We start from the raw sequence: 56,409 nt of genomic DNA on the forward strand, positions 1-56,409 counted from the left end.
GGCGAGCGGCAGGATTCGCCTGACATTCGCGCCCTGTGATTTCGGGCCGGCGACGATCACCCGTTTCCCTTGGGCGATCGTCAGCGCGGTGTTCTCCCAGGGAGCCGGCTGCAGGTAATTGGGGACGCCGGAGGCGGCCATCTTGGTGATCACCCAGGAGCCGTCGCGGGGTGTCCAGGTGAGCGTGTTGATCATCTTGGGCGCGCCGTCGGTGGGATCCAACCGGTAGGCGGGGCAGACGGTGCCGCTGAAGCAGTAGGTGAGCCCGACCCGGGTGATCAGCGTCGCACCTTTCTGCTTCAGCTCGCCGTCGATGCCCATGTCGGCGGCGGTGAGATCGAGTGCCCGCAGGTTCCGGAAAATGGTCCGGTATCGCGGGCGCAGCTTCTTGTCGACAGGAGCCAGCCAGCCCGCCTCGTCACCGCTGAGCAGGGCCTCGTTTTGCGCGTCGACCAGGGTCTGCACCTGGTCGAAGGTGGATGCGACCGGAGCCGACGACGGCGGGACCGGGGCCGGGGCGGAAGCCGAGGCGGCCGGGGTCGCGGTGGCCGGTTCCGAACTGTCCGGCCAGAAGCCCACGGCGGTGGCGGCCAGGACCGCGGCCACCAGACCCGCAACCGGCGCCAGCGGCTTCTTCCGTGGGGGCAGCTCATCCATGATCGGGAATCTAACCATGCGGCTGGTACGGCGTTCCATCCCGTTTGCCGCATGATCCAGCTCACCCGGGTCTGATCATGGTGTTCTATCCGGGCCATCCACCGCCGTCGAGGAAGTCGCGGATCACCCCGGCCGGGTGGGTGAGGTCGAGGCCCTGGGACGACACCCACGCGTCGGAGTAGTAGGTGTCGGCGTAACGTTCGCCACCGTCGCAGATCAGGGTGACCACCGATCCGGTGCGCCCGGCGGCCAGCATCTCGGCGATCAGCCGGAACGAGCCCCACAGGTTGGTGCCGGTCGAGCCCCCGAGCCGGCGGCCCAGGACGGCCGAGCCGGCCCGCATGGCGGCCAGCGAGGCGGCGTCCGGCACGTGGATCATCCGGTCCACCACCGAGGGCTGGAAGGACGGCTCGACACTGGGGCGGCCGATGCCTTCGATGCGGGAGCCTTTCCCGGTCACCGTGGTCCAGTCACCGGCGAGGTAAGCCTGCCAGAACGCGGAGCCTTCGGGGTCGACAACGCAGAGCTTGGTGTCCAGACGCTGATAGCGGGCGTACCGGCCGATGGTGGCGCTGGTCCCGCCGGTCCCGGCACCCATCACGATCCAGGCCGGTACGGGATGGCGCTCCAGCGCCATCTGACTGTTGATCGACTCTGCGATGTTGTTGTTGCCACGCCAGTCGGTGGCCCGCTCGGCGTAGGTGAACTGGTCCATGAAGTGCCCGCCGAGGTCGGCCGCGAGCCGGCGCGCCTCCGGCACCACCTGGCTCGCTTCGGCCACCAGGTGACATCGGCCACCCTGGAACTCGATCAGCGAGATCTTCTCCGGCGACGTGGCGGCCGGCATCACCGCGATGAACGGCAGGCCCAGCATCCGCGCGAAGTAGGCCTCGCTGACCGCTGTCGAACCGGACGACGCCTCGACGACAGTGGTGGTCGGGCCGATCCAGCCGTTGCAGAGCGCGTAGAGGAAGAGCGAGCGGGCCAGCCGGTGCTTGAGCGAACCGGTGGGGTGCGAGGACTCGTCCTTGAGGTAGAGGTCGATGCCCCACTCGGCAGGCAGCGGGAACGGCAGCAGGTGGGTGTCCGCGGACCGGTTGGCGTCGGCTTCCACCTGGGCGATGGCGGTGCGGGACCAGTCGCGGGTGACGCGTTCGGTGCGCCCGAAGTCGGTGATCATCCCTGACCTGGCTGGGGACGGTTCTCCCACTTGGTGGAGAGGGCGATCGCGGTCCGGGTCGAGGCCACCCCCGGGGTCCGGTTGATCCGCACGATCAGCTGCTCCAGCTCCGCGATCGTGCCGACCCGGACGGTCAGCTGGTACGACTCGACGCCGGCCATGAAATAGCAACTCTCCACCTCGGGCATGGCCCGCACGGCGGCGAGCACGTCATCGGTGTCGGCACCGGAGTCCTCGATGATGCCGATCAGTGCGGTGACCCCGAGCCCGACCGCTTCGTGGTCGATGTCGGCCCGGTAGCCCCGGATGGTCCCGGCTGTCTCGAGCTTACCGACTCGCTCGTGCACGGCGGGGGCGGAGAGCCCGACCTTGCGGGCGAGTTCGGCGTACGACGAGCGGGCGTTCTCTCGTAGCAGGTCGATCAGCCGGAGGTCGATGGAGTCCATAGTTGAAACCCTAATCGGGTGGCGCTCCCACCTTCACGCCCGGTAGCGGCGAATGGTGGGCAGCATAATGACCACTGTCGTAATCGGGGCTTTTTCCGCATTTCACTGACTTGGGTCAGGGGCGGTGCTCTAATGGCTTTACGTCCCGATCGAGCACGCCGACACTCTCCGTGACCACGGCCGCTCCAGAAACCGAACCGAGGAGGGGGTTGTGGACACTGGAGATCGTCTGCTGACACCGGGCGAGGTGGCCGCGTTGTTCCGCGTCGACCCCAAAACGGTCACGCGTTGGGCCGCCGCCGGCCGGATCGGTAGCATCCGTACTCCGGGTGGACACCGCCGATTCCGTGAATCCGAAGTTCGTGCACTCCTCGAAGGCGATGGTGTGATCGAGGAAATGCGCGAGGATGACGCAGCCAACAAACCCAGGAACAACGGACCAACCAATCCAGGACCGGGCTACGGCCCGCCCAACGGTCTCCGTTAGTTGTTCTTCTCACCCAATTCGCCGGTCCATCTGCGGAAAAGCGCGTGGGGTACGCCCAACGCGTCGAGCACCTTACCGGCCACGAAGTCGACCAGTTGTTGTGCCGTCGCGCCGGCCCCGGAACCGTAAAACCCGGGGCTGGCCGGCAACACCACGGCTCCGGCATCGTGCAAAGCGATCAGGTGCTCCAGATGACTACGGGTGACCGGGGTTTCCCGGGGAACAACAACCGTGCGCCGTCTTTCTTTCAGATTCACTTCGGCTGACCGCTGCAACAGGTCTTTCGACAAACCGATGGCTATTCCGGCGCATGCCGCCGTACTGGCCGGAACCACCGCCATGCCGCGGGCCGGGTAGGAACCACTACTCGGTCCCGCGGCAAGGTCGTTGGCGGGCCAGTAGGCCAGATCGCCGAGATCCCGGCCCAGCCAGGCCGCCACGTCGTCCTTCCAGTGCGCGTCGCGGACGGTCGCACCGGTCTCGTCCAGCAGGGTGAGCCGGGCTGCCTTGGAGATCACCAGGTCGACGGACTCACCGGCGTCGAGCAGGGCGGTCAGGACCGCTTTCGCGTACGGCGTACCGGACGCCCCGGAGACACCGATGATCCATGGTTCACGCATGTGGTCAAGTGTGCCGCGACTTCGCCGTGAACCGGGCCGACCGATCCGGTCACAGCAGAGTCAGATCGAGCACCGCGAAGACAAAAAGGGCGATCGCCACGAAGCCGTTCGCCGTGAAGAAGGCCCGATTGACCTTGGAGAGATCATTCTCGGTCACCACCACGTGCTGGTAGATCAGCGCGCCGGCGGTCAGCAGCAGCCCCGTCCACCACAGCCAGCTCAGGCCGACCAGCTGGCCGAACCAGACGTAGAAGCCGAACGTCAGGATGTGGGTGACGCTGGAGATGTGCAGGGCGGTCCGCACCCCGAAGCGAGCCGGAGTGGAGTGCACCCCGATCTCCCGGTCCACCTCGACGTCCTGGCAGGCGTAGATGATGTCGAAGCCGCCGATCCACAGACCGACCGCGATGCCGAGCACCCAGGCCGGCCACGAGCCAGCGAAGGTGCCGGTGATCGCCAGCCAGGCGCCGACCGGGGCGACCGCCTGAGCCAGCGCGAGCACGTAGTGCGGGAAGTTCGTGAACCGCTTCGCGTACGGGTAGATCACCAGCGGGATCACGGCGAGCGGCGAGAGCAGCAGGCAGAGCGGGTTCAGCAGGCCGGCCGCGACCACCAGGATCACCAGGGATACCAGGGCCCCGGTCCAGGCGGTGCGGACACTTACCGCACCGGTGACCAGTTCCCGGTTCTTGGTCCGCGGGTTCAGCGCGTCGATCTTGCGGTCCAGGATGCGGTTGGCGGCCATCGCGAAGGTCCGGCCGGACACCATCGCGATCGTGACCAGCACCAGGTCGAGCCAGTGATCTTTAATCGAGTGCCCGATTTGTCCGATGGCCACCAACGACGACAGGTAGGCGAACGGCAGCGCGAAGATCGAGTGCTCGATCATGACCAGCCGCAGGAAAGCCTTGACCTTGCCGGGCTTCTCCTCGATGGCTGTCACAGCCCGTATTCCTTCCACCGCTTGTCCACCAGGCTGACCACCTCGGGCGACATGACCATCGACTCCGGCCAGTCCCGGGTGTAACCCTCGGCCAGCAGCTTACGGGTGGCGTCGACACCCGCCTTCCCACCCCAGAACTGCTGGTAGGACGCGTGGTCCAGGTGGTCCACCGGGCCCTCGGTGAGCAGCAGGTCACGGGAGTAGTCGACGTTGCCGAAGGCCCGGAACGCCACCTCGTTGTAGTCGTGCACGTCACAGTCCTCGTCGACCACCACGATCAGCTTGGTCAGCGACATCAGGTGGGCGCCCCAGACGGCGTTCATCACCTTCTGCGCGTGCTTCGGGTAGCGCTTGCGGATCGACACGATCAGGCAGTTGTGGAACACCCCGGCGGCCGGCATGTCGTAGTCGACGATGTCCGGGATGAGGATCTTGAGCAGTGGCTGGAAGATGCGCTCGGTGGCCTTGCCCAGCCCGTGGTCCTCCTGCGGCGGCTGGGACGTGACGATGGAGTGGTAGATCGGCTTCTTCCGCATCGTCATCGTCTCGATGTGCAGCACCGGGAACGGCTCGACCGGGGTGTAGAAGCCGGTGTGGTCGCCGAACGGGCCCTCGGGCAGGCGCTCCCCCGGCTCGAGGTAACCCTCCAGCACGATCTGCGCCGAGGCCGGGACCTGCAGCGGCACGGTCAGGCAGTCCACCATCTCGATCCGCTCGCCCTTGAGGAAGCCGGCGAACAGGTACTCGTCGATGTCGCCGGGCAGCGGCGCGCTGGCCGAGTAGGCCACCACCGGGTCGGCGCCGATCGCGACGGCGACCGGCAGACGCTGGCCCAGGCGCTCGGCCACCGCGTGGTGCGCGGTCGAGTCCTTGTGGATCTGCCAGTGCATGCCCAGCGTGTTCTTCGAGTGCTGCTGGAGCCGGTAGAGGCCGAGGTTGCGTTTGCCGGTCTCCGGGTGCTTGGTGTGGGTCAGCCCGAAGTTGTGGAAGATGCCGCCGTCACCGGGCCAGACCTGCAGGCCGGGCAGCAGACCCAGGTCGACGTCGTCGCCGGAGAGCACCACCTCCTGGCAGGGCGCGGTCTTGATCTTCTTCGGCGGCAGCGACTTGAGCTGGAGCACCTTCGCGATGCCCTCGCGGATGCCGGACCAGCCGACCGGCAGCTCCGGTTTCGCCAGGTCGCCGATGCGGGCGCCGATCTCGTCCAGGTGGTCGACGCCGAGGGCCATGGCCATCCGCTTCTCGGTGCCGAACAGGTTGATGACCAGTGGCATCTCACCCCGGGTCGGCTTCTCGAAGAGCAGCGCCGGCCCACCGGCCCGCACAGTCCGGGTCACGATCTCGCTGATCTCCAGCGTCGGATCCGCCGGCACTTTCACCCGGCGTAGCTCACCCGCGGCCTCCAGGGCTGCGATGAAGCTCTGCAGATCGGCATAGGGGAATCCACGCGGCGCCATGACCACCAGTCTGGCACCACGATCCGTCACCGTAGATCCGGGATCCCGTTGGGGCTGTCATGAGGCTGCGGAGGGTGACCCGATGGTGTCTGGTGGCCGTTCTTGCCGGTGCGGGTCCGGCGACGGCGGCCCCGGAGCCACAGCTGCCCGAGTGCGCCCCGGGCCGGGCATCCACCACGGCCCCGGTCGCGCCCGCGGGTCTGTCCAGCCCCCGGGCCTGCCGGGCGGATCATCCGCTGGAATCCACCAAGATCGCCTTCACCCCGAGCGGCTACCACCACCTCGGCGCCGTGACCAGCGGCGAGTGGGGTGGGGTCTCCGGCCGGTTCTCGGTCGTGGACGGCGGGATCCGGGCACAGACCTACGACTTCATCGTGGGCCGGTTCATGGCGAAGAAGGACCTGGGCGCCGGCCGGATCACCTGGCTAGAAGCGGGCTGGGCGGAGACCGGGTGGGCCTCCCCCGGTCGTCAGCACGTCTACACGTTCAACACCAACACCAACCGATGGCAGTTCTACGACCAGTACGCGGTACGCCCCGGCGATCAGGTCTGGCTGGACATCAGCGGCGACCGGACCGGCATGTGGCGGGCCTGGCTCTGGTGGGACAACCGGTGGAACCTGCTCACCCAGCAGCGCCTGCCACTGGGCGGCAGTGCCCAGATCGAGCAGTACGTCGAAGTGCATGTGGACGCCACCCGGCCGGCCCGGCTCGACATGCCGAAGGTGACCGTGGACAACGTGCAGGTGCGGCCGGTCGGCGGGGGCCCGGCCCGGTACTGGCGCGAGGACATCGCGACCCTGACCGGAACGACACCCGGCGAACAGCAGCGGCGGGGCGGCTTCTGCCTGGACTGGCAGACCCGTTACGACACCTGGTCCGCCGGGAACTGCGCCGACTAGCCCGCGTTGGCGTACGAGTGCAGGCCCTCGAAGAACAGGTTCACGCCGAACAGGTTCATCAGCATCGTCACGAAGCCGAGGATCGCGATCCAGGTGGCGGTGGTCCGCTTCACGCTCGGGGTGGCGCGGGCGTGCAGGTAGGCGGCGTAGACGATCCAGGAGATGAACGCCCAGACCTCCTTCGGGTCCCAGCCCCAGTACCGGCCCCAGGACGCCTCGGCCCACAACGGACCAGCGATCAGCGCGCCGAAGGTGAACAGCGGGAACGCGAACGCGTGCAGGCGGAAGGTGAGCCGCTCCAGCACGCCGGCGTCACCGATGTGGCGGCCCAGCGTGTAGGGGAAGCTGCGCTTGCCGGCGTCCCAGCCGTCCTTGATCAGGAACGACAGGGCCGGCACCACACCGACCAGGAAGATCCCGGACGAGATGATGATCGTGGAGACGTGGAAGACGTACCAGTACGACTCCAGGGCCGGCACCAGCGGGCCGACCGGGGTGTAGGCGACCAGCGCGGCCGCGCCCAGCAGCACCACCAGGGTCAGGCTGACGAACAGGCCCAGGTGCCGGACGGCCGGCTTGCGCAGCAGCACACCCACCCAGACCGCGGAGCCGATCAGCGCCGTGGAGAGGATGTACTCGTACATGTTGCCCCAGGGCATCCGGTCGGCGGCGAGGCCGCGGGTGACCGTGGTGCCCAGGTGCAGGAACAGGCCGAGGATGTTGATCCCGACCGCGATCAGGCCGATGACGTCGCCCTTGCCGCGCTTCGCCGGGGCTTCTTCCTCAACCGGCGACACGGGAGCGCCCGCACCGACCAGCTGGCGACTGGCGGCCTTTCCGATGTGGCTGCGTTTGCCGAACGCGTACTCCCCGGCATAACAGACCATCGCGGCCAGATAGGCCAGCACGGTCAGTGCCATCAGCTGATTGGACAACTCCGCCATCAGCGTGTCCCTTCCTTCATCTGCCGGGTGAGCGCCGCGAACTCATCGCCGAAACCTGGATAGTCGGTGCGCGGCAGGCCACCGGCCTCGATCACGCTACCGCCCGCCGGATCGCCGTCAGCGGCGAGAACCCGGAACCAGACGCGGCGGCGGTGCGTGTACAACGACATCATCAGCCCGGTCAGGCCGATCACCGAACCGACCAGCAGTGACAGCTTCGTCGGGTCGTGCCGGATGGACAGAGTCGCGAACCGCTTGGTGCCGACGAACTCCAGCGTGGTCCCGTCGTCGAGGGTCCACTTCTCACCCGGGCGCAACACGTGCGGCCGGTCGCCGCTGATCTTCTGGAGCGAGCCGCTATCGATCTTGTCGCGGTTCAGGGCGTACACCGAACCGGGTTTGCCGGAGTCCAGACCCAGGTCACCGCGGTAGGCCGCGAGGTAGAGCACCGGGTTTTCCTCGGCCGGGAACTGGGAGAGGGCACTGCCATCGGTGCCGCCGGTCGGCAGGAAGACCCCCTCGAAGCCCATCTGCAGCTTCGGGTCGCGTTTGCCGTTCGGGTCGACGTTGACGTCCGGGAACTGGACGACGCCCTCACTGGTCATCATCAGGTCGGTGGGCAGGAACGGCACCACCGCGGTCTGCTGGGCGCCGAAACGGTCGGTGTAACGCAGGATCGGGGCGTACCCCTGGCCGATCAGGTTGATCGAGGCGCCGTCGAGCCGCAGCGGGTCGTTGACGGTGAACCGCTCCGGACGGTACTCGCCGCCGTTCTCGCTCACCTCGACACTGGCCTCGAACGACTTCGGCTGCCCGGTGGTCTGGAAGGTGGATTCGAAATCGGTCATCCGCATGCAGAAGTCGGGCAGGTCACTGGCGTCCACGCGAGGGCCGAGGACCGACTCGTCGAACTGTGGGAGAGCGCTGCAGAAACCCTGGTCCTGGCCTTCGACCAGGAGACGGTTGCCGTGCCAGCCGTACCAGCTCCCGAACCCGACCCCGATCAGCACGCCGAGCATCGCGACGTGGAAGAACAGGTTGCCGGTCTCCTTCAGGAAACCCTTCTCGGCCGAGACCGTCCAGCCGTCCGGCGTCTCCCGGACCCGGGTGCGGAAACGGCGCCGGCGCAGCGTCTTCGCGATCTCCGCGGCCACGGCCGCGGGCTCCTCCGGTCGCCGATGTCCGCCGTCATGGTGCGGCAGGCGTTCCATCCGCTTGGGTGCGTCCGGCGGTACGGTCGTCAAAGCTCGGAAGTGTTCCCGCAGTCGGGGCAGCACGCATCCGACCAGTGACGTGAACAGCAGCAGGTAGATCGCGGCGAACCAGGGCGACGAATAGACGTCGAAGGCGAAGAACCGGTCCAGCACCGGCGCCAGTTTCGGGTTCGCCGTGAAGTACTCGGCGACGTTCTCCCGGTTCACTCCCCGTTGCGGGAAGACCGAGCCGGGCACCGCGGCGACCGCCAGAAGAAAGAGCAGGACCAGCGCGGTACGCATGCTGGTCAGCTGGCGCCACGAGTTACGCAGCAGGGCCCAGAGCCGGTTCGGTCGCTTGGGCCGGGGCGCTTCGGCGGTGGCGGGCCGATCCTCGACGACGGTCACAGCAGCGCCCCCTTCTGGAAGTCGAAGGTGGTCATCAGCCAGATCAGGAAGTCGTTCCAAGCACCGGTGACCAGGGCCAGACCGACCAGGATCAGCAGGACGCCACCGATCCGGGTCACCCACCGGCTGTTACGGCGAATCGCCGTGAACACCCCGAGCAGACGCCGGAAAAAGAGGCCGAACAGGACGAACGGCACGCCGAGCCCGAAGCTGAAGGCAAGTGCCAGCAGGACCGCCCGGTCGGTCTGCCCGGTGGTGGTCGCCAGGCCGATCACCGCGCCGAGAGTAGGGCCGATGCACGGGGTCCAGGAGATCGCGAAGACCGCCCCGAGAACCGGAGCGCCGAGCAGCCCGGCGGCCGGCAGTTTGGTGATCCGCGCCTCGCGCTGGAAGCCGGGGATCCACCCCAGGTAGCCCAGCCCGAGCACGATGATCAGCGCGCCGACGAGGGTGTTCAGCACCTCGGCGTGGGTGGTCAGTTTCAGGATGAGGTTCGCGACCAGCGACACCGCGAGCGTGAACACGACAGCGAATCCGAGGACGAAGAGCAGGCTGCCGGCCAATACCCGGCTTTTCAGAACAGTGGTCCGGGTCGTGACCGCGGTCGTGCCCCGGCCCATCACCGCTTCCATGTCCGAACCGGCCAGGCCCGTGACGTATGAAAGGTAGCCTGGGATCAACGGCAGCACACACGGCGACAGGATGCTGACCAGACCGGCGAGCACTGCCGCGCCGATCGCCAGCAGCATCGGCCCGTCGGTCACCGCACCCGCGAAAGCGTTACCCATCAGCCGGTCGCCTCCGCTGCGATCTTCTCGACCAGCGGCTGCAACTCACCGGCCGTGGTCGATTTGCGGATCGCGGCGGCGATCCGGCCCTGCCGGTCCAGCACCAGAGTGCTCGGGATGGCGTTCTGGGTGACGTCGAACTTCAGGCCCACCCGGCCGTCCACGTCGAAGATGCTGTCGTAGGTGACCTGGTAGGCCCGCTCGAACGCTTTCGCCGCGTCCTTGGCGTCGCGGGTGTTCACCCCGACGAACGTGACATCTTTGTCCTTGGTCGCCTGGTAGGTGTTCTCCAGGTCGTCGGCCTCGGCCCGGCACGGTGCACACCACGAACCCCAGAAGTTGACCACGATCACTTTGCCGCGGTCGTTCTCGATGTCGTAGGTGCCGCCGCCGAGCAACTCCCCGGTGACGTCGGTGACCAGCGGCCGGTCCACCGGGGCGCACTCCACCACCAGGTTGGTGGTGGAGCACTTCTTGGCCCAGTTCTCCTCGCCGCCGCAGCCGCTCAGGACTCCGGCGGCGGTGACCGCCGCGAGGGCGACGGCGGCGAGGCGGCGCATCAGGCCCCCTTGGCTGTCTTGGCCGTCGCGGACATCGCGACCAGGTGGGCGGCGGGCTCCGAGTAGTCGACACCGACCACCTTGGACCCCTCGAACCGGAACGAGGTGAGGCTGGCCAGCCCGCACTCCCGGCGTCGCGGGTCGTGCCAGAGGCGCTTGCCCTCGATGTAGCGGCGCAGGGTCCAGATCGGCAGCTGGTGCGAGACACAGACCGCCTCGTGACCCTCGGCCGAGACCCGGGCCGCCTGCACCGCCTCGAACATCCGCTGGGCGATCACCAGGTAGGCCTCGCCCCAGGACGGGGTGATCGGGTCCCGCAGCACCCACCAGTGCCGGGGGTTGCTGAACGCGCCGTCACCGACCGAGACCTTCTTACCCTCGAAGTAGTTCGCGCTCTCGATCAGCCGCACGTCGGAGGCGATGTCCAGCTTGAACTCGGCCGCGAACGGGGCCGCGGTCTCCTGGGCGCGCTCCAGCGGGCTGGCCACCACGTGCGTGATGTCCCGGCCGGCCAGCACCTCGGTGGCCGCCTTCGCCATCTGGTGTCCCAGTTCGGAGAGGTGGAAGTCGGGCAGCCGCCCGTACAGAATCTTGCCCGGGTTGAAGACCTCGCCGTGTCGCAGCACGTGCACCGTGGTCTTGGTCGGTTCTGACAAGGTCATGCCCCCGCTGCGGCTCGGGCCGCGAGCGGTGCCGCCGCGGCGATCTGTTCCAAGGCTGCGTCGTCGATCGCCGTCGACACGAACCATGATTCGAAGGCGCTCGGCGGCAGGTAGACACCGTTGGCCAGCATCGTGTGGAAGAACGCCTTGAACGCGCCCGCGTTCTGTGTCTTCGCGGAGTCGTAATCGACGACTTCGTTCTCGGTGAAGAAGATCGAGAACATGTTCCCGGCGTACTGCAGCCGGTGTGTCACACCGGCGGCGCTCAGAGCATCCGAGCACAGGCCGCCGATCGTGTCGGCCAGCTCGTCCAGGCGCTGGTAGGTGGCCTTGTCGGCGAGCCGCAACGACGCCAGACCGGCCGCGCAGGCCAGCGGGTTGCCGGAGAGGGTGCCCGCCTGGTAGACCGGGCCGGCCGGGGCGAGCCGGGACATGATCTCCCGGCGGCCGCCGAACGCCGCCGCGGGCAGGCCACCGCCCATCACCTTGCCGAAGGTGAACAGGTCGGCGTCGACCGGGTGCAGCCCGGACCAGCCGCCGGCGGAGACCCGGAAACCGGTCATCACCTCGTCGACGATGAGCAGCGCGCCGTGCCGGTGCGCGATCTCGGCAAGGGCCTGGTTGAAGCCGTCGCGCGGGGTGACCACGCCCATGTTGCCGGGCGCCGCCTCGGTGATGATCGCCGCGATCTCGGCGCCCTGCTCGGCGAAGATCGATTCAACGGCGGACACGTCGTTGTACGGCAGCACAACGGTCTCGGCGGCCGTCGCCCCGGTCACGCCGGGCGAGTCGGGCAGGCCGAGCGTGGCCACACCGGAACCGGCCGCGGCCAGCAGCGCGTCCACGTGCCCGTGGTAGCAGCCGGCGAACTTCACGATCTTCGACCGGCCGGTGAATCCACGGGCCAGCCGGATCGCGGTCATGGTCGCCTCGGTGCCCGAGTTGACCAGCCGGACCTCGTCGATCGAGGTGCGCCGGACGATCTCCTCGGCCAGGTCGACCTCACCGGCCGTGGGCGTACCGAAGCTGGTGCCGAGAGCCGCGACCCGCTGCACCGCCTCGATGATCTCCGGGTGCGCGTGTCCGTGGATCAGCGGGCCCCAGGAGCAGACCAGGTCGACGTAACGCCGCCCGTCCACGTCGGTGAGCCACGGGCCGGAGCCCGAGGCCATGAACCGGGGGGTGCCGCCGACCGCACGGAACGCACGCACAGGTGAATTCACCCCGCCCGGCACGATGGCCTGGGCGCGGTCGAACAGGGCCTGGGAGACCGGGGCGTCCTCCGGGTACGGAAGCTCCGCGGTGGGATATTTCGTGGTCACAGCAGTCCCCATTCTGTCAGCGCCATGGAACGAGTATTGCGAGAGGGTTCTTCACATCGAAAGGATCATGGCCGTCGAGCGCCCGGTCTGACCGCGCCGGACGGGCTGATTCGCCCCGAAGAGGATAGGCTGAACTGCGTGGAGCGACCCGAGCTGTCCATCGCGGTTCAGCGCGCACCCGACGAGGTTGTGATCCAGCTCGCCGGGGAGATCGACGTGCTCACGGTCAATGAGCTGTCCGCCGTCGTCAACGAGATACTCGGCGATGACCAGCCCAATCGCATCGTCCTGGACATGTCCGGGGTGAACTTCTGCGACTCACAGGGCCTGGGCACCCTCGTGGTGCTGAGCCGTAAGGCCCAGCACGCACAGGTCGTCCTGGCCCTGTCGAACGTCGGCGACTTCCTGATGCGTGTGCTCGACATCACCGGCCTGCGCTCAGCCCTGATGATCAGCAGCCACAGCTGACCCCTGTGGACAAGGCTGTGGATAACTTCAGCTGAAGTCGCCGGTGACCGTCGCGGTGGTCGTCGTCGCGCGGTAGGAGTCGCCGCCGGCGTCGCGTCCGCCGTCGAGGTGGATGTAGCGCGCGTAAAACGTGTAAGTACCCGGTTCCAGGTTGTCGCCGGAGGAGAGCACGAACCGGTAGACGATCGCGTCCGGCTCCTCGGTGACCGTGCTGGTGACGCTCGCGCCGGGCACCTGCTGGCTGCCGCCGCGAGAGACCAGGCCGTCGGTGCGCGCGAGCCGGATCGTCACCTCGAGGGCGGTGAGCCGCTCGGTGGTCTTCACCGTCACGACACTGCTGGCCTGGGAGTCGCCGCCGGGCACGACCGAGCCGTCGGACCACAGGGCGCCCTGCGCCGCGGGGTCGGCGGGTGGTGCGCTGGAAGCGGCGGCGGACGGGGACGGCTGGCCGGACTGCCGGGTGCGCGTGGACTTGCTGGGCGCTGCGCTGGGCGTACCGCTGGGTCCGGTCGTGCTGGGTGACGCCGGGCCGCTCGGGGTCGGCTCCACGGTGACCACCGGAGTGGGTACGGGATTCGGCTCGCCGTCGCCGGCGAGTGCCCACTGGGCGAACCCGCCGCCGCCGAGGACCGCCGCCACCGCGACGGCCGCGCCGGTCATCCGCAGCCGTGGGGACGGGCTCGGGGCGGCGTGGCGGGTGCGCATGCTGGTCCTGGTGATCCGGTCGAGCATCGCCTCACGGTCCGGGCGGTGTTTCGCCGCCTCCGCGCGCAATGCCGCTCGCAGCTCTCCCTCGACGATTGTCATCGCGCCGCCTCCCAACCGTTGAGTCGTGCCAGGGCGACGCTGCTGCCGCCGAGTAGTTCCGCCAATTGCCGGGCGCCGCGCGACGTCGCGCTCTTGACCGCGCCCACTGAGATACCGAGTGCCGTGGCGACCTCCTTCTCGGGGAGGTCGAAGGCGTAGCGGAGGACCACGCAGGCCCGCCGCCGGTGCGGTAGCCGCTTCAGTGCGCTGCGCACGTCGACGACCGCCGACACATCGGGGTCGAGTGCCTTCCGGATCGGTTCCAGCGACCAGAGCCGTTCCCGGCTGCGGCGCCGGACCCGGTTGCGGGCCAGGTTCATCACGATGCCGTGCCCGTACGCGGCCGGGTCGTCGGCCGCCATGACCCGGTCCCAGTGCCGCCACACCTCGGTCAGCGCGTCGGCCGCCAGGTCGTCGGCGCCGTCCGCCTCACCGGTCATCAGATAGGCGAGCCGGGACATCGAGTCGTGGTGCTGCTCGAAGTAGTCGCGGAAGGCAGCGTCGTGCATCGGCACCCTTCGGTCCGCCGGGTGTGGCCGCCGGGTGTTGCTCCCGGCGGCCACGATCGATCACTTGAAGGTGATGTCGGACTCGTTGTAGATGCAGTTGGTGCCGTCCGGGCCGGTGCCGATCTTGGTCGGCTCCTTGCCGGAGCTGTTGCCGGTGAACCGGACGCAGACGTCCAGGCTCTTCTTGCCGATCACGGTGACGCCGGAGATCCGGGCGGTGTCACCGAAGTTGGCGTTGATGCCGACCAGGCTGCCCGCGGGGGCGGTGGCGACCACGTTCTGCACCACGACCGCGCGCTTGTGCTGGGTGGAGCAGTTGCCGCACGAACGGTAGAGCTTGCCGAAGTCCTCGACCTGGAAGTTCTTGATGGTCAGCGTGCCGCCGCCGTTGTGCTGGAAGACCTTGTCGTCAGCGCTCTTGGCGCCGCCACCGTCCACGGTGTAGGTCGCCGAGGCGCCGCCCTTGAAGGTGGCCGCGTCCTCACCGACGTTCTCCCACCACACGTTGATCAGCGTGCAGGAGCCGGAGCAGTGGATGCCGTCCGCGGCCGGGGCGCCGAGGATGACGTTCTTCAGCACCGCGCCGTCGGCCAGCTTGAACAGCGGGTCCTGGCCCTCCTCCTGGCCTTCGCCGCCCAGCGCGCCGCTGCCGAAGTAGCGGACGTTGCCGCCGTCGACGGTGCCGGAGACCGGGATGGTGGCGGTGACCGCCTTCTCACCGGTCGCCTTCGGCCAGGCCGTCGAGGAACTGGTCGGTGCGGGGGTGGGCGTGGCGCTCTTGGAGGCGGACGGCGAAGCGGACGCGGTCTTCGACGCGGACGGCGTCGGGGAGGCCGTCTTGGAGGCGGACGGCGAGGCGGAAGCCGTCTTCGAGGGCGTCGAGGAGGCCGTCTGGGAGGCCGAGGACGGGGTTGCGACGACACCCAGCGGGTTCACCGCGACGTCGTCGAACTCGGCGGAGGCGTAGCTGGTGACCAGACCGATGCGGCCGGTCCCGGCGAGCGAACCGGTACCCGAGGCGACCTTGGCGCCGTCCACGTAGCCGGTGATGCTGCTGCCGGTGACGTCGACCTTCAGGGTGTGCCACGCGGTGAGGTTCTTGACCGCGGCCGACCCGAGACTGGTGACCGTGCTGCCCTTGACCGCCTGCAGTTCAGCCTTGCCGGCTGAGGTGAGGGCGAGCCGGTACATCGTGGAGGAACCGCTGGCCCGGGCCGCGACACCGGCCAGGCCGGCGCCCAGGTCCAGCGCCTTGACCTTGGCCTCGACCGAGTAGTCGGTCCAGGAGGTCTCGCCGGCGAAGACGCGGGCCAGTTCGCTGTCGGCCTTGGCCTGCTTATAGACCTTGGAGCCGTCGGTGACCACGGACCAGGTGCCGCCGGACTTGGTCCAGTTGGCCGTGCCGCTCTCGAAGTCGTCGTTGAACAGGGTGCTGGCCGAGGCGGACGGCACGAGAACGGCCACCAGCGCGGTGACCGCTCCGGCCACACCGGCCGTGCCTAGTCCGGTGACCAGGCGACGACGACCCCGGCCGGGGTTCTCGCTGGGCATAGCGTGCCGCATGTTGCTCCTACTCGGGACGGACGTCGCATGATCAAGCGATCACGTCCCGGTAGTGGCGCGGCTGCCCAGCAAGGTTGCCAGCCGTGACCCATGTCACAGTCAGTCGCCCCAGCGGGCCTTCTCCAGCAGGTCCAGCGCCTCGGACGCGGCCTCGTCGCCGCCGGCCCGCAGCACCCGGGCGGCCTCGTCGACCGTCGCGGTCATCCGCTGCCACTGCGACTCGCGCTCCTTCGACACCTCGGCCTGCGCCTTGAGCTGCTGATTCTTAGTCCACAGCTCGACGAAGACGGAGACCTTGGCGCGCAGCACCCACGGGTCGAACGGCTTCGTCAGGTAGTCGACGGCACCGACCGCGTAACCGCGCAGGGCCAGCTGCGCGTCCCGGTCGGCGGCTGTCAGGAACAGGATCGGCACATGCCGGGTCCGCTCCCGCCGCTTGATGTGGCTGGCGGTCTCGAAACCGTCCATGTTGGGCATGTGCGCGTCCAGCAGGATCACCGCGAAGTCATCGGTGAGCAGCTGTTTGAGCGCGGCCTCGCCACTCTCCACAGCGACCGCGGTGACGGGCAGACCCTGAAGGATCGCCTCCAGGGCCAGCAGGTTGTCCTTCCGGTCGTCGACCAGTAGAGCCTTGGCACGCTCACCCACCCGTGCTCACCTCACCCACCGGTAGTTACCTCCCATGGCGCTACCCACAACGGCCGGCCTCACCCGTGATCCGGCACTTCGGTCTTCTCCGCGTTCACCCAGCGGTCCATCAGCTCGATCAACTCGTCCAGATCGACCGGTTTCGTGATGTAGTCACTCGCTCCGGCCGCGATGGCCGACTCCCGGTCACCGGGCATCGCCTTCGCCGTCAGGAACACTACCGGTAGGTCCCGGAAACGCTGATTGCGCCGAATTCCCCGAGTCGTCTCATAACCGTCCTGATCGGGCATCATCGCGTCCATCAGGACGATGTCGATCTCGGGATGTTCGGCCAGGATCCGTACCCCGTCCACCCCGTTGTCCGAGTACAGCACGTGGAGTCCATGCATCTCGAGGGCGCTGGTCAGAGCGAAGACGTTACGGACGTCGTCGTCGACGATCAGCACTGTGACGCCTTCCAGTTTCCGGCCCGCCGGGCTCACCGGCGGTTTCTCCTCGACCCGCGGCGGCATCTCCATCAGCGGCAGCCCCAGGGAGGCCATCGAGGGGGCCGGGCGGACCGAGATCGCCTTGGCCGGCACCGCGGGCAGCACCGGCATCGGGATCGCGTCCGGAGTGAGCGCCTCGGGCATGAAGAGGGTGAAGGTCGAGCCCTCCCCCGGCAGCGAGGAGACCGAGATCGTGCCGCCGAGCAGGGCGGCGAACTCGCGGCTGATCGACAGGCCCAGTCCGGTGCCGCCGTACTTGCGGGTGGTGGTGCCGTCGGCCTGCTGGAACGGCTCGAAGATGATCGCCAGTTTCTCGTCCGAGATGCCGATGCCGGTGTCACTGACCGCGAACGCCACCACCCGCGGAGCGGAGTGCAGGGACGACGGCGCGTCGATCCCGGCGTCCAGTTCGGCCGAGAAGATGCTGAGGGTCACCGCGCCGCTGTCGGTGAACTTGACCGCGTTCGACAGCAGGTTGCGCAGGATCTGCTGGAGCCGCTGTGGGTCGGTGACCAGCGAGTCCGGTAGTTCCGGCGCCAGGTCGACGCGGAACTGCAGGCCCTTGTCCTCGGCCTGCGGGGCGAATGCCTGCTCGACGTAACTGCGGATGCCGTCGAAGTCGACCACGTCGGTCTCGACATCCATCCGGCCGGCCTCGATCTTGGAGAGGTCCAGGATGTCGTCGATCAGCGAGAGCAGGTCGGAACCGGCACTGTGGATGGTCCGGGCGAACTCGATCTGCTTGCTCGACAGGTTCTGCTCGGTGTTGTCGGCGAGCAGCCGGGCCAGCAGCAGCAGCGAGTTCAGCGGGGTCCGCAGCTCGTGGCTCATGTTGGCCAGGAACTCCGATTTGTACGTGTTGGCCCGCGACAACTGCTGGGCCTTCTCCTCCAGGCCGAGTCGGGCCAGTTCGATCTCCCGGTTCTTCAACTCGATGTTCGCCTTCTGCTCGCTCAGCAGCTTGGCCTTGTCCTCCAGTTCGGCGTTGGTGCGCTGCAGCTCGGCCGACTGGTCCTGCATCTCCCGGGCGAGCCGTTGCGACTGGGAGAGGAGTTCCTCCGTACGCCGGTTGGCCTGAATGGTGTTGAGAGCGACCCCGATCGTCGCGACCAGCCGCTCCAGGAACGTCAGGTGCAGCCCGTTGAAGGCGGCCACCGACGCGAACTCGATCACGCCGAGCATCTCACCCTCGAACAGGACCGGCAGCACCACCAGGTCGTTCGGCGGCATGCCGAGGAGCCCGGAGCGCATGGTCAGTATCCCGTCGTGGGTGGCCCGCACCCGGATCGTGCGCCGGGACACCGCGGCCTGGCCGACCAGTCCCTCGCCGGGGCCGAAGGTGACCTCGTGGTCGCGGGCGACGTACCCGTACGCCGCGGCCAGCCGCAGCCGGGTGACCGCCTCCTCGTTGTCGACCAGGAAGAACGCGCCGAGCTGCGCGTCCACCAGCGGCGTCACCTCGGTCATGATCATGCGGCAGACCTCGCCGACGTCCCGCTGGCCCTGCAGCAGTCCGCCGATCCGGGCCAGGTTCGAGTCGAGCCAGCCCTGCTCCGCGTTGGTCTTGGTGGTGTCCCGGAGCGTGACGATCATCCGGTTGATGTTGTCCTTGAGCTCGGCCACCTCGCCCTGCGCCTCGACCGCGACGCTCTGGGTCAGGTCACCCCGGGTCACCGCGGTGGACACCTCGGCGATGGCACGCAGCTGGATGGTCAGCGTGGAGGCGAGCTGGTTCACGTTGTCGGTCAGGTCACGCCAGGTTCCGGCCACCCCGCGCACCTGGGCCTGACCACCGAGCCGGCCCTCCGAGCCCACCTCACGAGCCACCCGGGTCACCTCGTCACCGAACGACGACAGCTGGTCGACCATGGTGTTGACGGTGTTCTTCAGCTCCAGGATCTCGCCACGGGCGTCGACGGTGATCTTCTGCGACAGGTCGCCCTTCGCCACCGCGGTGGTGACCGAGGCGATGTTGCGGACCTGGGCGGTCAGGTTGGATGCCATGTAGTTCACGTTGTCGGTCAGGTCACGCCACGTGCCCGCCACCCCGCGCACCTGCGCCTGACCACCGAGCTTGCCCTCCGAGCCGACCTCACGGGCCACCCGGGTGACCTCATCGGCGAACGACGACAGCTGATCGACCATGGTGTTGACGGTGTTCTTCAGTTCCAGGATCTCGCCCTGTGCGTCGACGGTGACCTTCGACGACAGGTCGCCCTTCGCCACCGCGGTCGACACCTGGGCGATGTTGCGGACCTGACCGGTCAGGTTCGACGCCATCGAGTTCACGTTGTCGGTCAGGTCACGCCACGTGCCCGCCACCCCGCGCACCTGCGCCTGACCACCGAGCTTGCCCTCCGAGCCGACCTCACGGGCCACCCGGGTGACCTCATCGGCGAACGACGACAGCTGATCCACCATCGTGTTGACCGTCGATTTCAGTTCCAGGATCTCGCCACGGGCGTCGACGGTGATCTTCTGACCGAGGTCGCCCTTCGCGACGGCAGTGGTGACCGAGGCGATGTTGCGGACCTGACTGGTCAGGTTGGACGCCATGTAGTTCACATTGTCGGTCAGGTCGCGCCACGTACCAGAAATGCCCTTGACCTGGGCTTGTCCGCCCAGTTTGCCCTCCGAGCCGACCTCGCGCGCGACACGTGTCACCTCATCGGCGAACGACGACAGCTGATCGACCATGGTGTTGACGGTGTTCTTCAGCTCCAGGATCTCGCCGCGCGCGTCGACGGTGATCTTCTGCGACAGGTCGCCCTTCGCCACCGCGGTGGAGACCTGGGAGATGTTGCGGACCTGGGCGGTGAGGTTCGCGGCCAGCTGATTCACGTTCTCGGTCAGGTCGCGCCAGGTGCCGGAGACGCCACGGACCTGGGCCTGACCGCCGAGCCGGCCCTCGGTGCCCACCTCACGGGCCACCCGGGTCACCTCGTCGGCGAACGACGACAGCTGATCCACCATCGTGTTCACGGTGTCCTTCAGCTCCAGGATCTCGCCCTGCGCGGCCACCGTGATCTTCTGCGACAGGTCGCCCTTGGCCACCGCCGTGGAGACCTGAGCGATGTTACGGACCTGGCTGGTCAGGTTCGACGCCATCGAGTTCACCGAGTCGGTGAGGTCCTTCCAGGTGCCGGCCACGTTCGGCACGTCGGCCTGACCGCCCAGCTTGCCCTCGGTGCCCACCTCACGGGCCACCCGGGTCACCTGCTCGGCGAAGAGCCGGAGGGTGTCGGTCAGCCCGTTCATCGTGTCGGCCAGTTCGGCCACCTCGCCGCGGGCCGACACGGTGATCTTCTGCGACAGGTCGCCGCGAGCCACCGCGGTCGCCACCTGCGAGATCGACCGCACCTGATGCGTCAGGTTCGAGGCCATCGTGTTCACCGAGTCGGTGAGGTCCTTCCAGGTGCCGGCCACCCCGCGCACGTCGGCCTGACCACCCAGCTCGCCCTCGGTGCCCACCTCACGGGCCACCCGGGTCACCTCGTCGGCGAACGACGACAGCTGATCCACCATGGTGTTGACGGTCCGGCCGATCCGCAGGAACTCGCCGCGCAGCGGCCGCTCGTCCATCTGCAGGGCCATGTGCTGGGACAGGTCGCCCTGGGCCACCGCCTCGATGACCCGGGAGATCTCGGTGGTGGGCCGGGCCAGGTCGTCGATCAGCGAGTTCACCGACCGGACGCTGTCCTCCCAGGAACCGTCCAGGCCCTCCTCGTCGAGGCGCTCGGTGAGCCGCCCGTCCCGGCCGACGATCCGGCTGATCCGGCGCAGGTCGAGGTTCTGCCGCTCCTGCAGCGAGACGACCTCGTTGAAGGCCTCGGCCACCGCTCCGGCCGTGCCGTCACGCCGGTTCAGCCGCACTTTGAGATCACCGCGCCGGACACGCCTCAGCGCCTCGGTGAGCTCACCGAGGAGAACCGTCTCGTCGGCTTCTTTAGCCGCAGTCATACTGCCCTCACTCGCTGTAAACGGCCGGGGTTACCCATCTTCTCTCGCCCGACCGGGTCAATGCGAGAGACGACTTTGTGCATCCACCCTTCGACGGGGGAGGATGCATGAGTGCCAGCCGAGGTCGGAACCAGGACGAGCATCCCATCAGGTGCGCCGTCCGAGGCACTCGTGCGCCGGACCAGACTGCCCAACGATCGTCGTACCCCGGCGGCGGCCCGCGCACTCGTGCGATCCGTGCTGGAGGAGACCGGGCTGGTCGTCCTGCTCAACGAGGCCCTGCTGCTCACCACCGAGCTGTCCACCAATGCGGTGGTGCACGCCAACACCGAGCTGGAGATAGAGGTCGCGGCCGACACCGGCGGGCTCACCGTCACCGTCACCGACTTCGCGCCCGGCCCGGTCGAGCAGCTCACCATCGGCCCGCGTAACGAGAGCTCGGAGATCGGCGAGGTCGCCGAGCGCGGCCGGGGCCTGCTGCTGGTCGACCATTTCGCCAGCCGCTGGGGCACCGTCCACGAGGGTGACGGCAAGGGCGTCTGGTTCCGTCTGGACCAGCGGGCCGAGTCCGGCCCGGTCCGGCTGCCCAGCGCGGCCGAGACACCGAGCCTGGGCGCGCTCACCGGCCTGCTGCGCAGCGGCACCGACCGGCACACCGAGGAGGGCCTGTCCGACCTGGCGACCGATCTGCTGTCCCGGCTGGCCCGGCTGACCGGCGCGGCCGGTGGCGTGGTCCGGCTCGACCGCGGCGAGGGCATGGGCCGGCAGCTGCTGGCGAGGTATGGGCGAGCGCCCCGCGACAACGCCGACACCATCCGGGTGACGCTGAACGTGCAGCGGCCCTACTCCGGTGAGCTCGAACTCGACGCCGCCCCCGAGGGGTACGCCCTGGCGCTGACCACGATGGTCGCCGAGCGGTTCGCCCTGCACCTGGAGAACGACCGGCTGCGCCGCGCCGACATCCGACGGCAGACCTGGATCACCTTCCTCGCCGAGGCCAGCGAGCTGCTCGCCCAGTCCCTCGACGTGAACCTGACGATGGCCCTGATCCCGCAACTGGTGGTGCCCCGGCTGGGCCAGTGGTGCGCGGTGCACACCACCGACTCGTGGGGGCGGCTCCAGCTGGCCGCCGCCACCCACGCCGACGAGTCGTCGCTTGCCGGGTTGCACGCGACCCTCGCCGAACCCGGCCCGGAGTCGCTGCTGGGCCGGCTGGAGGAGGCGTCCCGGCTCGGCACCCAGGTGATGTTCGGTTCGCCGCTGGAGGGTTACGCGCTGCCACTGGTGGCCCGGGGCGCCCGGCTCGGCACCCTGGCCGTCGGCCGGCACCCGCGACACCGGCACGACGCCGACGAGGTGGCCGTGCTGGAGGACGTGGCGCGGCGGGCCGCCCTGGCGATAGACAACGCGCGCATCCACGACGAGCGGCGCACCGTCGCCCGGACCCTGCAGGCGTCGCTGCTGCCACCGGCACTGCCCAAGGTCGAAGGCATCGGCTTCGCCGCGGAGTACGTTCCCACCGGCTCGGAGGTCGGCGGCGACTTCTACGACGTGATCCCGTCCGGCGAGAACCAGTGGCTGGTCGTGGTCGGCGACGTGTCCGGCAAGGGTGTTCAGGCGGCCACCGTGACCGGGCTGGTCCGCGACGTGATCCGGATCCTGGTCGACGACGGCAAAGCCCTCGACGAGATCCTCTGGCGGGTCAACCGGACCCTCGTGCAGCGCGGTGGCGGGCGGTACTGCACGCTCGCCATGGCCTCGGTGACCCGCCGGCCCAGCGGCGCCCTCGACGTCTGCCTGCACCTGGCCGGGCACGATCGCGCGGTGCTGGTCCGAGCCGACGGCAAGACCTCGTTCGTCGGCGAGGGCGGGACCGCGCTCGGCCTGCTGGAGACGATCACCTCGCCGGACGTGTCGATCACCCTGGAGGCCGGCGACTCGCTGATCTTCTACACCGACGGGGTGACCGAGCGCCGCCGCGGCCGCGAGCTCTTCGGCTCGAACCGCCTGCGCGAGGCCTCGGCCCCGCTGGCCGGTTACCCGGCCGACGTGATGGCGGCCCGGCTGCGCTCCACCACGATCAACTTCTCGGTCGAGGAACCCCGCGACGACATCGCCATCCTGGTCCTGCGCAACGACTCCTGACACCCTCGGTGGGATGAAGACGCAGTACTACACCGCGACCACGATCGACGGCTTCATCGCCGACGAGGACAACTCGCTGGACTGGCTCTTCGAGGTCGAGGACCGGGGCGAGAGCCCGTTCGGTGAGTTCTTCGCCGGGGTCGGCGCGTTCGCCATGGGCGCCACCACCTACGAGTGGATCCTCAGCCACGAGAAGGCCCGGGAGGACCCGTCCGCCTGGCTCGGGCCCTACGGAGACACCCCTGCTTGGATCTTCACGCACCGCGAGCTGCCGGTCGTTCCAGGCGCAGACCTCCATTTCGTACGAGGTGAGGTCGGTCCCGTCCATGCCGCGATGACTCGGGCGGCCGCCGGGAAGAACGTCTGGCTGGTCGGCGGCGGTGATCTGGTCGGCCAGTTCGCCGACGCGGGCCTGCTCGACGAGGTGATCCTCGGGGTCGCCCCGGTCACGCTGGGGGCCGGAGCGCCAGTTCTCCCCCGCCGCCTCCCGTCGTCACGTCTGACGCTGACGAGCGCTCGGCCGGTCGGCCCGTTCGCCTATCTGACCTACGACGTCAGCCCGCCGTCCTGAGCCACGCCGATGATCCGGGATGGGAGAGCCGATCCCACCGGACCCGCTGGTGGAGTACGGTGTGGGACCTCCCGATCCCGCCAGTCCGGTGGCGGTGGCGGGCCGGGTGCGGCAACGCCCGGCCCGCCACCGACACCCCGGTCGACACCCGGTCCGTCGCCCCGGATGGCATGACGATGACCGTCCTGATCGATCCGCCCTTTTTGTCGGCTCGGTCGTGGCATCGTGTTGGTCATGGCGAAAACGCAGTACTACACCGCCACCAGCATCGACGGCTTCACCGCCGACGAGAACAACTCGCTGGACTGGCTCTTCGAGGTCGACGAGGGCACCGAGAATCCGTTCGGTGAGTTCTTCGAGGGCATCGGCGCGTTCGCCATGGGCGCGACCACCTACGAGTGGGTTCTCGAGCACGACAACCTGCTGGAGGAGCCGGAGAACTGGCACGACATGTACGGCGACGTACCGTGCTGGGTCTTCACCCACCGCGACCTGCCCCCGGTCCCGGACGCCAACGTTTTCATGATCAGCGGCGATGTCAGCCGGGTGCATGACGCGATGATGGTCGCCGCCCAGGGCAAGAACGTGTGGCTGGCCGGCGGCGGCAACCTGGTGAGTCAGTTCGTGGCCCAGGGCCTGCTCGACGAGATCATCCTCGGGATCGCCCCGACCATCCTGGGCGAGGGCGTCCCGATGATGCGCCGCCGACTCCTGGTCGACGACTTGATCCTGACCAACGCACGGGCGGTGGGCCAGTTCGCCTACCTGACCTACGCCGTCGGTGACGTGGCGCGCCTGGGCCGCCACCTGGCCGCCGAGACGGTTGCCCGAATCCCGGTGATCCGCTGATCAGAACAGGTCCTGAGGGCGGGCCATCTCGATCTCCGTCGCCAGCTCGGGCGGGGCGCTCAGCACCATCACCTGCCCGCGCCGCGCCAGCAGGACCTGTTTCAGCCCGACCACGATGTCACCGATGCGGGCCGCGCTGAGTCGGCCGGGCAGGACCGCGTGCACCACTCCGGCGCCGGCCGAGCCCCGCACGTCGACCGACTCACCGACGGCGTCGCGCAGCACGTAACCCATCGCGTGCAGGTCACGGGACCGGACTCGAAGGCGCAGCACCACATCGGACCGGTCGAACGGATACTGCCCCCACCACGCCGGTGCGGTGTCCCGGATCAGGGCGCGTGGCCCGAGCTGGCGGGCGAGCCGCCCGGCGCTGACCGCGACCCAGGCGGCGGAGCCCTCCAGCAGCAGGGCCAGGGCGCCGGCGCCACTGCCGGGCAGATCCATCTCGACGCCGCTGAGCGCGAACTCCTGCGCCACCACCTCGTTGACCACCTCACCGGCCTCGGTCGGGGTGGTCACCGGCCGGACCACCCAGCGGCGGGCCTCGGGCAGGTCCTCGACGGGCAGCAGGGCTGAGGTGATCACTCCACTGCCACCCTCCCAGCTGTCGGTGGCGACCGGTTGACCGGAGACGTCCACGAGATCGACGCGGAGCGCCTGCCCGGCGGGTGGGCCGAACCGGTGGCGCAGCGGCCCGGCCTCGTTGAGGGCGAGCACCCCGCCGACGGTGGCGCCGGGCGACGGCGGGTCGAGGGTGAGGCGTTTGCCGTGCCGGGCGAGGGCGGCCTGAGCCGCTGTGACGGAGGTGCCGGCGGCGAGGACCGCGGTGGAGCCGTCGTGACCCCACAGGCCGTCGAGACGCACGGTGTCGATCAGCAGGTCGTGACTCTGCGGACTCGCACCCCAATGGAATTTACTGCCGGATCCCCGCGCGCGGACCCGCAGGCCGTGACCGGCGGCGAGGTGCAGGAGCGCGGCGACCGAACCCGGGGTGGCCGGAGCGGCGACCCAGCCTGGTGACGCGGCGCGCGCGGATCCCGGACCACAGATCTCGACGAGCTCAGCAAGAACCGAACCGCTCACGTCAGTAGCCCCCTGGCGACGCAAGAGATGAAAGATCGTCCACTCTGGCATATCGTACACATGTTCGAATGACCGAGGTTCGTGTGTCTGTGAAATTCGGGTTGTAACGTGTTTCGGGTGACGATTGAAGGCCCACCCACCGCTCGCCAGGCGCCCACCGAGCGCACTTTCCACGGCGACACTGTCACCGACGAGTTCGCCTGGCTGATGACCAAGGACGACCCGGCGACCATCGCCCATCTGGAGGCGGAGAACGCCTGGACAGACCAGGCGACAGCGCATCTGGAGGGCCTGCGCGAGACTGTCTTCCAGGAGATCAAGGCTCGCACTCAGGAGACCGACCTGTCCGTGCCGACCCGCAAGGGCGGCTTCTGGTATTACACCCGGACCGAGGAGGGCAAGCAGTACGGGATTCATTGCCGCGTCCCGGTCGCCCCCGGTGAGACGGCCCCGCCGATGGCTGCCGACAAGCCCGGTGAGCAGGTGATCCTCGACGGCAACGAACTGGCCGAGGGGCATGACTTCTTCGCGCTCGGCACCTTCGACGTGAGCCCGGACGGCAACTGGCTGGCCTATTCGACCGACTTCGACGGCGACGAGCGGTTCACGCTGCGGGTGCGCAACCTGGCGACCGGCGAGGTGCTGGCCGACGAGGTGACCGACGTCTTCTACGGCAGTGCCTGGTCGTCGGACAACAGCACCCTCTTCTACATCACCGTCGACGACGCGTGGCGGCCGCACCGCGTGTGGCGGCACACGGTCGGCACCACCGAGAACACGCTGGTCCTGGAGGAGCCGGACGAGCGCTTCTGGGTGGGCATCGACCTGACCCGCAGTGAGAAATTCCTGGTCATCGACGTGCAGAGCAAGATCACCTCGGAAGTGCGGGTGATCCCGGCCGACCGGCCGACCGCCGAGCCGGCGCTGATCACCGAGCGTCGCCAGGGCGTCGAATACTCGGTGGAGCATCACGGCCACCGATTCCTGATCCTGCACAACCACCAGGCCGAGGACTTCGCGCTCTCCTGGACCTCGGTGGACCACCCCGGCGAGTGGATCGAGATGATCCCGCACCAGCCGGGTGTCCGGCTGGAGTCGGTGGACGCGTTCGCCCGCCACCTGGTGGTCTCGCTGCGGCGCGACGGCCTGACCGGCCTGCGGGTGCTCATCGACGGCAGCACGGCGGCGCACGACGTCGAGTTCCCGGAGCCGCTCTACAGCGTCGGCCTGGGCGGCAACCCGGAGTACGACACGTCCTCGGTCCGGCTGTCGTACACGTCGCTGCTCACCCCCGACTCGGTCTACGACATGGACCTGAACACCCGGGTAATGACGCTGCGTAAGCAGAAACCGGTGCTGGGCGGTTACCAGCCGGACGACTACGAGCAGTTCCGCGAGTGGGCGACGGCCGGCGACGGCACCCGGATCCCGATCTCGATCGTGGCCCGCAAGGGTGTCCAACGGGACGGCTCGGCACCGGCGCTGATCTACGGTTACGGCTCCTACGAGCACTCGGTCGACCCGTACTTCTCGATCGCCCGGCTGTCCCTGCTGGACCGTGGTGTCGTCTTCGCGATCGCGCACGTGCGCGGCGGCGGCGAGATGGGCCGGCAGTGGTACGAGCAGGGCAAGATGCTCACCAAGCGCAACACGTTCACCGACTTCGTCGCGGCCGCCGAGGCCCTGGTCCGCACCCGCTGGACGTCGGCGTCGCGGCTGGTGGCCCGCGGCGGTTCGGCCGGTGGCCTGCTGATGGGCGCGATCGCCAACCTGGCGCCGGAGGCGTTCGCCGGGATCCTGGCCGAGGTCCCGTTCGTCGACCCGCTGACCTCGATCCTCGACCCGTCCCTGCCGCTGACGGTCACCGAGTGGGAGGAGTGGGGCAACCCGCTCGACTCGGCCGAGGTCTACGCGTACATGAAGTCCTACAGCCCGTATGAGAACGTCGCCAAGCTGGTCTACCCCAAGATCCTCGCGGTGACCAGCCTCAACGACACTCGCGTGCTCTACCACGAGCCGGCCAAATGGATCGCCCGGCTGCGGTCGACCGCCCCGGACGGCACCTACCTGCTCAAGACCGAGATGGGCGCCGGTCACGCCGGCCCGAGCGGCCGCTACGACGCCTGGAAGGAAGAGGCCTTCAACCTGGCGTGGGCGCTGGACGTGATCGGCGCGGTCTAAGGCAAGACCCTTTTCCGGTACGAGTAGGTAAAGCACCGCGATCAACCTGCGACGCGGGCGAGACACCGGGCCGTCGCGCCCGCATCCGGGCGGATGCGGGCGCAAGGCTTCAGGCGACCCGGATCTCCTCCGCGGCGACACTGCCCCGCAGCACCAGCGCCCCCACCCCGGCCACCAGCAGCACGGCCAGCAGACCACCGCCGCTGAGCAGGGCCAACTGCTCCCACGGCACCGGAACACCGATGATCACCACCGGATCCACCGTCCGTACGCAGTCCCCCGGCCCGGCACACGTCTCCACCGCGCCGCCACCCACCGACACCTCGGAGTAGACCGACCGCGTCAGCAGCAGCCCTGAGCCGACCGCCAGGACGAACGCCGGGATCAGCGGCGTCACGGTCTGCCACAGCAGCGAGCCGGCCAGGGTCCGGCCGGGGGTGCCGGCCGCGGTCAGCGCGGCGAAGGTGCGCCGCCGGGCCATGATGCTCTCGGCCAGCGCGACCAGCATCCCGGCCGCCGACACGGCCACTCCGACCCCGACCGCCAGCAGCACCAGCCGTACCGCCCCGACATAGAATTCCGACATCTCGGCCGGTGGCTGCGGGTAACCCATCATCGTGTTCAACCTGTTCTCGGCCCGCGCCTGGGTCTGGAAGTAGGCGTGGTAACCGGCCGCGATCCCGCCGATCACCGCGGCTCCGAGCAGCGCGCTCATGGTTCGGCTGCCGTTCCACGGATCGGCTGTCATCCGCCGCCCGGCCAGCAGGGTCGTCGGCCCGCGCCCGAACCGGTGCAGCAGGCGGCCCGCCGTGTGGGAGATCCACCCGGTGCCGAGCACCACCCCGGCCATCACCAGAACCACCCCGCTCAGCAGGGACACACCGACGGCCGTGTCCGGTACGTCGAACCGGTCCTCGATCCACAGTGCCAGGTTGACCAGGCCTATCCCGACCAGGACGGCAGCACCCGGCCAGGGGCGCGGCCCACGCTTCCGCTCGTGCCGGACCACCCCGAACGGGGTCATCACCACACCACGCATCAGGAGCACCCCGATCGCCCCGGCCAGCACCGGCACCACCGCGACCGTCATCGCCATCAGCACCGGCGAGGGCAGTACGTCGGTCGGCAACGGCAGGGTCCCGTCCGGACCCGGATCGTGCAGCAGCCGCCGGATCCCGAGGTAGACGCCGAGACCGGCGAGCGACCCGAGAAGGCTCGACACCACCGTCTCGGCGACGGCGATCAGCACCGCCTGCCCCGGAGTGGCACCGGCGAGACGGATAGCGGCCAGCCGACGGTCCCGGGCCGGCGCACCGAGCCGGCCGCACTGCCCGGCCAGGGCCAGTACCGGCAGGGTCAGCAGAAGAAGCGCCAGAACCACCCCGGGACGCAGACCGGCCTCCTGGAGCAGCGGGCTCGTGTACTGCTCGACACCGGGGGCCATCGTCGAGTTCCCGTCGCCGTCGATCACCCACTCACCACCGCGGATCGACGCGACCGTGGCGGCGGCGAGCAGAGTCGCGGTGGCGAGCGCCGCACTGGCTCCGGTCAGCAGGGTACGCAGCGTGTCGGTACGGCCGCCGGCCAGGCTGAGCCGCACCAGGATGCCCGCTCTCACCGCACACCCACACCGAGGCCGGTCGGGTCGACGGCACCGTCCCGCAGCACGATCTCCCGGTCCGCGTACGCCGCCACGGTCGCCTCGTGCGTCACCAGCATCACCGCTGTGCCGTGGTCGCGCACCGTGTTGATGATCGCGGCCAGCACCTGCTCGCCGCTGAGCTGGTCCAGCGCCCCGGTCGGCTCGTCGGCGAAGAGCACCCTCGGCTCGGTGATCATGGCGCGGGCCACCGCACAGCGCTGCTGCTGCCCGCCTGACATGGCGCCCGGCTGTTTGTCGGCCATGTCGGCCACCCCGAGCCGATCCAGCCAGGACAGTGCCGCGGCCCGCGCCGGCCGCCGCCCGGTGCCACCGAGAAGCAGGGGCAGCGCGACGTTCTCCGCGGCGGTCAGTTCTGGCACGAGCTGGCCGAACTGGAAGAGCACCCCGAACTCGGTACGCCGCAACCGCGACCGTCCGGCCTCGGACCACAGTCCGATGTCCTGTTCGCGGTAGACGACAGTGCCCCGGTCGAGGGGCATGATCCCGGCCAGGCAGTGCAGTAGCGTCGATTTCCCGCAGCCGCTCGGCCCGGTCACCGCGACGATCTCGCCCGGTGCGATCGCGACGTCGACACCGCGAAGTGCCGGTGTCACGCCGTAGTTCTTGGTCATCCCTGTGCCGCTGAGCAGAGGAACCGTCATGACGTCACTTCCTTGTGTAGCTCGGCGACCCGTTCCATGGTGGTTCTGAGCCACCGCAGGTCGGCATCGAGATGCCCGATGGCGTAGTCGGCGGCGATGACGTCACCGACCGAGGCTCCGGGCGAGGTCTTGACCGCGGTCAGCTCCCGCATCCGGGCGACGTGGGCGGTCCGCTGCGCGGTCAGGTAGTGCCGGGCCCGGTCGGCGTCGGCCGCCACCAGCGCGACGACCACCTTGCTGAACAGCACACTGCTCAGGTGCGGGGCGGGCGGCTCCACCTCGGCCAGCCAGTGATCGAGCCGCTCCCGGCCGGAGACGGTGAGCGAAAACGTCGTACGCTCCGGGCCACTCTCCCGCTCTTGACCGGACTGCTCGACGAAGCCGTCCCGCTCCAGCCGCCCGAGAGTGGCGTAGACCTGGCCGAACGCCAGTGGTTTGGCCTGTGGAAGCCGCTCGTCGTGGACCCGTTTGAGGTCGTAACCATGCCGCGGACCGGCGGCGAGCAACCCCAGCAACACATGCGCCGTGGACATGGCCGCTACTATTCACTCAGTGAATAGCTGCCGTCAAGCCATCGATGAGCGACACCGGCGCGAACCGGATGCGATCAGAGGGTGCGGCGGACGGCGACCACGGCGATGTCGTCAGCCTGGTCGCCGGTGCCGGACAGCCGGGTGTGCAGGCGGCGGCAGAACGCGTTCAGGTCCGGCTCCACCTCGGCGGCGCAGGCGGCCAGGGCTTGCAGGCCCTCGTCGATGTCGGCGTCGCGGCGTTCGATCAGGCCGTCGGTGTAGAGGATCAGGGTTCCGCCAGGTGGTAGGACGAACTCCACCTCGGCCCGGCGTGGTGCGGTGATGCCGAGCAGGGCGCCGCGCGGTTCCAGGAAACGCACCTTGCCGTCGGCGTGCACCAGCGGGGGCAGGTGGCCGGCCGACGCCATCCGGATGCGGCCGGTCGCCGGGTCCAGGGTCAACAGGCACACGGTCGCCGACTCGGTCGGCAGCACCGCCCGCATGAAACGGTTGACCAGTTCCAGGACCTCGCCCGGCGAATGGCCTTCGATGGCGTAGGCGCGGACCGCGTGCCGGATCTCCGCCATCACCGTCGCCGCGTGCAGCGAGTGGCCGGCCACGTCCCCGATCGCCACCAGGAGCTGGTCGCCGACTTCGGTCAGTTCGTAGAAGTCGCCGCCCACCTCGGTCTGCGCGCCGGCCGGTTCGTAGAGCACGCCCATGTTCAGTCCGGGCACTTCGGGCAGGCGGGACTGCAGCAGGCTGCGCTGCAGGGTGACCGCGACCCGGTGCTCGTCGTCGTAGGAACGCTGTGCTTCGACGGCCGCCCCGACCGCCTGGGAGAGCTGCCGCAGCACCGGGAATCCGGGGGTCTGCGACCGGCCCGGCACGGCGACGTAGACCGGCGGCCGGTCGACCCGGAGCCGGGCCGCCGCGACCGCGACGACCGTCTCGTCGACGGGCCAGTCGATGACGTCCCAGTCGGCCGGCTCGTCACTGCGCACCAGTGAACCGACGGTGACCGGAGGCCCGGAGACCGCCCACCGGCGTACGGTGACCGGGCTGGTGTCCTCGACGACCGTCGCGGCCAGGCTCTCGCCTTCGGAGGTCTCCGCGACCACCGCCACCGGCACGCCGAAGATCGCCCGGGCGCCCTCGGCCGCCGCTGTCAGCAGGGCCGGCAGGGCGGGGGCCGAGTTGATCGCCAGGGTGGCCTCGGCGAGTTTGACCATCCGCTCGGCGAGCAGTTCGGCCCGCCGACGGGCCCGGTAGTAGCGGAGCACCGCCTGGACGGTGGCGATCAGCTCGTCCGGTTCGATCGGTTCGACCAGGTACGCGTCGGCACCCCGGTTGAGTCCCTGCGCACGATCGACCACGTCCACGGCATGGGCGGACACGTGGATCACCGGCAGTACCCCGTACCGGGAATCGGTCTTGATCCTCTCGCAGACCTCGAACCCGTTCATGTCGGGCAGCTTCACGTCCAGGACGACCAGGTCGACCTCGAGTTCGAGCAGGCGGTCCAGGGCCTCGCCGCCGGTCTCCGCCTCGTGCACCGTGAAACCGGCCCGGCTGAGCCAGCTCACCAGCAGGTACCGCTTGGTCGCACTGTCGTCGACGACGAGGAGGGTGGCCGGAGTCCGCGGATCGATCATGACGTGATCGGCAGACGCAGGGTGAAGGTGCTGCCCGCGCCGGGTGTGGAGTCGACTCGCAGGGCACCGCCGAGGATGCCGGCCAGCCGCCGGGCGTAGGGCAGGCCGAGGCCGGTGCCCCGACCGCTCACCGGTTTGCTGCCGGGCACCTGATAGAACTCCTCGAAGACGCGTTCGTGCAGCTCGGGCGGGATGCCGAAGCCGGTGTCCGCGACCACGAACTCGGCGTCGCCGCTGACCGGCCGCACGCTGAGCCGCACTGAGCCGGACTCGGTGAACTTGATCGCGTTGGTGAGCAGGTTGCGCAGGATCTGGGCGAGCAGCACCTCATCGGACCGGAACACCGGCAGCCCCGGTTCCTCCACCACGAAGTCCACCTCGGGACGGGTCGCGAGCGGCCGCAGCGTGCCGCGCAGCTGCCCGAACATCGCTTTGAGGTCCACCTCGGCCCAGGTCGGCTCGATCCGCCCGGCCTCCGCCTTGGCCAGGTCCAGCAGTCCATTGACCAGGGTCAATAGATCGCTCGCTGAGGTACGGATGAGTTCCACCTGCCGGTCCTGCTCGGAGGTGAGGTCATCGGAGCCGGAGTCGGTCAGCAGCCGGCCGAGCCCGATGATGGCGGTGACCGGGGCCCGCAGCTCGTGGCTGACGTTGGCCAGGAACCGGCTCTTCGCCTCGCTGGCGGCCCGCAGTTGCGCTGACTTGTCGTCGAGTTCGGCGTAGAGCGCGACCACACCCCGGTTGGTCTCCTCCAGCTCTTCGGAGAGCTGGTTGTAGAGAGCCATCACACCGCGGTTGGTCTCTTCGAGTTCGTCGTTGAGGCGGGCCAGCTCGTCGCGTTGCGCCCGCACCTCGTCGAGCGCGAGGATGAGCTGCTGGTTCTGCACCGCGAGCTCGTCCAGTGGGGTGCTCGGCACGTGCTGGGCCAGTCCGGCGCGTATCTCGTCCATGCGAGCCCGGGTCAGCCGAGCAGCCCCGACAGGCAACCGCCGGGACATCCGGACAATCGTTGCAGTCCCATCATCGTCGACCTCCATCGTGTCGACCAGGCGGCCGACTTGCTGCAACTTCCCAGCAAGTTGACTGGCCTGCCCGGTCACCGGGTACGTCATCGTTACGCTGAGCGAAGTTACCCCGTTCGGATCGACCGCGAACGTGACGTCGGTTTCCCGGCCCCCGGCGAGCAGCACCCGGCACACCTCACTGAGCGCAGTCGCCACCCGAGTCTGATCCTGTGCCTCCAGGCCGAGCGAACGAGCTACCTCCCGGCCCAGCTGACGCACCACGAAGATGTCCTGCTCGACCCGCAGGCGCATGCGCATCAGCGGTTCGGCGGTCATGAGAACGCGGTCATCAGAATCGGGCCACCAGCACACCGGCGTCGTCCCGGCGGGTCCCCGCGTCGCGCAGCACGGTCCCGGCGATCACCTCGGGGCCATGGCTGAGCAGGCCCGGATAGTCGCCCAGGTTCCACCGCTCGACCAGACCGTCACTGTGCATCACCACGGTCGCGCCCGGGAGCAGCGTGTAGTCGTACTCCCGCACCTGGCGCCGTTGATGTCCGGCGATGCCGGGCATCGAGACCATGCCCCGGCGGCTGCCGTCCGGCCCCAGCACGACTCCGGAGATGTTCCCGAGGCCCGCGTAGCGGACCACCCCGGCTTGCGGATCCGGTTCGGCGACGGCGAGTGCGGCGCCACGTGTGTGATTCAGGGCGCGGTGCAGGATCTCGACGATCTGAGCGGGCGGTACGGCCGGTGCGTCGCGGAACACCCGGACCGCCTCGTGCGAGGCCGCCGCGGCCAGCCCGCCGTGACCGAGCCCGTCGCAGAGCAACATCTGCCGCCGACCGTCGACCTCGCGGACCGCCCACGCGTCCCCACAGGCCGTCTCGCCGGTGATCGGCCGGGTCAGCCCCGCTCCCCACACCGGTTCGGGCGCGGCGGCCGGCCACACCTGCACGGCCATCACGGTGCCCTTGCCCGGCACCGAGTGCAGGTCCCACCGGCTGGCCTGGCGCACGATCGCCCCGAGCCCGATCCCGAGGGTCCCGGCGGTGGAGTGCCCGTCGCCGATGGACCGCTGCACGTCAGCCATCCCGGGACCGCTGTCGATCATGATCAGTTCGACGCCGGCCTGGTCGGCGGCGCGCACCGTTCGTACCAGAATGCCGCCTTGATCTGCGTGTTTGACCAGGTTGCCGGCTGCCTCGGTGGCGACTATCGCCAGGTCCGCGATCCGCCTGTCGGGCATCGCCAGCTCGGCCGCGAGGTGTTCGGAGGCACGACGGACAGCAGAGGCCGACCCGGCTTCCTCCACCCGGAACCAGACCCCACCATCAAGGAGCCCTTCGGGTACGGACGCCACTGCGCCTCCACTCATCGGCACCACTTGACGATCGTAATGGTCGTTCCCTTACCCGGTTCGGTATCGATGTCGAACTCGTCGACCAGGCGACGTGCGCCACTGAGCCCGAGACCGAGGCCACCGCCGGTGGTGTACCCATCGGTGAGGGCCAGACCCAGGTCGACGATGCCGGGGCCCTGGTCGGCGAAGACGATCCGAATGCCGGCCCGGCGATCGTTGTGCACGAGAGCCACCTCGACCTCGCCGCCACCACCGTAGACCAGCGTGTTCCGGGCCAGCTCACTCGCCGCAGTGACGATCTTCGTCTGATCCACCAGGGACAGCTTCACCGCCACCGCGACGGTCCGCACCGCCTGCCGGACCCGGACCACGTCCCGATCGCTCTCGACCGGGAGGCGCTGGCTCTCGTCGCTCACGACCTGATTACCGCTGACTGATCGGGCTCGCCCTCGTCCTCGTCGTCCTCGTCGTCGAGCAGAACGTCGCGCTCTCGGGTGCCGAGCATCGCGATGCCCAGTTCGACGTTGAGCGCCGTCCGGATGCCGGGCAGCGACAGCCCCAGCTCGACCAGGGTGATCGCCACCGCCGGGCGCATGCCGACCACCACGGTCTCGGCGTCCAGCACCCGGGAGACCGAGGCGATGGTGGCGAGTGTCCGGCCCACGAACGAATCGACGATGTCGAGCGCGCTGATGTCGATGATCACGCCATGCGTGCTGGTCGCGACGATCTTGTCAGCGAGATCCTCCTGCAACTGCAGGGCGACCTGGTCCTCCATGTCGATCTGGATGGAGACCAGCAGGATGTCACCGATCTTCAGAACCGGGACGCGCTCCACGTCAGCGGCCCGCCCGCTTGTTCTTGCTGATCACATGGCGCAACGCGTCGGCCAGGGACGCCTTGGTCGCGATGTCACCGAACTCGATGCCGAGCGCGACGATGGTCTGTGCGATCTGCGGGCGGATGCCGGAGATGATGCAGTCGGCGCCCATCAGGCGAGCGGCCACCACGGTCTTGAGGATGTGCTGGGCGACCTGGGTGTCGACCGCTGGCACACCGGTGATGTCGATGATCGCGTACGGCGAGCCGGTGTCCACCAGGGTCTGCAGCAGGCGCTCCATCACCACCTGGGCGCGGGCCGAGTCGAGGGTGCCGACCAGCGGGACGGCCACCACGCCCTCCCACAGCTTGACCACCGGGGTGGAGAGCTCGAGCAGCTGCTCGGCCTGGTCGGCGATGAGCGACTCGCGGACCTTGACGTAGCTGTCGAAGGTGAACAGCGCGGCCTGATCGACGAAGTTGGAGAAGGCTACATAGTCACGCAGGACGGCGACGTCACCCTGGTCACCGAGGACCTCCAGCGTCGCCTCCTTGAGGGCGTAGACGCTGACCGCGGTCTCGGTGGCGGTGAAGCCCTGCCGGGCCCGGTTGGTGGACAGCTCACTGAGCTGGGCCCGCAATTCGTCGGCGGCCCGGTCGCTCACGTTGGTGGCACCGGCCGCGAACGCCTGCTGGAAGGCGCGCTGTAGATCGGCGGTCTGCCTCCGTAACTCGGCACTGCTCAGACGGCCCCGCAGACCCGCGCCGACCAGCTCGGTCCAGCGGGCCGCCATCGGCTCCGCATGGTCCGACAGCAGGTGGGCGAAGCGATTCGCCTCGTCCTGACTCAGCGACATCGCTGCTCCTCCAACCGCACGATCGTTCACAACGGCCGGACTTTACCATCAGGGGGTTCATTAGTTGCTGTAAGTCAAATAACGGACGCGGCTCAAAGGCCCGTCCCGTTCTGCGCGCCACCGGGTGTGTGGAGTACCGTGCAGCAATAACTGGAGGTCGGCGAATGTCCCTGACGGTACAAACGGAACAGCGCGACGACATGGTGGTCGTGTCGGTCGCGGGCGAGCTCGACATGGCTACCGCCCCCCAGCTGCAGGATCAGATCAGTGACCTGCTGGAGAAGGGCCGGACCCGCCTGGTCTTCGACCTCGCTGAGGTGTCCTTCTGCGACTCGACCGGTCTCTCGGTCTTCGTGCGCGCGAAGAACAGCACTGACGACGCCGGCGGCACGGTCCGCCTGGCCGCACCGCAGCGAGGGGTGCTCCGCATCCTTGAAGTGAGCGGTCTCGTCGAGGTGCTGCACACCTACCCGACGGTGGACGAGGCGGTCGCCGCCGAGGAGCCTGCCCTCGACTGAGGCACCGGTCGGCGTAGTTTGTCGTCGACCGGTGACGGGCACCTCCGTCGCCGGACCTTTCATATCCGGCCCTCGGGAGTGCCCGTGAAACAGATGTTCCAAGGCTTCAAAGACTTCATCATGCGCGGCAACGTCGTCGACCTAGCGGTCGGCGTCGTGATCGGTACTGCCTTCACCGCGGTCGTCACCAGCTTCACCAAGTCGTTCCTCGAGCCGCTGATCAAGTGGATCTCCGGCGGCACCGGTGCGCTCGCTGGTTCACTCTCACCCGCCAAGGGCATCGAGTTCACCTACGCAGCGTTCATCAACACCCTGATCACCTTCCTGATGACCGCCGCGGTCCTCTACTTCTTCGTCGTGATGCCGCTGAACCGGCTGGCCGAGCGTCGCCGCCGTGGCGAAGAGCCGCCGCCGAAGGCCCCCAGCGAAGAGGTCCAGCTGCTCACCGAGATCCGCGACCTGCTGCTGGCCCAGAACCAGACCGGCGGCCAGATTCCCGGACAGGCCCCCGGCCAGGTCTACCGCAGCGACCCGCCGAGCTAAAAAAGATCCGCCCTCCCGGCACCGTTCGAACACATGTTCGATACAGTGCCGGGATGGAGCAGCGTAAGCACTGGTGGAACGGCAAGTGGGGCCGAATAGCCCGCAAGGACGTCTACTTACGGACAAGCGGCGACCAGTGGTATGTCGAGCAGCGCGCCGGTGGTTCCGACGGCGCCTCACACTTCTTCGAGTACGACAGCGAGGACGCCGCCCTCGACATGGTCCGCTCCCTGCTGGCCGGTCCCGACGAGTGGCGTGAGCTGTCGGTCCGCCCGTCCCAGCGATGACGTCTCAGGCGGCCCGGTCGTCTTCGCGAAGCCGGGCGGTCAGCGGGCCCAGCGGCGGCAGCAGGCGCAACCCCGGCCGCGCCTCGACCTCCTCGGCCTCGGCGACCTCGGCGCTGTCGAATCGCGCCCGCCAGCCCGCGCTCACCCGGGCACCGGGCGGCGCACCGGACCCGCCGACACCCCGGGCCAGCGCCACCACCAGCAGGTACCCCACGAACACGAAGCCGTGGCCGACGAGCCGCCCGACATCGACCCGGCCGCCGGTGAGGTCGGTGACCGAGATCAGCAGCAGCATCGCCACGAAGGCGGTCAGCATCGGCACCAGCCCGGTCGGCCGGTTGCGGCGCAACCCGATGAAGAGGTAACCGGCGCCGACCGCGACGTTCCACGCCGCCGACTCGTGCCAGAGATGCCCCTGGGTCGCACCCAGCCCGTTGTGCGCATGCCCGGCACTCACCCCGCCGCCGACCTGGGTCAGGCCCAGGATCAACTGCACCGCCCCGACCAGGGCCAGAGCCAGGTAGAGCAGGGCCGCCACCGGAATCCGCCGGCGCCGCGGTGCAGGCGGCAGCGCGGCCAGGATCGCGGCGCTGAGGTCCGGCACCTCGGGCACCGGGGCGGTCAGCGTCAGCCGGTTCACCGCGGCGGCCCGGTCCAGCCACTCCCGGCAGCCGGCGCACCCGTCCAGGTGTTCGTCGACCAGGGGGCGCAGTATCGGGTCGTCCTCGCCGTCCAGCTGCGCGGAGAGCATCTCGCGCCACCGCTCACATGCCATGTACCGATAGTCGCCCGAGAACGCCGAGGAGTTCCAGTCGGGGCGGCACAAGAATCAGGGCTGGTCGTGGTCGAGGTTGCGGCGCCGCTCCCGGAACGCACGCAGGTTGGCCGTGTTTCCGCAGGTGCTGACGTCGTGCCAGACCCCGCTGTTGTTGCGGGAGGTGTCGAAGAACGCGGCCCGGCAGGCCTGGTTGTTGCAGAGTTTCAGCCGGGGCCAGAGCCCGGCCTGCTGGGCGAGCAGGGCCTCGGACCAGAGCGCCGACGCCAGCCACCGGACACCCCGGCCGGTCGGCACCACCCGCACCCAGCCCGTCCCGTCCGGCACCAGGCTCACCTGCACGTCGGCCGGGGGGAGCATGTCGTCCGGCTCCGGCTGTGGACCGGCCACCACCACCTGCTCGAAGGCACCCCGCAGCCGGCGCATCGACCGCAGGTCGGAGGCGGAGAGCAGCAGAGTCGGCGCCGGCAGGCCGGAGACCCGGGACCAGAGACCGAGCGTCTCGGTCACCCACCACTGGGCGTCGTCGGTGGTGGCCAGCAGGTCAGGAGCGTAGGACATCGCCGCTCTCGTGTTGAGCAACTCCTGGACGAGGGCGAACCCATTCGGCGCCTCCCGCACGCCGTGCCGCGCGCTGGCCTTCCATGACATAGCCAAAGCCTACTCGGCTCTTTTTCCTCCAGCGTCGGAGCACCACCCTGCCGAGTGGAAGCGGCCTGTTCATCGGTGGACAGTGGTGAATGTCTCTCTAGACTCGACCTGTGCGCAGAGTTCTGGTGGTCACGATCACGGCGATGCTTCTGGCTGCCTGTGACACGGATCAAACTCCTGTTCCGGAAGCAGCTCCGTCACCCTCGGTGTCGACCCTCGTGCCCACGCCCGCGACTCCCGCTCCCGTCCTGCCGCAGCGCCCGGAGAAACTGCGGCACGGCGCCAAGAGCGACGTCGTGGTGCAGTTGCAGGAGCGTCTCACCGAGCTGGGCTACTGGAACGGCACAGCCGACGGGAGGTTCGGCGGGACCACTCAGCAGGCCGTCTATGCGCTGCAGAAGGCAGCCGGCCTCCGCCGGGACGGCACGGTCGGACCCAAAACCTGGAAAGCCTTGGACCGGGGCGTACGACCGGAGGCCCGCTCCACCAGTGGAAAGCTCATCGAGATCGACCTGAAGCGGCAACTGCTCCTGGTGGTCGAGGACGGGCGGGTCGGCCAGGTCTTCAACACGTCCACCGGCTCGAACGAGTACTACGAGCACGACGGGCAGACGTACCTGGCCGACACCCCACGGGGAAGGTTCACGGTGGGCCGTCAGATCGACGGCTGGCGGGACGCCCCGCTCGGCCTGCTCTGGCGCCCGAAGTACTTCAACGGTGGCATCGCCGTGCACGGTGCCCCCAGTGTGCCGCCCTATCCGGCCTCGCACGGCTGCGCGCGGGTCACGGTGGCGGCGATGAACTGGATGTGGAAGAACGACGCCATCCCGTTGAAGACCAGGGTCTGGGTCTACTGACCGGCGTCCACCAGCTCCCGCCGGCGGCGAGGAGCCGGGATCACCGGGGCGTAACCGGGCGGCCAGGCGGCACCGTGGATCTCGGAGCAGAGCACCACGCCCAGCCACGGCACCCACGGGCCGGTGATCTCCACCGAGCGCCCGTCCCGGACGTCCAGCGTGAGCGCCCAGTCACCGGGCCGGGGCCGCAGGCTGGTCACCGACCGCAGCCGGAACTCCTCGCCGCCCAGGATCAACCGCTCGCTGGTGACCACCGCGAGCCGGCGACCGGCGCCGGTCACGTCGACCGGGAACCAGCCGTACTGCTTCTCCCCTGATCGGAGCGGAATCGTGGGGCTGACCGCAGCGGGCCGGCCGCCACGTTCCACGAGACCGGTCAACATACTCATCGACCGGAAACCGGCCATGAGCTGTCCAGGGTCGTAAACCGACAACACATTCTCCTTTTCTGTCCCCAGAACCCTGGCACGAACGGGCCTCGCACGCACAGCGAATACACACTGTCGGTGGGTATTTAGCCGATTCACCGGATCAGCCCGGATACTCCCGGTCCGACCCCGGCCACAGGTAACGGGCTCGCGTCTCCTCTTACCCGCGGGCGAATCGTTCTCCACCTTCCGGTGGAGGGCGGGTTCTGGATCTCCGTCCAGCGCCGGCGGCCTTCGCCGTCCTGACTTTCCCGGGAATCGCCTGCGCCTCGATCCTGTGGATCCAGGCAGCCCTCAGCGGCATGAGCCCGCATTGACCGGTGAACATATCGTACCGATCATGTCCAAAATAGTGGTGGTGGCGGCCACCGGCGGGATCGGCCGCCATCTCTTGAATCAGTCTCTGGCCGCCGGACACGAGGTCACCGCTGTCGTGCGAAACCCGCAGCGGCTCGGCAGCACACCGGCTCGAGTGGTCCGATGTGACCTGGCGCTACCGCAGGCCGGCCTGCTCGAGGACGCCGTCGCCGGTGCCGACGCCGTCCTGTCCGCGCTGGGTGCGCCCACCGCGGCCGAGACCGGTGTCGCCTCCATCGGAACCCGGGCCGTCGTGGAAGCGATGACGGCCACCGGCGTACGCCGTCTGATCGTGGTCAGTGCCGCATCGGTGGGCACGGTGGCCTCGCCGGGGCGGCCTGATCCGCCCCGGCACAATCCCGGCGACGGGGTCGTCATGCGGCACCTCATCGCCCCTGTGGCGAAGAAGCTGTTCCGGCGCCACTACCTCGATCTGGCCGTCATGGAGGACATCCTGCGCGACAGCGATCTGGCCTGGACCGTGTCCCGGCCGCCGCGACTGCTCGAAACACGACTGCGCCGCCGTTACCGGACAGCCTTCGACGTCAATGTCCGGAGCGCGATGTTCATCTCACGCGCCGACGTGGCATCGCACATGTTGGCCATGATCGATGATCCGAGCACCGTTCACCGCACGGTCTCGATCGCATACTGACCTACCGTTCGGTGGACACCGCTGTCGTGTCGTCGGCGTCCCCGCCGAGGTCGCGACCACGGTGCTGTGACTGGTCCAGGAGTCGGTGACCAACGCCCGGCGATACGCGTCCGGGTCCAGATAAGCGACAACGGCCACTCACCCCACCGGGCGGACGGACGCGCGCAGCGCATCGGCCAGCCACTCGTACGGAAACTGATCGGGTGGCAGGTTGTTGACGGCCGTGACCAGCTCCATGTACCGATCGAACGGCCCCTCCGGCGGCGTACGCTCCCACTCCGCCCCGGCCAGCATGTGGTCAGCTGTCTGGATCCGAAACTCGGGCGTGTCCGGAATCCCCGGATCGTCCGGTGTGGCGAAAACGCCGGTCAACCAGTCCATCCACTGGTCAGCGACCTCCCGCCCCCGCGCCGAGTCCGGCGACGTCTGGTCCCGGGCCGCGTCCACCACCGCCTGCCCGACCGACGCCCCCGCTTCCAGCCGGTCCAGCATGGGTGCCGACGACATCAATGGCCCGACCCCGGTGGTGCACGCCTCGACCAGCTCACGCCGGACGGCCTGCCGAACCTCGGTGTCCCCGACCAGTTCCGCCAGCTCGATCCAAGCCTCCAGCTGAGCCGCGACCGGCTGCTCCGGCAACTCCGGACGAGCCGCCCGCCACCACTCGACCATCCGCTCCGGCGGCTCCCAGCCAGCGGTGACCTCGCTCCAGAAGTCGTCGATCAGCCGGTCGCGCTCGTCATCCGCCATGCCGACCAGCTTGTGCATCAGCGTGACCTGCTCAGCCGTGGAATCCTGCCGCAGAATGACCGACAGCACCGCCCGGCGACTACGCAACCGAGCCTCCTGCCGCTCCAGCAGAGCGAGGTGAGCGGCGGCCAGCTCGCGCAGCGTCGCTTCCCCACCCAGCACCCGCCGGATGTCCTCCAGCCCCGCACCGAGCTCCCGCAACGTCCGAACCAGCTCCAGCCGAGCGATCCCCGACACGTCATAGAGCCGGTGCCCACCCGCCCGGCTGGCCACCGGAGCGACGACCCCGGCATCCGCGTAATACCGCACAGCACTGACACTCAGCCCGACCCGCCGAGCAACGTCCCCGATGCCATAAAGCTCACTCATGCCCACCGGCCCACTATGCGATCTCAACCCACTTGAGGTGCAAGCCCACAAACTTCATCTTGCTCGTCAGGCCATCGACGGTAGTATCTCCGGGCTTTGGCTTTCAACGGGGAGAAGATCCACATGCGACGACAGATCTCAGCCGGCGTCCTGATGGCGCTGGCCTTGCTGATACCCGCGGCACCCGCGGCAGCACAGGCCGTGACGCCCGGGCTCGACGCGGATTGCCAGACGGTCGAGCGCAAGCTCTTCAAGGACATCCGCACGCTGGTCACCATCGACCTGGACACCGCCACCGATACAGAGGTCCGGGTCCTCGCCAACCAGATCCTGGCCGCGACGAAAGCCGAGTCGTTGCCGGTGCTGTCGCGCGCGATGCAGGAGCGGCTGGACGGCACCGAGGAAGACCTGCGGGCGTTCCTCAAGAAGAGCATGTATTCCGCCTGGACGGTGGATCTGCGGATCGCGGTCGGCCGCACGACGGTCGACGCCGGCACCAACGTGCAGGCGGCCGCGCAGAAGGCTCTCAACGACGGAGGCATCGACGTCTCCCTGGCCTTCCTGAACGAGGGCCTGTACGTCGCACGTGCGCTCGACTGCGCGGCGCAGCCCTCGCCCTCGGCGAGCGCCACGGCCAGCCCCTCGGCGAGCGCCACGGCCAGCGTCACGCCCAGTGCGACATCGACCGCCACACCGGTTCCCACCGCCTCCGCCAGCACGGACACCCCCGGTGGTGGCGAGGACGGCGAACTGCCCCTGACCGGCGCTGACACCGGGATCGTGGCTGGCGTCGGCGGTGCACTTCTTCTCCTGGGCGGTGCCGGCTACCTGATCGGCCGCCGCCGTCGTTCCCGCTTCGTGGCATAGCCTTCACCGGGCCGGGTCCGAGGACCCGGCCCACTCGCCCGGCGATTGCGGGGCACTCATCGCCGGGGTAGCACTCCGTTGAGGATGAGGTCGACTGTTCCGGTCATCTCTGCGGAGGTCTGCTCCACCTCGGAGTCGACCGCGTCATGAAGTACGGAGTCAATTACGACCACAGCTTCATCGTCACCCACCTCGGCGTCCACGGCCCCCACAAACACCGCTGACCCGCCTCGAATCTGACACTGTTCAGACATTCGGACCTGGCCGTGCCCCGCCGGCGTCAAGCCCTACCCGAACAACCGCGGTTACGGCTATCTCGCCCGTGCCCTGCCGCGGACCGGCTTCGTGGTCGTCTCCCCGACCGCGAACGGCCTCAACCATCACATGGGCACCGCCCCCGAGCGAGCCCACCTGATCGACAAGCACCTCGCGATGCTGCAGCAGCTCACCACCACCGGCAAAGGGCTGGGCGCCCTGCCCGTACCAACCGGCAAGACCCCCGTCAACGGCGTAACCACGGAGATCGAGTCGTTCGGCCACTAGGTTCAATCTTTTAGATCAAGGCCGCCGGGTACGGCACACAGCCGGCCGAGCAGCACGACGAGACCCATAACGGCGGGGAGTGTCATCCCAGTTAGGGCCTGGCCATCTCAGTGTCCATCGACTGCCATAAGCACAATCCGGTCATGCCGTCCTCATGCAGTTCTGTCCGCGCCACATAGACGTGGCCATCCCCGTAAGAGCCGCTGTTGCAGGTGGCAACGGTTACCTAGTCGCGCGCCGGCCTGCAGCACCGCGACGGCTTAAATGCCGCCCACCAGGCTCAGGTAGCCGGTCAGGGCACGTTTCAACTCCTGGGCCAGGGCTTCGCGCTCCGGCTCGGCGGCAGCCACGATCGAGCCCATCAGGGCGGCGACGATCTGCACCGTGACCGTCGACGTGCGCTGCACGGCGTCGTCGGGCAACTCCGGCGCCCGCTCCCGGAGGAGGACGGCGACCCGATCCGTGACGCCGTCATGCAGGGGCTGGCCCCGGTCACCGATCAGCACCTTGGCGCCCGGGTTCGCGACGTGGAAGGCGACAAGCGGGTCCACCACCCGGGAGACCAGGTCGGCCAGCGGCAACTCGGCGGCCGAGGTGGCGTCGAAGGCAGTCGCGTGCGCCTCGCGCAGTTCCTCCAGCAGTCGCCGGGACAGCGCCTCGGCGATCGCCTCCTTGTTGGAGAAGTACTGGTAGAGCGACCCGGGCGACATGCCGGCCCGGGCGGCGATCGCATTGGTGGACGTCCTGTCGTAGCCGGCCTCGGCGAACAGGGTGAGGGCCGCGTCCAGGATGTCGCCGATCCGGCGTTCGCCGCGAACCTGCCGTCTGACCACCGCGCACCGTCCATTGACGAATACGAGCGATCGCTCGTATTCTGCGTTTTACGAGCAGTCGCTCGTAATCCCGGGAGCCTACCAGGGGTGATTCCTGTGCTCTTCCGTCATCGTCGCCTGATTCTGCTGCTCGCCGTGGCCTTGACCGTCGGCCTCGCCGCAGTGGCCGCCGGAGCGATGAACGTCCTCGTCCTGAGCCGCTGGGAGGCACCCGGCAGCGAGTCCGTCCAGGTGCAGGAACTGCTGGAACGCGACTACGGCACCGGCAACGCCAACCTCGTTCTGCTGGTCACCGGTGCGGTCGACGACCCCGCGGTGGCCACGGCAGCGGGCCTCGTCGCCGACGAGTTGGGCAGCGAGCCGTCGGTGCTGGACGTCTGGTCCTACTGGTCGCGGGGCGGCGATCCGACGATGCGCAGCGAGGACGGCCGGCACGGGCTGATCCTCGCGCACGTCACCGGCGACGCCACCAGCGCGCGCCTGCAGATCCGGGAGCGGATCCTGCCCGCCTACACCCGCGACACCGGGGTGATCCGGGTCGACATCGGCGGCGCCGAAGCCGTCTCCGGGCAGGTCAGCCAGCAGGCCACCCGGGACTTCCTGCGCGCCGAGGAGCTGATCGTTCCGGTCATGATGGTCCTGCTGGTGCTGCTCTACCGGCGATTCCGCCTCGCCCTGCTCACCCTCGGCATCGGCCTGTTCGCCGTCATCGGCACCCTCGCCGGGCTGCGGATTCTCGCCGGGTACACCGAGGTGGCGACGTTCGCGGCCAACATCACCCTGGTCATGGGCGTCGGCCTGGGCATCGACTACAGCCTGTTCGTCATCGCACGCTTCCGCGAGGAACTCACCGCAGGCGTGTCCGTGCCGGCCGCGATCACCACGACGGTACGCACCGCGGGCCGCACCGTCGTCTTCAGTGGACTGACCGTCGCCGCCTCCCTGTCAGCGCTGCTGCTGTTCCCGTTCGCGTTCCTCCGGTCGTTCGCCTACGCCGGAATCCTCGTCGTCGCGCTGGCCGTGGCCGGAGCCCTCACCATCCTGCCGGCCGCCCTGGCCACCCTCGGCACCCGCGCGCTCCGCCGCAACCCGCCGCCGCCCCGCACCGACGGCTTCTGGACCCGCACCGGCGGACTCGTGATGCGCCGCCCGATCCTGGCCACCGTCGTCGGCCTGCTGATCGTTGCCGTCCTCGCGGCCCCGGCCCTGAGCCTGCGCCTCGGCCTGCCCGACGACCGGGTGCTACCACCGAGCGCCTCGACCAGACAGACGTACGACGTGATGCGCGCCGGATTCCCCCAGGAACCACAGGACGCCCTGCACCTCGTGACCGCCACGACCGATGTGGCCGACTACGCCGCCGCAGTGTCCCGGGTGCCCGGTATCGCCCAGGTCAATGCTGTGAACGGGATTTTCGACGCGGGTACCCGTACCGGCGACGTCCCTGATCCGGCACGTCTCGCCGGGCCCGCCGGGACCCGCCTCGAGGCCGTTCCCACCCGCGACGTCCTCGCCGGAACCGAGACCCCCGCCCTGGTGGCCGCGGTCCGCGCGGTCCCCGCCCCACCGGGCGGTGTGCTGGTCGGCGGCTACCCCGCCGAACTGACCGACTTCCGGGCCATGCTCACCGGCCGCATCCCGCTGGTCGCCGTGGTGCTGCTGACCATCTCGTTCGCCGTGCTGTTCGCGATGTCCCGAAGCCTGCTCATTCCGATCAAGGCCACGATCCTCAACCTGCTCAGCCTCTCGGTCATGTTCGGCGTGCTGGTCACCGTCTTCCAGAACGGCTTCCTCGCTCCGGTTCTCGGCTTCACCCCGATCGGCACCCTGGACCCGGCATTCCCAATCCTGATGTTCTGCGTCGCCTACGGCCTCTCCATGGACTACGAGGTCTTCCTGCTCTCCCGTATCAAGGAACGTTACGACGCCACCGGTGACAACACCCGCGCCGTGCTGGACGGCCTGCAACGCAGCGCACCGCTAATCACCGCGGCCGCCACCATCCTGGCTGTGTCGTTCGCCCTCTACGCCACCGGCGACGTGATGTACCTCCAGATGGTCGGCGTAGGCATCGCCGTCGCCATCCTCGTCGATGCCACCGTGATCCGCGCCATCCTGGTCCCGGCCCTGATGCGCCTCGCCGGCCGGGCCAACTGGTGGCCCGGCATATGGTCGCCGGGACAGACCGTCGGCACAGACCACCGGAGAACACCATGAGCGAACACCGGACCGAGTTGCTCGATGCGGAGCGGCGGCTGCAGCAGGCCCAGCGTGACGGCGACGTGAACGCGCTCGACCTGCTGCTCGACGACCGCCTGGTCGCGATCGGGCCGGACGGGACCAGGTTCCGCAAGTCCGACGACCTGGACGCCTACCGCGCTGGCACCTCGAAGATCGACACCCTGGTCGAGGAGGATCTGGCCTTCGTCGTCGCGGGAACGACCGGTGCGACCTTCGCCCTGTGCTCGGTCACCGGCACGTTCGGCGGCGAACCGTTCGCGGCCCGGCTGAGATACGCGCGCACGTGGACGTACCAGGAAAAAGAGGGCTGGCGGATCGTCGCGGCGCAGATCTCCCCCGCATGATCGCCCCGGCCGTGAGCGGCCGGGGCGACAGCGTTGAGCTGAGGAGGTGGCCGATGCTCTCCAGGGCGAAGAACTCGGCCGGTGAGGTCACGCCGGAGTTGAGGCGGACGAACGCGTCCATCGCCTCCTGCTTGCCGGCGATCGCCGAGATCAGCTGGGCCACTGCACCTCCCGATGGCCGCTGCTTTACAGCCCGGAAACTGACCTGGTCAGTACCGGCGAGCCGGTACTGCCCAGGTATTCAATCGAAGACAATAATCGGCTCATCTCTCGCCCAGTCCAGGTTTGTCTGGCCAGGACCCGGAAGGCGATTCGAAGCCAGGCTGCTCGCGGAGTAGTCCACAGTTCATGCGTTTGCTCGGTCCGGGTGGCTGCTGCTACGAAGCGACCCTGATGAAGGACATGGTGTCATTCTTCAAACGACCGCCCAAGCCATCGAAGTTGATCCGCTGGCCGGACAACAGCCACGTGCTGGCGCCCTGGGCGTTGAAGTCCGCGGTGACCCGGACGTCAGAGCCAGTGTTGTTGATGATCGAGGAAGCGGCGTCGTTGGCGGCGTGGCCGTTGTAGAAGTGCCAGCCCGGCAGGAAGTTATGCACGCCGCTGTAGACGATGAGGACGCTGACCGTCAGATTGACGTCCTGATAGATGCAGACCCGGACCGGCTCACCCGACTCGACATCCGTCGACGCGACCGCCTCGGTGGTGTACTTCATGAGTACGAACATGCCGCCTGATCTGCGCGGACATCTTCTCGGCAGGTACAGGGCAGACAGCAACACGTCGATGACCTGGCTGTACTGGTCGATCGCGCGGTACACGTTCCGCCAGACGCCGTTGACCTTGACGTATGTCGGGCGTTGCCAATACGTCCGAACTGCCGAAAGTCCGGGTGCGCGAAAGGGCGCCCGCTTGACGAGGGGCGCCCTTTTCGGCGTTGATAAGCAGGTAAAGCCTAGAACCAGACTTTTCGGCCACCGACGGGGCGGCCGACGGCACCGAGGATCCAGAGGACAGCACCGATGACCAGGAGAACGATGCCGATCGTGTAGAGGATCGACACCTTGAGGAAGATGCCCAACAGCAGGAGGATAAGCCCCAGGACCAGCATGAATTGCTCCGTTTCGTCGGCGGGTGTCTCCCGCCGACCGCCCTGTACCCGACATGACCGAAAGCTAATCCGGTCGATGGTTAGCCCGTACTACCGCTCGACAAGGTCGGGCTGGGGCGGGCCGCCTTCGGCGTGGCGGGAGCGGATAGCGCGTCAGAGCAGGTTGTCATGACCGCTTCGTAGTCTGCCCACCGGGACGGCAACCTCGGCATCTTCGGCAGCCGGTGCGCCGCATCTTCGGTTGGGCAGCGTTCGGCCTGCCGAAAATACGTTCGAGCAGCTCAGGCGGCATGCTCGTATTCGTGGAGTACACCGCCGAGGCGGTCACGTCGACGGATGTCGAGTCGGGTGAGCCGGTCCGGGTCGGTGATAGGTGCGGGTCATATGGGATCGTGTTGATCTCCGGTCGCCGGATCAGCAGGAGCGCCGGGCCAGAATGCCGGTGGCACAGGCGATGCCACCGGCACCGCGGAACAGCTCCGGGACCGCCACGACCGCTGCGCAATCCACGCCGCGAGCCGCCAGGACCGCCCGGAGATCGCCGGAGCCGTCGGTCATCACGACGCGCCGGGTGCCGATCACGACGAAGTTGAACGCGTAGCCGTTCACGACCTCAGGCGTCTCCGGTACGTCGATCAGATCGAAGCCGTGCTCCAGCAACCGGTGCTGGCCATCCGGATCGAGTCGTTCGGACCGGATGGCCAGTAGATCGGCGTCCAAAACCTGCATTGTGCCGAGCAGATGCTGGATACCGGCTGGCACGTCCAGGAAGACGGTCTCGGCGCCCTGTCTGTGTGCCTCCTCCGCGATCGACTCGGCACCCGCCCGGTTGGTGCGGCGACCGATGCCGACGGCGACCAGATCCGGGCGCAGCCACAGCGCGTCCGCGCCCTCGAACAGCGCCGCGCCGCTGATCGTACGGAGCACCGGTATGTGCAGCCAAGTGCACAACTCCTGTGCCTGCAACTCCTCCCCGGTCCGGGCGGGGCTGGCCATCCGCGAGATGAGCGCGCCCTCACCGGTCATCCAGAACAGGTCGCGGACGTACATGGCGTTGCCGCCGGCGAGGCTGCCGGGACGGGTGCGGCAACTGGTGCACGCGGATACCGAGGGCCTGATAGGTCTGGCGAGCCGGTCCATGTCCCGGGGCAGCGCGGTGGCATCCATCCTGCCGAGGTGCTGCATCTCATCGGGGCCGCCGGCGGTCAGGGCATGGGCCGTGGGCGTGTGTAGGGCGACGTCGGTCAGCGTGTCGTACTCCCGGTGGACCCGCATGGACGCCCATGGCCAGCCGTCGGTGATCTCTTCGGCCAGCGTGCCGGGCCGGTCCCGCCAACCGGGACCGTGGTATGCGGCCGGTACCGGGCTGGGCGGGGTCACCATCGACTTGTGTCCGTGGAGTGACCGAGCACCCCAGCGGTCTCCATCACTTCGGGATCGGTGGCGGCGGCGAGGACGCCGGCACCGGCCGTCCGCCACCGGTCCGGAGTGGGCACCGCGGTCGCCATCACCAGCGGCATATGGTCGAGCCGGGGGCGGGTCGGGCAAGCGGGCGAAGCGGTGGATCCGTGTGAGTGTGGCGGCGCGTGTCATGGGGTTCAGGAGATCCTCGAAGCGGATACGGATGATCGCTTCCGCGGCGTCCGGAGTCAGGTCGCGAACGATCGCCCGGTGCGCGCCGAGCCATTGCCGGGCGCAGACGACCGGTAGCGGTGCGTCCGTGTAGCGCTGCCAGCCGGGGAAGATGTCAAAGTTCCACCACCGGCGCGCAGCGTCAGAGAGTTCGGAGTAGCCGGGGATGGTCAGGGTCGCCTGATCGCTGACGTCGTAGGAGAAGAAGCCCCGGCCGAGCGCGTCACGTAGGTCCATGGAGAGCCGGGCCAGGTCGATCGGGGTGTCGGCCGGCACCGCGTCCGAGCCGTCGGTGTGCCGGTCCGGGCGCCTTCTGGTCGCTCGGTGGTTGCTCGCCGGTTGGCTAAAACCGTCCAAGCCGTACCAGGATTTCTCGATCCCGAATCCCCGATGCGCCAGCGACACGGCCCACCAGTCATACTCTGACCAGCAAAAACACAACGGATGGGGTATCCCGTTGGGCTCCAATGCCCATCCACCGGTACGCTGTCCCCGCGGGCTGCTAGCTCAATGGCAGAGCTGAGGACTTTTAATCCTTAGGTTCGGGGTTCGAATCCCCGGCGGCCCACCAGCTCTGAGCTGCGGAAACGTCCTCAGTCTCATTGATTATTGTGAATCTAGGTAGCTCCGTTTCGGGTAGATTCGGAGCTACCTAGCACCTACTCAGCTAGCCCGGCGCGTGAGCCTCGGTACCAAGGCGGCGGCGGCCTCGGCTTTGGCACGTTCCGTTTCCAGTTCCTGGATGACCGACGTGTAGGTATCCGAGGTGATGGTGATCGTGGCGTGGCCGAGCCTCCTTGATGTCTTGCAGGTCCGAGCCGGAGGCTTTGAGGAACGTCGCAGCGCAGTGACGCAGGTCGTTCAGCCGGATCGGTGGAAGGCCGGACTTCTCCACGAGGTCGTCGAAGCGTTTAGTGACGGTGTCGGGGTGCCAGGGTGTCAGGGAGACTCAAGGCATGGCGGTTGGGATATCCGGGCTGGTATTCGAGGTGCGCTGATATCGCCGAACCTTCGGGTGGTGTTGAAGCCGATCTGTGCTCCGCTGTCGGTTGTCGTTGGTGGACTCCGCATGTCCTGTGCGTCTGCTGGCCGAGGCCGTCCAGCCGGACCGGCTCGCTCGACGAGCGAGCCGGATACCGGAGCTAGTGGACGGTGATGGTGACGGCCTTCTCGGGGCCGTAGTAGCGGTAGCTGTCACCGGTGGCGTGGGTTACCGGGGTGATGAGGAACCGGTACTTGTGGTGGCGTTTGACCTTGGTGATGGTGATCTTGGTGCGCCAGGGATAGAAGCGGCTGGTGTGGTTGCGCTGGTCGACGACGGTGACACCGCTGAGGACTCCGGCGCGGAGGTTGGCCGGTTTGGTCCAGGTCAGCACGATGCGGCGTTTGCCGTTCTTCTTGACGACTTTTGCTTTGAGGTTGCGGACTGCGGTGGGGCGGCCGATCGGGGTCGCGGTGACGCCGGCGCTGGTTTTCGAGGTACCGGCCGGGTTCACCGAGATGGCGGTCAGGGTGTATTTGGTACCGCCGGTGAGGCCGTCCATCAGACACCGTGTCTGAGGTGGTGCCAGGACGCAGGTGTGGGCGCCGGGTGTGGCGGTCACGGTTGTCGAGGTGGTCGGCTTGACTCCGGGGTCGACCCGGATGTCGAGGGCCTCGTAGTCGACGTTGACTGCCGTGATTGTGGGGGTGCCGGGCTTGTCGAGGCTGTGGAAGGTGAGGGTGGCCCATTCGGATTGGCCGATGGCGTTGATGGCGGCCAGGCGCAGTGCGAAGGCACTGGAGTAGGTAAGGCTGTTCTGCGCGAGGGTCAGGCTTGTCGCGGCCGGGCCGACGTTGATGTCGGTCCAGGTGGAGTAGCCGTAAGGGGAGTACTCGGCAAGGTATCCGGTGACGGCGCTGCCGCCGTCGGACTTCGGCGCTTTCCATGTGAAGACAATGCTGGTCGTCCCCGAGACATAGCCGGCGGACAGTTGCGGTGCGTCGGGCACCGTTTCGTCGGCGTGTGCGGGTTCGGCGGGGCCGGCGAGGATGAGGACCCCGGCCAGTATGAGGTAGCCGAGATGGCGTAGCGCCCGGCGGCTGGCCGTGGTCTGTTCGGTGAGCACGGGTTCTCCAGATGAATGGGGATCGGAAACCATCGTGGCCCGACCGGAGCTCCGGTCGGGCCACGATGGTTTCACCAGGTCAGCGTTTGGGTGGTCTGTGCGGTGAGAGTGGCGGTGGTGGTGCCGGCTGTGCCGAGGGCCGTTGCGGTCGGCAGGCTGGTGACGAGATAGGCCGTTGCTGTGCCGGTGGTGCGGGTGACTCTCAGGTCGGCGATGGTGTCGCTGTTGAGGTTGGCGGCCTGGACGGCAGCACCGATACCGGAGGCGGCGACAGCACCCGCACCACCAAGAAAAGCCACGGCTGGTGTAGCTGGCCCAGCTGGCACACCGTCGCCGAAGTCACCGTCAGCATCGCCGTCGGAGTGGCCGTCGTCGCCGCTGTAGGTGCTGTTTGCGCCACCGGAGTCGGGTGTGTCCTCCTTGCCGCCGGCGTCGCCGGAGCCGCCTCCGGAGCAGCCTCCTACGGCACCTCCGTAACCCTCGGCGACGACGAATTCTCCGTTGGCGGACTCGCCACCGCCGCTGGCACAGGAGCCGTCTTCGGTGTCGCCACCGTTGGCCTCGGAGTTGGTGCGGGCGCGGTCAGATCCGCACTTACCGGCGGCACGTCCAAAGCCGCACAAGGCGCTGCCACCACAGCGATCGCCGAGACCGCAACCGCAGCCGCAACTGCAGCCGAAAGTGGCGCAGCCAAGGCAGTGCCGAGCTTAGGCCAGCGAGAGGCTCTGAACGCGGCTAAGGAGCTTGCTGATAACACCGCTTCTGTGCGTCCCTCGGCGGCAAGACCAGTGGTTTCAGAGGCGCTAAGGTTGAAGAGTGGGACGGTCTTGGCGAGCACCAGTATCCGCGGCGCGAAGGCTCGGATGCATCCAGCTGTTCAAGCAATTATTAATACGGTATCTCCGAGCATTCGGGGAAGCGGACACGGGCAATGTGGGCTTAGTGTGTGCGTATCGCAAGCGCTTTTTCGGGGAGAAAATCCAACGGGCGCAGATGCGGCGGGTGTTTTGATCAGAGGGGACGTGAAGCATGCTAGGCATGGAGAGGGAGCCTCTCCATGCAAAAGCTGCAATTCTCTGGTGGAGCACTTTGATATCAACTTCTGGGCAGGTGGTTAGTGATGAAAAGACTGTCGGAGGAAGCTATCAAAATTGTCGCAAAGGCAGGCTGGTTCCCGGGTCGTCACATTGACATCAGTGCATGGCGTGCTAGTTTCCAAGAATTGGGACTAGTAATGCACGAGGCCGCTGAGAACTTCCTGTCGGAATTCGGCGGCCTTTCATTCGAATATGATGACTCCGAACCCCGGCGGGCAATAAGATCTTTCGAGTTCGATCCCCTGCTTGGATGTGGCGAGGAGGGTAGGTTCGAAGATTGGGGAAACCTAATTGAGGTAAAGCTATTTCCGATTGGAGAATTAGATTTCGGAGTGAGTTTTATTGCGATCGGTGATGACGCGGTGCTGTATCTTGTTGCCGATTGGCTAGCTCGGTTTGGTGATGGAGTTGACGGGGTTGATAATATGATTATCGGTATGCATCCGGAGATCTTATATAACTCGTATCCTATTTAGGGCCAGGATCCCTTTTTGAATCGCATCAGGTCCGTGACCGGCAGATTTCAAGATTCGTGACGGTGCGTAGCACGCCGGGCACTCGGTGAGCCTTGTGCCTGTCGAACATGTCACGCGGGCAGCCCGGGCGGCATGTTCGTATTCGTGGAAGATGCCGCCAAGGCGGCCGCGGCGGTGGATGTTCAGGTGGGTGAGACGGTCGGGTCGGTGATCTGTTTCGGGCGGCGGTGCGAGTGGCCGGGGATTGGTGATGCCCTGATGCGGGCGATGCTCGTTGTAGAAGAGCCTTTGTACTCGCGTAACGCTTGCAGCAGGTGCCGCTGATTGAGGAGATCAGGGTCCGGTCGAGGAGTTCGCATCGGTCGTTGTGTACCTAGCGGTCCATGATCGCGTTCATCCGGGGTATCCGAACGCCTGTGTGCACCACGGTGATTCCGGCGTCGGTAATATGTGGTGCCGAACAGGAGCGGGTATTTGCCGTCCTGGTCGCGGATCAGGACTGCATCGGGCGTCCCGCGTCGTCGAGGTCCATCATCAGGTTGCGTGCGGTCTGGTTCACCAAGGCGGCGGTGGGATTTGTGGTGACGCCGAGGATATCCGGATGCGACGGGTGGCGTGTTCTATGACGGGCAGAACCTACAGTTTGGCGCCAGGTCGGGGTGGTCGTCGAAGAAGTCGGCGACGATGATCGCGTGACCTTGGGACCGCAAGAACGCAGCCTAAGTACTGCTGCTGCGCGCGGATGCCGGTTCGACACCGGCATCCTTGAGGATCTCTCAGATCGTAGAGGCGGCGACCTTCACGCCCAGAACGAGGATTTCGCCCTGGATGCGGCGGTAGCCCCAGGTGCTGTTCTCCTGGGTCAGGCGCAGGGCGAGGAGGCGTTTCGACCGGATGGTTCGTCGCCGTCCGGCCTGGTGAGGCCGGGAACTCCTGGCATGCCGGTGGGTAATAGGCCGGCGATGAGGTAGGTGGCGCGCTGGCTGCGGAGGTGGGCGCGGATCATGGTGACGGTCTGCCGGTCGCGGGCGATGCTCCTGCGACTTTGCCGCGGACTTGGGCGGGCCTTTGATGACCTGGTAGCCCGATGGTTGCGGTCCCGCTGGTCGAGGCGATCTCCGCGGTTTATGGAGTGGCTGTTATCGACCTGACGTGAGTTCACGCCACACGCCGTTGACCTTGACATACGTTTCATCAACGAACCAGCGGTCACCGGGCGAACCGGGCCGCATCGGCCAGCAGCGGCGTGAACCGCTGCACCCACCGGTACACGGTGACGTGGTCGGCTTCGATACCGCGTTCGGCGAGCAACTCCTCGACGTCGCGGTACGACAGGTTGTAGCGCAGGTACCAGCGGACCGCCACCACGATCACCTCCGGCGGGAACCGGAACCCCGCGAACGCTGACGAAGGCGCAGACCACGAACGCGACCGGGCTGAAGACCTCACCGATCAACTGTGCCTGACCGCGCGACCGAGCCGACACCACTGCACCCGATCGCTCAACGCAACAGCGCCGCTCGGCGGCTAACGCGCGGCACCAGTGCTGCGGCGGCCTCGGCCTTGGCGCGTTCGGTTTCCGGCTCTTGGATGACGGACGTGGGCTCTGTTGCGTTGTTCGATCGGGAGACCTATCCAGGCACCCCGGCCGCCGCACGGATGCGTTCGTACAGTCCGAGGTATGTCTCCGCCATCACCGCCGGGGTGAACCGGCGGGCCGCCGCCGACCGGCACTCCCTTTCGTCGATGTTCCGGGCGGCGTGCACGAGTTCACCCAGTTCCTCCTCGTCGGTGGTGATCAGGCCGGTGCGACCGTGCTCGATCAACTCTGGGAGGCAGCCGCGGGCGATGCCCACCACCGGTGTTCCCAGGGCGAGTGACTCGACCACCGCGGTGCCGCCGGGTTCGTTCCAGCGCAGCGGGAACAGTGCGACCGCGGCGGACGCGACCAGGTCGTCGCGCGCCGCACCGGCGACCGTGCCGATCCAGCGGACCCGGTCTCCGTCGACGTGCGGGGCCACCTGTTCGTGCCAGAACCGGACGTCCGGGTTCTGCGGGTCGGCGGCGGCCAGGTCGGCGGGCTGCTGGTACGGGCCGACCGGTCCGGCCAGCACCAGGTCGAACCCGGCACTGTGCGCGAGCCGGGCGGCCAGGTCCTGTCCTTTACCCGGGGTGATCCGGCCGAGGACCACGGCGTAGGGGCGTTTCCGCACCGGCGGCCGCTGGTCGGCCCGGTCGGCGAGCGGGGTGGCGAGGTGCACGTGGCCGATCGCGTGCGAGCGCAGCGCCGCGGGCGCGTGGGTGAGCTGGTCGGCGGAGACCCCGTTGACCCGGACCCGCGGGCCACCGTCGAACGTGCCGTACAACTCGGGGTGTTTCTGCAGGTCCCAGTGCAGGGTGTGCAGGCCTGGCGGGGCATCGTGGCCGAGACCGGCCAGCATGGTCAGCCCGGCCGCCTCGACGTGGTCGTGCACCAGGTCGATGTCGCCTTCGGAGAGTCGCCGGACCACCGCGTGCTGGTGTGCCGGCACCACCCCGCACACCTGGTTGTACGGCCGCTGAAGCAGCTCGAACCGGCCGCTGGGGAAGACCGACACCCGCTCGTCGACGGG

General features: G+C 68.3%; 55 protein-coding genes, 1 tRNA gene and 1 pseudogene (2 of these 57 cut by a window edge). 18 read left to right on the top strand and 39 right to left on the bottom strand.

The window, feature by feature from the left end; translation table 11 throughout:
- The 3 genes from BLU81_RS32020 to BLU81_RS32030 all read right to left on the bottom strand — a co-directional run.
- Positions 1-657: the 5' portion of a hypothetical protein gene (locus BLU81_RS32020; RefSeq protein ID WP_092549695.1), read on the bottom strand. The gene continues 648 nt to the left of window position 1, outside the view; the window shows 657 of its 1,305 coding nt (coding positions 1-657); it begins with the start codon at positions 655-657; its stop codon lies off the left edge, out of view.
- Positions 658-742: 85 nt separating this feature from the next.
- A complete protein-coding gene (gene cds1, locus BLU81_RS32025) occupies positions 743-1,837 on the bottom strand; it encodes an L-cysteine desulfhydrase Cds1 (RefSeq protein WP_092549698.1) in 1,095 nt (364 codons plus the stop codon).
- The gene (locus BLU81_RS32030; RefSeq protein ID WP_092549701.1) at positions 1,834-2,283 is read right to left on the bottom strand and encodes an Lrp/AsnC family transcriptional regulator; all 450 of its coding nucleotides are present in this window, start codon (positions 2,281-2,283) and stop codon (positions 1,834-1,836) included. Before BLU81_RS32030 ends, cds1 begins: the two co-directional genes overlap by 4 nt.
- A 211-nt stretch (positions 2,284-2,494) precedes the next feature.
- Here BLU81_RS32030 and BLU81_RS32035 point away from each other — a divergent pair, with 211 nt between their 5' ends.
- Positions 2,495-2,770 carry a BldC family transcriptional regulator gene (locus BLU81_RS32035; protein WP_092549703.1) on the top strand — a complete coding sequence of 92 codons (276 nt, stop codon included), beginning with the start codon at positions 2,495-2,497 and terminating at the stop codon, positions 2,768-2,770.
- On the opposite strand, the gene BLU81_RS32040 is transcribed toward BLU81_RS32035, so the two are convergent.
- Genes BLU81_RS32040 through BLU81_RS32050 form a run of 3 tightly spaced genes read right to left on the bottom strand, consistent with a single transcriptional unit; the run spans position 2,767 to position 5,790 of the window.
- The gene (locus BLU81_RS32040) at positions 2,767-3,390 is read right to left on the bottom strand and encodes a UbiX family flavin prenyltransferase (RefSeq protein WP_092549706.1); all 624 of its coding nucleotides are present in this window, start codon (positions 3,388-3,390) and stop codon (positions 2,767-2,769) included. The two genes, BLU81_RS32035 and BLU81_RS32040, sit on opposite strands and share 4 nt — an antisense overlap.
- 49 nt (positions 3,391-3,439) lie before the next feature.
- The gene (mqnP, locus tag BLU81_RS32045) at positions 3,440-4,333 is read right to left on the bottom strand and encodes a menaquinone biosynthesis prenyltransferase MqnP (RefSeq protein ID WP_373873283.1); all 894 of its coding nucleotides are present in this window, start codon (positions 4,331-4,333) and stop codon (positions 3,440-3,442) included.
- Positions 4,330-5,790: a menaquinone biosynthesis decarboxylase gene (locus BLU81_RS32050; RefSeq protein ID WP_092557929.1), complete on the bottom strand. Its 1,461-nt coding sequence runs from the start codon at positions 5,788-5,790 to the stop codon at positions 4,330-4,332. The genes mqnP and BLU81_RS32050 overlap by 4 nt, the downstream gene beginning before the upstream one ends.
- A 92-nt stretch (positions 5,791-5,882) precedes the next feature.
- Here BLU81_RS32050 and BLU81_RS32055 point away from each other — a divergent pair, with 92 nt between their 5' ends.
- Positions 5,883-6,692, top strand: a complete 810-nt coding sequence (locus tag BLU81_RS32055) for a hypothetical protein (RefSeq protein WP_231953610.1) — start codon at positions 5,883-5,885, stop codon at positions 6,690-6,692.
- Here BLU81_RS32055 and ccsB read toward each other — a convergent pair.
- From ccsB to hemL, 6 genes are read right to left on the bottom strand one after another with little or no spacing between them, the layout of a single operon-like run.
- Positions 6,689-7,636 (bottom strand): c-type cytochrome biogenesis protein CcsB, encoded by a 948-nt coding sequence (ccsB, locus tag BLU81_RS32060; RefSeq protein WP_092549709.1) that lies wholly within the window; start codon positions 7,634-7,636, stop codon positions 6,689-6,691. The two genes, BLU81_RS32055 and ccsB, sit on opposite strands and share 4 nt — an antisense overlap.
- Entirely contained in the window at positions 7,636-9,237 is a 1,602-nt protein-coding gene (gene resB / locus BLU81_RS32065; RefSeq protein WP_092549712.1) for a cytochrome c biogenesis protein ResB, read from the bottom strand. The genes ccsB and resB overlap by 1 nt, the downstream gene beginning before the upstream one ends.
- On the bottom strand, positions 9,234-10,025 hold the full coding sequence (locus BLU81_RS32070; protein WP_092549714.1) for a cytochrome c biogenesis CcdA family protein: 792 nt from the start codon (positions 10,023-10,025) through the stop codon (positions 9,234-9,236). The genes resB and BLU81_RS32070 overlap by 4 nt, the downstream gene beginning before the upstream one ends.
- Positions 10,025-10,585: a TlpA family protein disulfide reductase gene (locus BLU81_RS32075; protein WP_092549717.1), complete on the bottom strand. Its 561-nt coding sequence runs from the start codon at positions 10,583-10,585 to the stop codon at positions 10,025-10,027. Before BLU81_RS32075 ends, BLU81_RS32070 begins: the two co-directional genes overlap by 1 nt.
- On the bottom strand, positions 10,585-11,247 hold the full coding sequence (locus BLU81_RS32080) for a histidine phosphatase family protein (protein ID WP_092549720.1): 663 nt from the start codon (positions 11,245-11,247) through the stop codon (positions 10,585-10,587). The genes BLU81_RS32075 and BLU81_RS32080 overlap by 1 nt, the downstream gene beginning before the upstream one ends.
- On the bottom strand, positions 11,244-12,581 hold the full coding sequence (hemL, locus tag BLU81_RS32085; protein WP_092549723.1) for a glutamate-1-semialdehyde 2,1-aminomutase: 1,338 nt from the start codon (positions 12,579-12,581) through the stop codon (positions 11,244-11,246). The genes BLU81_RS32080 and hemL overlap by 4 nt, the downstream gene beginning before the upstream one ends.
- 126 nt (positions 12,582-12,707) lie before the next feature.
- Between hemL and BLU81_RS32090 the strand changes: the two genes are divergently transcribed.
- Positions 12,708-13,037, top strand: coding sequence for an STAS domain-containing protein (locus tag BLU81_RS32090; protein ID WP_092549726.1), 330 nt, complete (start codon positions 12,708-12,710; stop codon positions 13,035-13,037).
- Between the two features lie 27 nt (positions 13,038-13,064).
- Here the strand turns inward: BLU81_RS32090 and BLU81_RS32095 are convergent, their stop codons facing one another.
- From BLU81_RS32095 to BLU81_RS32115, 5 genes are all read right to left on the bottom strand, one after another.
- Positions 13,065-13,844: a hypothetical protein gene (locus tag BLU81_RS32095; RefSeq protein WP_157751859.1), complete on the bottom strand. Its 780-nt coding sequence runs from the start codon at positions 13,842-13,844 to the stop codon at positions 13,065-13,067.
- On the bottom strand, positions 13,841-14,353 hold the full coding sequence (locus tag BLU81_RS32100) for a SigE family RNA polymerase sigma factor (RefSeq protein WP_092557935.1): 513 nt from the start codon (positions 14,351-14,353) through the stop codon (positions 13,841-13,843). Before BLU81_RS32100 ends, BLU81_RS32095 begins: the two co-directional genes overlap by 4 nt.
- A 60-nt stretch (positions 14,354-14,413) precedes the next feature.
- On the bottom strand, positions 14,414-15,916 hold the full coding sequence (locus BLU81_RS32105) for a pectate lyase (RefSeq protein ID WP_092549732.1): 1,503 nt from the start codon (positions 15,914-15,916) through the stop codon (positions 14,414-14,416).
- A gap of 99 nt (positions 15,917-16,015) precedes the next feature.
- Entirely contained in the window at positions 16,016-16,564 is a 549-nt protein-coding gene (locus BLU81_RS32110) for a response regulator (RefSeq protein WP_092549735.1), read from the bottom strand.
- Between the two features lie 59 nt (positions 16,565-16,623).
- A complete protein-coding gene (locus BLU81_RS32115) occupies positions 16,624-21,012 on the bottom strand; it encodes a HAMP domain-containing protein (RefSeq protein WP_092549738.1) in 4,389 nt (1,462 codons plus the stop codon).
- Between the two features lie 111 nt (positions 21,013-21,123).
- Between BLU81_RS32115 and BLU81_RS32120 the strand changes: the two genes are divergently transcribed.
- The 3 genes from BLU81_RS32120 (at position 21,124) to BLU81_RS32130 (ending at position 24,577) form a co-directional block, all read left to right on the top strand.
- A complete protein-coding gene (locus BLU81_RS32120) occupies positions 21,124-23,157 on the top strand; it encodes a SpoIIE family protein phosphatase (RefSeq protein WP_092549741.1) in 2,034 nt (677 codons plus the stop codon).
- A gap of 13 nt (positions 23,158-23,170) precedes the next feature.
- Positions 23,171-23,728, top strand: coding sequence for a dihydrofolate reductase family protein (locus BLU81_RS32125; RefSeq protein WP_092549744.1), 558 nt, complete (start codon positions 23,171-23,173; stop codon positions 23,726-23,728).
- 234 nt (positions 23,729-23,962) lie between these two features.
- Positions 23,963-24,577 (top strand): dihydrofolate reductase family protein, encoded by a 615-nt coding sequence (locus BLU81_RS32130; protein ID WP_092557937.1) that lies wholly within the window; start codon positions 23,963-23,965, stop codon positions 24,575-24,577.
- On the opposite strand, the gene BLU81_RS32135 is transcribed toward BLU81_RS32130, so the two are convergent.
- On the bottom strand, positions 24,578-25,660 hold the full coding sequence (locus BLU81_RS32135) for an FAD-binding oxidoreductase (protein ID WP_092549747.1): 1,083 nt from the start codon (positions 25,658-25,660) through the stop codon (positions 24,578-24,580).
- A gap of 117 nt (positions 25,661-25,777) precedes the next feature.
- Here BLU81_RS32135 and BLU81_RS32140 point away from each other — a divergent pair, with 117 nt between their 5' ends.
- Positions 25,778-27,841, top strand: a complete 2,064-nt coding sequence (locus BLU81_RS32140; RefSeq protein WP_092549750.1) for a S9 family peptidase — start codon at positions 25,778-25,780, stop codon at positions 27,839-27,841.
- Between the two features lie 109 nt (positions 27,842-27,950).
- On the opposite strand, the gene BLU81_RS32145 is transcribed toward BLU81_RS32140, so the two are convergent.
- The 9 genes from BLU81_RS32145 to BLU81_RS32185 form a co-directional block, all read right to left on the bottom strand.
- Entirely contained in the window at positions 27,951-29,459 is a 1,509-nt protein-coding gene (locus BLU81_RS32145) for an FtsX-like permease family protein (protein ID WP_092549753.1), read from the bottom strand.
- Positions 29,456-30,145 carry an ABC transporter ATP-binding protein gene (locus BLU81_RS32150; RefSeq protein WP_092549756.1) on the bottom strand — a complete coding sequence of 230 codons (690 nt, stop codon included), beginning with the start codon at positions 30,143-30,145 and terminating at the stop codon, positions 29,456-29,458. The genes BLU81_RS32145 and BLU81_RS32150 overlap by 4 nt, the downstream gene beginning before the upstream one ends.
- Positions 30,142-30,678 carry a PadR family transcriptional regulator gene (locus tag BLU81_RS32155; RefSeq protein ID WP_092549759.1) on the bottom strand — a complete coding sequence of 179 codons (537 nt, stop codon included), beginning with the start codon at positions 30,676-30,678 and terminating at the stop codon, positions 30,142-30,144. The genes BLU81_RS32150 and BLU81_RS32155 overlap by 4 nt, the downstream gene beginning before the upstream one ends.
- A 74-nt stretch (positions 30,679-30,752) precedes the next feature.
- Positions 30,753-32,312, bottom strand: a complete 1,560-nt coding sequence (locus BLU81_RS32160) for a fused response regulator/phosphatase (RefSeq protein WP_092549762.1) — start codon at positions 32,310-32,312, stop codon at positions 30,753-30,755.
- On the bottom strand, positions 32,309-33,652 hold the full coding sequence (locus BLU81_RS32165; protein WP_092549765.1) for a sensor histidine kinase: 1,344 nt from the start codon (positions 33,650-33,652) through the stop codon (positions 32,309-32,311). Before BLU81_RS32165 ends, BLU81_RS32160 begins: the two co-directional genes overlap by 4 nt.
- A gap of 13 nt (positions 33,653-33,665) precedes the next feature.
- Positions 33,666-34,694, bottom strand: coding sequence for an ATP-binding SpoIIE family protein phosphatase (locus BLU81_RS32170; RefSeq protein ID WP_092557939.1), 1,029 nt, complete (start codon positions 34,692-34,694; stop codon positions 33,666-33,668).
- Positions 34,691-35,095 carry an ATP-binding protein gene (locus BLU81_RS32175; protein ID WP_092549768.1) on the bottom strand — a complete coding sequence of 135 codons (405 nt, stop codon included), beginning with the start codon at positions 35,093-35,095 and terminating at the stop codon, positions 34,691-34,693. The genes BLU81_RS32170 and BLU81_RS32175 overlap by 4 nt, the downstream gene beginning before the upstream one ends.
- The gene (locus BLU81_RS32180; RefSeq protein ID WP_092549771.1) at positions 35,092-35,517 is read right to left on the bottom strand and encodes an STAS domain-containing protein; all 426 of its coding nucleotides are present in this window, start codon (positions 35,515-35,517) and stop codon (positions 35,092-35,094) included. Before BLU81_RS32180 ends, BLU81_RS32175 begins: the two co-directional genes overlap by 4 nt.
- Position 35,518: 1 nt before the next feature.
- Positions 35,519-36,355: an STAS domain-containing protein gene (locus BLU81_RS32185; protein WP_092549774.1), complete on the bottom strand. Its 837-nt coding sequence runs from the start codon at positions 36,353-36,355 to the stop codon at positions 35,519-35,521.
- A gap of 164 nt (positions 36,356-36,519) precedes the next feature.
- Here BLU81_RS32185 and BLU81_RS32190 point away from each other — a divergent pair, with 164 nt between their 5' ends.
- The 3 genes from BLU81_RS32190 (at position 36,520) to BLU81_RS32200 (ending at position 37,703) form a co-directional block, all read left to right on the top strand.
- Positions 36,520-36,873 carry an STAS domain-containing protein gene (locus BLU81_RS32190; protein WP_092549777.1) on the top strand — a complete coding sequence of 118 codons (354 nt, stop codon included), beginning with the start codon at positions 36,520-36,522 and terminating at the stop codon, positions 36,871-36,873.
- 93 nt (positions 36,874-36,966) lie between these two features.
- Positions 36,967-37,416, top strand: coding sequence for a large conductance mechanosensitive channel protein MscL (gene mscL, locus BLU81_RS32195; RefSeq protein ID WP_092557941.1), 450 nt, complete (start codon positions 36,967-36,969; stop codon positions 37,414-37,416).
- A 53-nt stretch (positions 37,417-37,469) separates the two neighbouring features.
- On the top strand, positions 37,470-37,703 hold the full coding sequence (locus tag BLU81_RS32200) for a hypothetical protein (RefSeq protein ID WP_092549780.1): 234 nt from the start codon (positions 37,470-37,472) through the stop codon (positions 37,701-37,703).
- 4 nt (positions 37,704-37,707) lie between these two features.
- On the opposite strand, the gene BLU81_RS32205 is transcribed toward BLU81_RS32200, so the two are convergent.
- Complete coding sequence (locus tag BLU81_RS32205) at positions 37,708-38,478, bottom strand: zf-HC2 domain-containing protein (RefSeq protein ID WP_092549783.1); 771 nt, start codon at positions 38,476-38,478, stop codon at positions 37,708-37,710.
- Positions 38,479-38,532: 54 nt separating this feature from the next.
- On the bottom strand, positions 38,533-39,129 hold the full coding sequence (locus BLU81_RS32210; protein ID WP_092549786.1) for a CGNR zinc finger domain-containing protein: 597 nt from the start codon (positions 39,127-39,129) through the stop codon (positions 38,533-38,535).
- A gap of 110 nt (positions 39,130-39,239) precedes the next feature.
- On the opposite strand from BLU81_RS32210, the gene BLU81_RS32215 reads away from it, so the two are divergent.
- Positions 39,240-39,986 carry a L,D-transpeptidase family protein gene (locus BLU81_RS32215; protein ID WP_231953611.1) on the top strand — a complete coding sequence of 249 codons (747 nt, stop codon included), beginning with the start codon at positions 39,240-39,242 and terminating at the stop codon, positions 39,984-39,986.
- Here BLU81_RS32215 and BLU81_RS32220 read toward each other — a convergent pair.
- Complete coding sequence (locus BLU81_RS32220) at positions 39,980-40,420, bottom strand: hypothetical protein (RefSeq protein WP_157751860.1); 441 nt, start codon at positions 40,418-40,420, stop codon at positions 39,980-39,982. The two genes, BLU81_RS32215 and BLU81_RS32220, sit on opposite strands and share 7 nt — an antisense overlap.
- A gap of 334 nt (positions 40,421-40,754) precedes the next feature.
- On the opposite strand from BLU81_RS32220, the gene BLU81_RS32225 reads away from it, so the two are divergent.
- On the top strand, positions 40,755-41,426 hold the full coding sequence (locus tag BLU81_RS32225) for an NAD(P)-dependent oxidoreductase (protein ID WP_092549792.1): 672 nt from the start codon (positions 40,755-40,757) through the stop codon (positions 41,424-41,426).
- Between the two features lie 138 nt (positions 41,427-41,564).
- Here BLU81_RS32225 and BLU81_RS32230 read toward each other — a convergent pair whose 3' ends face one another.
- Positions 41,565-42,551 carry a MerR family transcriptional regulator gene (locus BLU81_RS32230; protein WP_092549795.1) on the bottom strand — a complete coding sequence of 329 codons (987 nt, stop codon included), beginning with the start codon at positions 42,549-42,551 and terminating at the stop codon, positions 41,565-41,567.
- Positions 42,552-42,668: 117 nt separating this feature from the next.
- On the opposite strand from BLU81_RS32230, the gene BLU81_RS32235 reads away from it, so the two are divergent.
- Positions 42,669-43,412, top strand: coding sequence for an LPXTG cell wall anchor domain-containing protein (locus BLU81_RS32235; RefSeq protein WP_092557945.1), 744 nt, complete (start codon positions 42,669-42,671; stop codon positions 43,410-43,412).
- A 345-nt stretch (positions 43,413-43,757) separates the two neighbouring features.
- A complete protein-coding gene (locus tag BLU81_RS32240) occupies positions 43,758-43,955 on the top strand; it encodes a hypothetical protein (RefSeq protein ID WP_092549798.1) in 198 nt (65 codons plus the stop codon).
- A 260-nt stretch (positions 43,956-44,215) separates the two neighbouring features.
- Here BLU81_RS32240 and BLU81_RS32245 read toward each other — a convergent pair whose 3' ends face one another.
- Positions 44,216-44,788: a TetR/AcrR family transcriptional regulator gene (locus BLU81_RS32245; RefSeq protein ID WP_197686004.1), complete on the bottom strand. Its 573-nt coding sequence runs from the start codon at positions 44,786-44,788 to the stop codon at positions 44,216-44,218.
- An 87-nt stretch (positions 44,789-44,875) separates the two neighbouring features.
- On the opposite strand from BLU81_RS32245, the gene BLU81_RS32250 reads away from it, so the two are divergent.
- Both BLU81_RS32250 and BLU81_RS32255 read left to right on the top strand, forming a co-directional pair.
- Entirely contained in the window at positions 44,876-47,005 is a 2,130-nt protein-coding gene (locus BLU81_RS32250; RefSeq protein WP_197686005.1) for an MMPL family transporter, read from the top strand.
- Positions 47,002-47,373 carry a nuclear transport factor 2 family protein gene (locus BLU81_RS32255; RefSeq protein WP_092549801.1) on the top strand — a complete coding sequence of 124 codons (372 nt, stop codon included), beginning with the start codon at positions 47,002-47,004 and terminating at the stop codon, positions 47,371-47,373. Before BLU81_RS32250 ends, BLU81_RS32255 begins: the two co-directional genes overlap by 4 nt.
- 377 nt (positions 47,374-47,750) lie before the next feature.
- Here the strand turns inward: BLU81_RS32255 and BLU81_RS48700 are convergent, their stop codons facing one another.
- The 3 genes from BLU81_RS48700 to BLU81_RS32280 form a co-directional block, all read right to left on the bottom strand.
- Positions 47,751-48,194, bottom strand: coding sequence for a peptidase inhibitor family I36 protein (locus BLU81_RS48700; protein ID WP_197686006.1), 444 nt, complete (start codon positions 48,192-48,194; stop codon positions 47,751-47,753).
- Between the two features lie 134 nt (positions 48,195-48,328).
- Entirely contained in the window at positions 48,329-48,484 is a 156-nt protein-coding gene (locus BLU81_RS49315) for a hypothetical protein (RefSeq protein WP_092549807.1), read from the bottom strand.
- A gap of 414 nt (positions 48,485-48,898) precedes the next feature.
- Complete coding sequence (locus BLU81_RS32280) at positions 48,899-50,521, bottom strand: dimethylarginine dimethylaminohydrolase family protein (protein ID WP_092549810.1); 1,623 nt, start codon at positions 50,519-50,521, stop codon at positions 48,899-48,901.
- A gap of 91 nt (positions 50,522-50,612) precedes the next feature.
- Here BLU81_RS32280 and BLU81_RS32285 point away from each other — a divergent pair.
- Positions 50,613-50,687, top strand: a tRNA-Lys gene (locus BLU81_RS32285).
- A 571-nt stretch (positions 50,688-51,258) separates the two neighbouring features.
- Here BLU81_RS32285 and BLU81_RS32295 read toward each other — a convergent pair.
- Positions 51,259-52,224 (bottom strand): fibronectin type III domain-containing protein, encoded by a 966-nt coding sequence (locus BLU81_RS32295; protein ID WP_172890658.1) that lies wholly within the window; start codon positions 52,222-52,224, stop codon positions 51,259-51,261.
- Positions 52,225-52,295: 71 nt separating this feature from the next.
- Complete coding sequence (locus BLU81_RS32300) at positions 52,296-52,847, bottom strand: hypothetical protein (RefSeq protein WP_092549816.1); 552 nt, start codon at positions 52,845-52,847, stop codon at positions 52,296-52,298.
- 497 nt (positions 52,848-53,344) lie between these two features.
- Between BLU81_RS32300 and BLU81_RS32305 the strand changes: the two genes are divergently transcribed.
- The gene (locus tag BLU81_RS32305) at positions 53,345-53,797 is read left to right on the top strand and encodes an SUKH-3 domain-containing protein (protein WP_092549819.1); all 453 of its coding nucleotides are present in this window, start codon (positions 53,345-53,347) and stop codon (positions 53,795-53,797) included.
- 1,154 nt (positions 53,798-54,951) lie between these two features.
- Here the strand turns inward: BLU81_RS32305 and BLU81_RS32315 are convergent.
- A pseudogene (locus BLU81_RS32315) lies at positions 54,952-55,246 on the bottom strand (IS6 family transposase); the annotation flags it as partial.
- A gap of 182 nt (positions 55,247-55,428) precedes the next feature.
- A protein-coding gene (locus tag BLU81_RS32320) for a glycosyltransferase (protein WP_197686007.1) crosses the window boundary here: on the bottom strand, positions 55,429-56,409 show its 3' portion. Its footprint extends 135 nt past the window's final position; the window shows 981 of its 1,116 coding nt (coding positions 136-1,116); the start codon falls outside the window, past its right edge — the gene reads right to left on this strand; its stop codon occupies positions 55,429-55,431.

The sequence above is a fragment of the Actinoplanes derwentensis genome (genome assembly GCF_900104725.1).
GTDB lineage: Bacteria > Actinomycetota > Actinomycetes > Mycobacteriales > Micromonosporaceae > Actinoplanes > Actinoplanes derwentensis.

Coding starts and splice junctions, on each gene's coding strand:
- BLU81_RS32160 (WP_092549762.1), bottom strand. CDS start 32,312: ATGATCGATCCGCGGACTCCGGCCACCCTCCTCGTCGTCGACGACAGT.
- BLU81_RS32050 (WP_092557929.1), bottom strand. CDS start 5,790: ATGGCGCCGCGTGGATTCCCCTATGCCGATCTGCAGAGCTTCATCGCA.
- ccsB (WP_092549709.1), bottom strand. CDS start 7,636: ATGGCGGAGTTGTCCAATCAGCTGATGGCACTGACCGTGCTGGCCTAT.
- BLU81_RS32105 (WP_092549732.1), bottom strand. CDS start 15,916: ATGCGGCACGCTATGCCCAGCGAGAACCCCGGCCGGGGTCGTCGTCGC.
- BLU81_RS32210 (WP_092549786.1), bottom strand. CDS start 39,129: ATGTCATGGAAGGCCAGCGCGCGGCACGGCGTGCGGGAGGCGCCGAAT.
- BLU81_RS32235 (WP_092557945.1), top strand. CDS start 42,669: ATGCGACGACAGATCTCAGCCGGCGTCCTGATGGCGCTGGCCTTGCTG.
- BLU81_RS32040 (WP_092549706.1), bottom strand. CDS start 3,390: ATGCGTGAACCATGGATCATCGGTGTCTCCGGGGCGTCCGGTACGCCG.
- BLU81_RS32125 (WP_092549744.1), top strand. CDS start 23,171: ATGAAGACGCAGTACTACACCGCGACCACGATCGACGGCTTCATCGCC.
- BLU81_RS32165 (WP_092549765.1), bottom strand. CDS start 33,652: ATGACCGCCGAACCGCTGATGCGCATGCGCCTGCGGGTCGAGCAGGAC.
- BLU81_RS32075 (WP_092549717.1), bottom strand. CDS start 10,585: ATGCGCCGCCTCGCCGCCGTCGCCCTCGCGGCGGTCACCGCCGCCGGA.
- BLU81_RS32115 (WP_092549738.1), bottom strand. CDS start 21,012: ATGACTGCGGCTAAAGAAGCCGACGAGACGGTTCTCCTCGGTGAGCTC.
- BLU81_RS32305 (WP_092549819.1), top strand. CDS start 53,345: ATGAAAAGACTGTCGGAGGAAGCTATCAAAATTGTCGCAAAGGCAGGC.
- BLU81_RS32170 (WP_092557939.1), bottom strand. CDS start 34,694: ATGAGTGGAGGCGCAGTGGCGTCCGTACCCGAAGGGCTCCTTGATGGT.
- BLU81_RS32190 (WP_092549777.1), top strand. CDS start 36,520: ATGTCCCTGACGGTACAAACGGAACAGCGCGACGACATGGTGGTCGTG.
- BLU81_RS32030 (WP_092549701.1), bottom strand. CDS start 2,283: ATGGACTCCATCGACCTCCGGCTGATCGACCTGCTACGAGAGAACGCC.
- BLU81_RS32070 (WP_092549714.1), bottom strand. CDS start 10,025: ATGGGTAACGCTTTCGCGGGTGCGGTGACCGACGGGCCGATGCTGCTG.
- BLU81_RS32205 (WP_092549783.1), bottom strand. CDS start 38,478: ATGGCATGTGAGCGGTGGCGCGAGATGCTCTCCGCGCAGCTGGACGGC.
- BLU81_RS32185 (WP_092549774.1), bottom strand. CDS start 36,355: ATGTCGCTGAGTCAGGACGAGGCGAATCGCTTCGCCCACCTGCTGTCG.
- BLU81_RS32100 (WP_092557935.1), bottom strand. CDS start 14,353: ATGCACGACGCTGCCTTCCGCGACTACTTCGAGCAGCACCACGACTCG.
- BLU81_RS32095 (WP_157751859.1), bottom strand. CDS start 13,844: ATGACAATCGTCGAGGGAGAGCTGCGAGCGGCATTGCGCGCGGAGGCG.
- BLU81_RS32150 (WP_092549756.1), bottom strand. CDS start 30,145: ATGACGGTTCCTCTGCTCAGCGGCACAGGGATGACCAAGAACTACGGC.
- BLU81_RS49315 (WP_092549807.1), bottom strand. CDS start 48,484: ATGCTGGTCCTGGGGCTTATCCTCCTGCTGTTGGGCATCTTCCTCAAG.
- BLU81_RS32225 (WP_092549792.1), top strand. CDS start 40,755: ATGTCCAAAATAGTGGTGGTGGCGGCCACCGGCGGGATCGGCCGCCAT.
- BLU81_RS32130 (WP_092557937.1), top strand. CDS start 23,963: ATGGCGAAAACGCAGTACTACACCGCCACCAGCATCGACGGCTTCACC.
- mscL (WP_092557941.1), top strand. CDS start 36,967: ATGTTCCAAGGCTTCAAAGACTTCATCATGCGCGGCAACGTCGTCGAC.
- BLU81_RS32155 (WP_092549759.1), bottom strand. CDS start 30,678: ATGTCCACGGCGCATGTGTTGCTGGGGTTGCTCGCCGCCGGTCCGCGG.
- BLU81_RS32200 (WP_092549780.1), top strand. CDS start 37,470: ATGGAGCAGCGTAAGCACTGGTGGAACGGCAAGTGGGGCCGAATAGCC.
- BLU81_RS32255 (WP_092549801.1), top strand. CDS start 47,002: ATGAGCGAACACCGGACCGAGTTGCTCGATGCGGAGCGGCGGCTGCAG.
- cds1 (WP_092549698.1), bottom strand. CDS start 1,837: ATGATCACCGACTTCGGGCGCACCGAACGCGTCACCCGCGACTGGTCC.
- hemL (WP_092549723.1), bottom strand. CDS start 12,581: ATGGGGACTGCTGTGACCACGAAATATCCCACCGCGGAGCTTCCGTAC.
- BLU81_RS32080 (WP_092549720.1), bottom strand. CDS start 11,247: ATGACCTTGTCAGAACCGACCAAGACCACGGTGCACGTGCTGCGACAC.